Origin of the sequence: Cupriavidus sp. WGlv3 (assembly GCF_023952475.1) — a bacterium.
GTDB classification, from domain to species: domain Bacteria; phylum Pseudomonadota; class Gammaproteobacteria; order Burkholderiales; family Burkholderiaceae; genus Cupriavidus; species Cupriavidus phytorum.
On record NZ_JALHRX010000012.1, the window covers coordinates 111318 to 168444 of the forward strand.

At 67.6% G+C, this 57127-nt stretch carries 46 protein-coding genes (2 of these 46 only partly in view); 21 read left to right on the forward strand and 25 right to left on the reverse strand.

Annotated elements, in window-relative coordinates; all coding sequences use genetic code 11:
- The 3 genes in view from MKD38_RS20035 to manD are tightly spaced (at most 35 nt apart) and all read right to left on the reverse strand, a layout consistent with a single transcriptional unit that may run on beyond the window.
- Positions 1 to 161, reverse strand: partial view of a sugar kinase gene (locus MKD38_RS20035; protein WP_252679304.1) — the beginning only. The gene continues 772 nt to the left of window position 1, outside the view; 161 of the gene's 933 nt are visible here — the first part of the coding sequence; its start codon is at positions 159 to 161; its stop codon lies beyond the left edge, outside the window.
- Between the two features lies 1 nt (position 162).
- A complete protein-coding gene (locus tag MKD38_RS20040; protein ID WP_252679307.1) occupies positions 163 to 1197 on the reverse strand; it encodes a Zn-dependent oxidoreductase in 1035 nt (344 codons plus the stop codon).
- A 35-nt stretch (positions 1198 to 1232) separates the two neighbouring features.
- Positions 1233 to 2441 carry a D-mannonate dehydratase ManD gene (gene manD / locus MKD38_RS20045; RefSeq protein WP_252679311.1) on the reverse strand — a complete coding sequence of 403 codons (1209 nt, stop codon included), beginning with the start codon at positions 2439 to 2441 and terminating at the stop codon, positions 1233 to 1235.
- 269 nt (positions 2442 to 2710) lie between these two features.
- Between manD and MKD38_RS20050 the strand changes: the two genes are divergently transcribed.
- The 3 genes from MKD38_RS20050 to MKD38_RS20060 are packed head-to-tail and all read left to right on the forward strand — an operon-like array spanning position 2711 to position 7151.
- On the forward strand, positions 2711 to 4174 hold the full coding sequence (locus tag MKD38_RS20050) for a mannitol dehydrogenase family protein (RefSeq protein ID WP_252679313.1): 1464 nt from the start codon (positions 2711 to 2713) through the stop codon (positions 4172 to 4174).
- Positions 4175 to 4195: 21 nt separating this feature from the next.
- Positions 4196 to 5215, forward strand: coding sequence for a TRAP transporter substrate-binding protein (locus tag MKD38_RS20055; RefSeq protein WP_252679315.1), 1020 nt, complete (start codon positions 4196 to 4198; stop codon positions 5213 to 5215).
- A 43-nt stretch (positions 5216 to 5258) separates the two neighbouring features.
- On the forward strand, positions 5259 to 7151 hold the full coding sequence (locus MKD38_RS20060) for a TRAP transporter large permease (RefSeq protein WP_252679454.1): 1893 nt from the start codon (positions 5259 to 5261) through the stop codon (positions 7149 to 7151).
- Between the two features lie 111 nt (positions 7152 to 7262).
- Here MKD38_RS20060 and MKD38_RS20065 read toward each other — a convergent pair whose 3' ends face one another.
- Positions 7263 to 7451 (reverse strand): DUF1484 family protein, encoded by a 189-nt coding sequence (locus tag MKD38_RS20065; protein WP_252679317.1) that lies wholly within the window; start codon positions 7449 to 7451, stop codon positions 7263 to 7265.
- Positions 7452 to 7986: 535 nt separating this feature from the next.
- Here MKD38_RS20065 and MKD38_RS20070 point away from each other — a divergent pair.
- Genes MKD38_RS20070 through MKD38_RS20080 form a run of 3 tightly spaced genes read left to right on the forward strand, consistent with a single transcriptional unit; the run spans position 7987 to position 13794 of the window.
- The gene (locus MKD38_RS20070) at positions 7987 to 10872 is read left to right on the forward strand and encodes a type VI secretion system Vgr family protein (RefSeq protein ID WP_252679318.1); all 2886 of its coding nucleotides are present in this window, start codon (positions 7987 to 7989) and stop codon (positions 10870 to 10872) included.
- A 13-nt stretch (positions 10873 to 10885) separates the two neighbouring features.
- On the forward strand, positions 10886 to 13138 hold the full coding sequence (locus MKD38_RS20075) for a M23 family metallopeptidase (protein ID WP_252679319.1): 2253 nt from the start codon (positions 10886 to 10888) through the stop codon (positions 13136 to 13138).
- Entirely contained in the window at positions 13126 to 13794 is a 669-nt protein-coding gene (locus tag MKD38_RS20080; protein WP_252679322.1) for a hypothetical protein, read from the forward strand. Before MKD38_RS20075 ends, MKD38_RS20080 begins: the two co-directional genes overlap by 13 nt.
- Before the next feature lie 3 nt (positions 13795 to 13797).
- On the opposite strand, the gene MKD38_RS20085 is transcribed toward MKD38_RS20080, so the two are convergent.
- Complete coding sequence (locus MKD38_RS20085) at positions 13798 to 15210, reverse strand: amidohydrolase family protein (protein WP_252679324.1); 1413 nt, start codon at positions 15208 to 15210, stop codon at positions 13798 to 13800.
- A 4-nt stretch (positions 15211 to 15214) separates the two neighbouring features.
- On the reverse strand, positions 15215 to 16564 hold the full coding sequence (locus MKD38_RS20090; RefSeq protein ID WP_252679326.1) for a nucleobase:cation symporter-2 family protein: 1350 nt from the start codon (positions 16562 to 16564) through the stop codon (positions 15215 to 15217).
- Between the two features lie 517 nt (positions 16565 to 17081).
- Between MKD38_RS20090 and MKD38_RS20095 the strand changes: the two genes are divergently transcribed.
- Positions 17082 to 18089, forward strand: coding sequence for an AraC family transcriptional regulator (locus MKD38_RS20095; protein WP_252679328.1), 1008 nt, complete (start codon positions 17082 to 17084; stop codon positions 18087 to 18089).
- Between the two features lie 31 nt (positions 18090 to 18120).
- Here MKD38_RS20095 and MKD38_RS20100 read toward each other — a convergent pair whose 3' ends face one another.
- Genes MKD38_RS20100 through MKD38_RS20120 form a run of 5 tightly spaced genes read right to left on the reverse strand, consistent with a single transcriptional unit; the run spans position 18121 to position 23545 of the window.
- Positions 18121 to 19224 carry a CobW family GTP-binding protein gene (locus MKD38_RS20100; protein WP_252679330.1) on the reverse strand — a complete coding sequence of 368 codons (1104 nt, stop codon included), beginning with the start codon at positions 19222 to 19224 and terminating at the stop codon, positions 18121 to 18123.
- A gap of 55 nt (positions 19225 to 19279) precedes the next feature.
- The gene (locus tag MKD38_RS20105; protein WP_252679332.1) at positions 19280 to 19876 is read right to left on the reverse strand and encodes a UbiX family flavin prenyltransferase; all 597 of its coding nucleotides are present in this window, start codon (positions 19874 to 19876) and stop codon (positions 19280 to 19282) included.
- Entirely contained in the window at positions 19873 to 22161 is a 2289-nt protein-coding gene (locus tag MKD38_RS20110) for a xanthine dehydrogenase family protein molybdopterin-binding subunit (RefSeq protein ID WP_252679456.1), read from the reverse strand. The genes MKD38_RS20105 and MKD38_RS20110 overlap by 4 nt, the downstream gene beginning before the upstream one ends.
- Positions 22161 to 22673 (reverse strand): (2Fe-2S)-binding protein, encoded by a 513-nt coding sequence (locus MKD38_RS20115; RefSeq protein WP_252679334.1) that lies wholly within the window; start codon positions 22671 to 22673, stop codon positions 22161 to 22163. Before MKD38_RS20115 ends, MKD38_RS20110 begins: the two co-directional genes overlap by 1 nt.
- Positions 22661 to 23545 carry an FAD binding domain-containing protein gene (locus tag MKD38_RS20120; RefSeq protein WP_252679336.1) on the reverse strand — a complete coding sequence of 295 codons (885 nt, stop codon included), beginning with the start codon at positions 23543 to 23545 and terminating at the stop codon, positions 22661 to 22663. Before MKD38_RS20120 ends, MKD38_RS20115 begins: the two co-directional genes overlap by 13 nt.
- A 211-nt stretch (positions 23546 to 23756) precedes the next feature.
- Here MKD38_RS20120 and MKD38_RS20125 point away from each other — a divergent pair, with 211 nt between their 5' ends.
- A complete protein-coding gene (locus MKD38_RS20125) occupies positions 23757 to 24680 on the forward strand; it encodes a LysR family transcriptional regulator (RefSeq protein ID WP_501985979.1) in 924 nt (307 codons plus the stop codon).
- 24 nt (positions 24681 to 24704) lie between these two features.
- Here MKD38_RS20125 and MKD38_RS20130 read toward each other — a convergent pair whose 3' ends face one another.
- The 4 genes from MKD38_RS20130 to MKD38_RS20145 form a co-directional block, all read right to left on the reverse strand.
- On the reverse strand, positions 24705 to 26096 hold the full coding sequence (locus tag MKD38_RS20130) for a nucleobase:cation symporter-2 family protein (RefSeq protein ID WP_252679339.1): 1392 nt from the start codon (positions 26094 to 26096) through the stop codon (positions 24705 to 24707).
- Between the two features lie 237 nt (positions 26097 to 26333).
- Positions 26334 to 27776, reverse strand: coding sequence for a UbiD family decarboxylase (locus MKD38_RS20135; RefSeq protein WP_252679341.1), 1443 nt, complete (start codon positions 27774 to 27776; stop codon positions 26334 to 26336).
- Between the two features lie 102 nt (positions 27777 to 27878).
- Positions 27879 to 28793, reverse strand: coding sequence for an amidohydrolase family protein (locus MKD38_RS20140; protein WP_062801891.1), 915 nt, complete (start codon positions 28791 to 28793; stop codon positions 27879 to 27881).
- A gap of 45 nt (positions 28794 to 28838) precedes the next feature.
- Positions 28839 to 29741 carry an amidohydrolase family protein gene (locus MKD38_RS20145; RefSeq protein WP_111521734.1) on the reverse strand — a complete coding sequence of 301 codons (903 nt, stop codon included), beginning with the start codon at positions 29739 to 29741 and terminating at the stop codon, positions 28839 to 28841.
- A gap of 420 nt (positions 29742 to 30161) precedes the next feature.
- Here MKD38_RS20145 and MKD38_RS20150 point away from each other — a divergent pair, with 420 nt between their 5' ends.
- Positions 30162 to 31046, forward strand: coding sequence for an endo alpha-1,4 polygalactosaminidase (locus tag MKD38_RS20150; protein ID WP_252679343.1), 885 nt, complete (start codon positions 30162 to 30164; stop codon positions 31044 to 31046).
- Here the strand turns inward: MKD38_RS20150 and MKD38_RS20155 are convergent.
- Complete coding sequence (locus tag MKD38_RS20155) at positions 31028 to 31561, reverse strand: M48 family metallopeptidase (RefSeq protein ID WP_252679462.1); 534 nt, start codon at positions 31559 to 31561, stop codon at positions 31028 to 31030. The genes MKD38_RS20150 and MKD38_RS20155 overlap by 19 nt on opposite strands.
- A 49-nt stretch (positions 31562 to 31610) precedes the next feature.
- Positions 31611 to 31835, reverse strand: a complete 225-nt coding sequence (locus tag MKD38_RS20160; RefSeq protein WP_022536783.1) for a hypothetical protein — start codon at positions 31833 to 31835, stop codon at positions 31611 to 31613.
- 148 nt (positions 31836 to 31983) lie between these two features.
- Between MKD38_RS20160 and ettA the strand changes: the two genes are divergently transcribed.
- Complete coding sequence (ettA, locus tag MKD38_RS20165; RefSeq protein WP_018005229.1) at positions 31984 to 33651, forward strand: energy-dependent translational throttle protein EttA; 1668 nt, start codon at positions 31984 to 31986, stop codon at positions 33649 to 33651.
- A gap of 83 nt (positions 33652 to 33734) precedes the next feature.
- On the opposite strand, the gene MKD38_RS20170 is transcribed toward ettA, so the two are convergent.
- Positions 33735 to 34880: a metallophosphoesterase gene (locus tag MKD38_RS20170; protein WP_252679345.1), complete on the reverse strand. Its 1146-nt coding sequence runs from the start codon at positions 34878 to 34880 to the stop codon at positions 33735 to 33737.
- A gap of 375 nt (positions 34881 to 35255) precedes the next feature.
- On the opposite strand from MKD38_RS20170, the gene MKD38_RS20175 reads away from it, so the two are divergent.
- The 4 genes from MKD38_RS20175 to MKD38_RS20190 all read left to right on the forward strand — a co-directional run bounded on the left by MKD38_RS20175 (position 35256) and on the right by MKD38_RS20190 (position 43662).
- A complete protein-coding gene (locus tag MKD38_RS20175; protein WP_252679347.1) occupies positions 35256 to 37640 on the forward strand; it encodes a carbohydrate-binding family V/XII in 2385 nt (794 codons plus the stop codon).
- Between the two features lie 189 nt (positions 37641 to 37829).
- Positions 37830 to 39053 carry an efflux RND transporter periplasmic adaptor subunit gene (locus MKD38_RS20180; RefSeq protein ID WP_252679463.1) on the forward strand — a complete coding sequence of 408 codons (1224 nt, stop codon included), beginning with the start codon at positions 37830 to 37832 and terminating at the stop codon, positions 39051 to 39053.
- Complete coding sequence (locus MKD38_RS20185; protein ID WP_252679349.1) at positions 39050 to 42223, forward strand: efflux RND transporter permease subunit; 3174 nt, start codon at positions 39050 to 39052, stop codon at positions 42221 to 42223. The genes MKD38_RS20180 and MKD38_RS20185 overlap by 4 nt, the downstream gene beginning before the upstream one ends.
- A complete protein-coding gene (locus MKD38_RS20190; RefSeq protein WP_252679351.1) occupies positions 42220 to 43662 on the forward strand; it encodes an efflux transporter outer membrane subunit in 1443 nt (480 codons plus the stop codon). The genes MKD38_RS20185 and MKD38_RS20190 overlap by 4 nt, the downstream gene beginning before the upstream one ends.
- Before the next feature lie 4 nt (positions 43663 to 43666).
- Here MKD38_RS20190 and MKD38_RS20195 read toward each other — a convergent pair whose 3' ends face one another.
- From MKD38_RS20195 to MKD38_RS20205, 3 genes are all read right to left on the reverse strand, one after another.
- Positions 43667 to 45025, reverse strand: a complete 1359-nt coding sequence (locus tag MKD38_RS20195; RefSeq protein ID WP_252679355.1) for an MATE family efflux transporter — start codon at positions 45023 to 45025, stop codon at positions 43667 to 43669.
- Positions 45018 to 45542, reverse strand: a complete 525-nt coding sequence (locus MKD38_RS20200; protein ID WP_252679359.1) for a winged helix-turn-helix transcriptional regulator — start codon at positions 45540 to 45542, stop codon at positions 45018 to 45020. Before MKD38_RS20200 ends, MKD38_RS20195 begins: the two co-directional genes overlap by 8 nt.
- Before the next feature lie 136 nt (positions 45543 to 45678).
- Complete coding sequence (locus MKD38_RS20205; RefSeq protein WP_252679361.1) at positions 45679 to 46593, reverse strand: LysR family transcriptional regulator; 915 nt, start codon at positions 46591 to 46593, stop codon at positions 45679 to 45681.
- A gap of 123 nt (positions 46594 to 46716) precedes the next feature.
- On the opposite strand from MKD38_RS20205, the gene MKD38_RS20210 reads away from it, so the two are divergent.
- From MKD38_RS20210 to MKD38_RS20225, 4 genes are all read left to right on the forward strand, one after another.
- On the forward strand, positions 46717 to 48210 hold the full coding sequence (locus MKD38_RS20210) for an acyl-CoA synthetase (RefSeq protein ID WP_252679363.1): 1494 nt from the start codon (positions 46717 to 46719) through the stop codon (positions 48208 to 48210).
- A 54-nt stretch (positions 48211 to 48264) separates the two neighbouring features.
- Positions 48265 to 49281 carry a Bug family tripartite tricarboxylate transporter substrate binding protein gene (locus MKD38_RS20215; RefSeq protein ID WP_252679365.1) on the forward strand — a complete coding sequence of 339 codons (1017 nt, stop codon included), beginning with the start codon at positions 48265 to 48267 and terminating at the stop codon, positions 49279 to 49281.
- 103 nt (positions 49282 to 49384) lie between these two features.
- Complete coding sequence (locus tag MKD38_RS20220; RefSeq protein ID WP_252679367.1) at positions 49385 to 50875, forward strand: chloride channel protein; 1491 nt, start codon at positions 49385 to 49387, stop codon at positions 50873 to 50875.
- Between the two features lie 169 nt (positions 50876 to 51044).
- Positions 51045 to 51779, forward strand: a complete 735-nt coding sequence (locus MKD38_RS20225) for a hypothetical protein (protein WP_252679369.1) — start codon at positions 51045 to 51047, stop codon at positions 51777 to 51779.
- A 45-nt stretch (positions 51780 to 51824) separates the two neighbouring features.
- On the opposite strand, the gene dapB is transcribed toward MKD38_RS20225, so the two are convergent.
- The gene (gene dapB, locus MKD38_RS20230) at positions 51825 to 52634 is read right to left on the reverse strand and encodes a 4-hydroxy-tetrahydrodipicolinate reductase (RefSeq protein ID WP_252679372.1); all 810 of its coding nucleotides are present in this window, start codon (positions 52632 to 52634) and stop codon (positions 51825 to 51827) included.
- A gap of 45 nt (positions 52635 to 52679) precedes the next feature.
- Positions 52680 to 53129, reverse strand: coding sequence for an Lrp/AsnC family transcriptional regulator (locus MKD38_RS20235; protein WP_010809873.1), 450 nt, complete (start codon positions 53127 to 53129; stop codon positions 52680 to 52682).
- Positions 53130 to 53259: 130 nt separating this feature from the next.
- Between MKD38_RS20235 and MKD38_RS20240 the strand changes: the two genes are divergently transcribed.
- From MKD38_RS20240 to MKD38_RS20250, 3 genes are all read left to right on the forward strand, one after another.
- A complete protein-coding gene (locus MKD38_RS20240) occupies positions 53260 to 54441 on the forward strand; it encodes a saccharopine dehydrogenase family protein (protein ID WP_252679375.1) in 1182 nt (393 codons plus the stop codon).
- Positions 54438 to 55955 (forward strand): L-piperidine-6-carboxylate dehydrogenase, encoded by a 1518-nt coding sequence (amaB, locus tag MKD38_RS20245; protein WP_252679377.1) that lies wholly within the window; start codon positions 54438 to 54440, stop codon positions 55953 to 55955. The genes MKD38_RS20240 and amaB overlap by 4 nt, the downstream gene beginning before the upstream one ends.
- Positions 55956 to 56098: 143 nt before the next feature.
- Positions 56099 to 56293, forward strand: a complete 195-nt coding sequence (locus tag MKD38_RS20250; RefSeq protein ID WP_112776756.1) for a hypothetical protein — start codon at positions 56099 to 56101, stop codon at positions 56291 to 56293.
- A gap of 41 nt (positions 56294 to 56334) precedes the next feature.
- Here the strand turns inward: MKD38_RS20250 and MKD38_RS20255 are convergent, their stop codons facing one another.
- Together MKD38_RS20255 and grxD are read right to left on the reverse strand one after the other, a co-directional pair.
- Entirely contained in the window at positions 56335 to 56958 is a 624-nt protein-coding gene (locus MKD38_RS20255) for a UbiX family flavin prenyltransferase (protein ID WP_252679379.1), read from the reverse strand.
- 8 nt (positions 56959 to 56966) lie between these two features.
- A protein-coding gene (grxD, locus tag MKD38_RS20260; protein ID WP_012354019.1) for a Grx4 family monothiol glutaredoxin crosses the window boundary here: on the reverse strand, positions 56967 to 57127 show its 3' portion. Its footprint extends 151 nt past the window's final position; only the last 161 of its 312 coding nucleotides appear in the window; its start codon lies beyond the right edge, outside the window; the stop codon is at positions 56967 to 56969.

Below are 57127 nucleotides of genomic sequence, written 5' to 3' on the forward strand. Positions count from 1 at the left end.
GTCAGGTAGGCGCACCGCGCACCCTGGCGGGCCGCGGCGATGATGGCGTTGGAGGTATCGCCGCCAAAGCCCTGCACATAGGTGCGCGAATCGCGCGGGCCGGCGTGGTTGAACTCGACCATGGGCTCGCCGAGCGCGACGATGTCGAAGGTTGCACGCATGTCACGCGTCCTCGCCCAGGTCGAGCAGCACCTTGCAGCAGGCGCGCGGATGGCTTTCGGCGAGGTCGAAGGCGCCGGCCACGTCGCGGAAGTTGATCTGGTGCGTAACGATACGGCCCGGGTCTACCAGCCCGCGCGCGATCCAGTCGATCACGGTGGGAAACATCGCGCAATTCAGGCGCGACGCGTACAAGGTCAGTTCCTTGCTGGTCAGCGCCTGCTGCGGCACGGCCGACGGCGTGGCGGAAAACCCAAGCACGCCGATGCGGCCCGCCGGCGCGGCCATCGCCACGGCTTCCCCGAGGATGGCGGGATGGCAGACCGCGTCGTAGATCAAAGTCGGCCCGCCCGCCACGCCGCGCCGTTCGAGGGCGCGGGCAAGCGGCTCGCGCGCGGTGTTGATGATCTCGTCCACTTCCGCGCCGCAGCCGCGCGCCAGGGCCAGCCGTTCATCGACATGATCGGTGATGAAGGTGCGTACGCCATACACACGCTTCAATACCTGTAGCAGGTTAAGGCCGACCGGCCCGGCACCGAAAATCAACGCCACGTCGGAGGGCAGCACGCCGGTTCGGTGGGTGGCGTTGGCGGCCACGGCAAACGGCTCGATCACCGCGGCACTGGCGGTCGACATGCTGTCGGGCACCGTGTAGGCGTTACGTGCCGGCACGCATGCGAATTGGCTGAAGCCGCCATCGCGGTGCACGCCTATCACCTGGAGCCGCTGGCAGACATTGTGCCGGCCGATGCGGCAGGCATGGCACTGGCCGCAACTGATCACCGGATCCACCACCACGCGCTCACCGATGCGGTCAGCGCCGACGCCAGCGCCGACCGCATCGATATGACCGACGAACTCATGCCCGATCACGCGCGGATACGTCGCGAACGGATTCTTGCCCTGGAAGATATGCAGGTCCGAACCGCAGATGCCGGCGAGGCGGACGCGCACGCGCACCTCGCCCTCGGCAGGGCATGGGTTGGGCCGCTCGCGCACCACCATGCGGTGCGGTTGCTCGACCACGATGCTAAGCATGCTTGCTCCTTGTTCCGGTCAACTCGCGCTGGCCGCTACCAGTTCCACATCGCGCCATCGCGCAGCCGCGCCACCGGCAGGTAGGCGCGCTCGTACGGATACCGGGCCGCCAGCGCCTCGTCGATATCGACGCCAAGGCCGGGCACGTCGTCCATTACCAGGTGGCCATCCTCCAGCCGGTAGTTGTGCGGAAACACCTCGTCGATCAGTGGGCCATGCGGCATCAGTTCCTGGATGCCGAAGTTCGGCGCCCACAGCCCGAAGTTGACCGCCGCCGCCATGCATATCGGTGACAAATCGGTCGCGCCGTGAAAGCCGGTTCGGACCTGGTGGATCGCGGCGAAGTCCGCGATGCGACGCACATGCGTGATGCCGCCGGCGTGGACGATGGTGGTGCGGATGTAGTCGATCAGCTGATGGCCGATCAGGTCCTTGCAGTCCCACAAGGAATTGAAGATTTCGCCGGCCGCAAGCGGGGTGGTGGTGTGCTGGCGGATCAGCCGGAATGCCTCCTGGTTCTCCGCCGGAGTTGCGTCTTCCAGCCAGAACAGGCTGAAGGGCTCCAGCGCCTTGCCGAGGCTGGCCGCTTCGATCGGTGTCAGCCGGTGGTGCGCATCGTGCAGCAGATGCGGGCCGAAGCCGACGGCCTCGCGCACCTTGCGGAACAGTTCCGGCGTGTGGCGCAGGTACAGCGAGGTGTCCCAGGGCTCTTCCGGCGGCAGGCCCTTCTGCGCCGGCTCATAGTGGCCGGGTTGGGTGCCGACGCCATACACTTTGGACAAGCCAGGCACGCCCGACTGCACGCGGATCGCTTTGTAGCCTTGCTCGATATGGCGATGCACCGCGTCGACGGCTTCTGCATGGTCGCGCCCATTGGCGTGGCCGTACACCGTCAAGCCATGGCGGCTGCGCCCGCCCAGCAGCTGGAACACCGGCATGCCGGCCAGCTTGCCCAGGATGTCCCACAGCGCCATGTCGATGGCGGCGATCGCGGTCATCGTGACCGGCCCGCGCCGCCAATAGGCGCCGCGGTAAAGGTATTGCCAGATGTCCTCGATTCTGCGCGGATCGCGGCCGATCAGGCACGGGATCACATGCTCGTCCAGGTACGCGCGCACCGCCAGTTCGCGGCCGTTGAGCGTGGCGTCGCCCAGTCCGTACACGCCCGCATCGGTGACCACCTTGACCGTCACGAAGTTGCGCCCCGGGCAGGTGACGATGGTTTTTATCTGTTCGATCTTCAAAGGGTGTCTCCGGCCGGATCGTCGTTGTCTTAGCCCGATGGCGCCGCCTGTTTGCGTAACGCCGGCATCGGTGTGGATGCGGCCAGAGTACTGCGGGCCGAATGCGGCGGAGTACGGCCGATTCCGCAATCAAATGCAGCGTTTGCCGTAGTGAATCGCGAAAGCACCGCACGTTGGACACCACGGCTGCGTGCAAACTTCTTCGCATCGAAGACAACGCCGGATGCACGCACGATGCTGCTGACGACTGACCCCCCGAGGTACTGCCCATGAGGCTGACGCAACGCACTTGTTGCCGCGCCCGGGCTGAGGTGCGCCAGCCCGGATACGATCGCAGCCGCTTGTCGCGCGGCGTGGTGCATCTGGGCCTGGGCGCTTTCCACCGCGCCCACCAGGCGCTGTACACCGAGGCAGCACTACGGGATGGTGACCGGCGCTGGGGCATAGTCGGCGTCAGCTTGCGGGATCCGCACATGGCGCGCGCGCTGGCCGCACAGGATTTCCTGTACGCGGTCATCGAGCGCCAAGGGAGCGAGGCAGCGGCGCGCATCGTTGGCGCCCTGGTGCAGGCCCTCTATGCACCGCATGCACTGGAACAGGTGACCGGCGCCATTGCCGATCCCGCGGCGTCGGTCGTGACCTGCACCGTCACTGAAAAGGGCTACTACCGGCATCCATCGACGTCCGACCTCGACCTCCAGCATCCGGACATCCGGCACGACCTGGCCCACCCCGGCGCGCCGCGCAGCACCCTCGGCGTGCTGGCGGCCGGGATACGCCGCCGGCCGGCCGGCGCGCCGCTGAGCATTGTCTGCTGCGACAACATGGCCGACAACGGCGACACATTGCGCAGGCTGCTGATGCAGTTTGCATCGCAGGTGGACCCCGCGCTGGCGCGGCGTATCCGCGACGAGGTCGCACTGCCCAACACCATGGTTGACCGCATCGTGCCTGCCGCCACGCCGGCGTCACTGACCTTTGCGCAGCAGCGCGTGGGCTTGCGCGATGAAGCCGCCATTGTCTGCGAGCCGTTCACGCAGTGGGTGATCGAAGACCGCTTTGCCGGACCGCGGCCCGCCTGGGAATCAGGCGGTGCGCTGCTGACGGGCGATGTGCGGCCGCTTCAGGCCATGAAACTGCGCATGCTGAACGGCACCCATTCGGCGATCGCCTATGCCGCACAGTTGCGCGGCATCGAAACCGTGGCCGCGGCGCTGGCCGATACGGTCCTTGGCACATTCGCGCGCGGGGTGATGGCGGACCTGCACGCCACCCTTGCCGCCCCGCCGGGGTATGACACCGCCCGCTACGGCAATGCGCTGCTGTGCCGCCTGCGCAACGGCGCCATCGCGCATCACACCGCGCAGATCGCAACGGATGGTACGCAGAAGGTACCAGTGCGCTGGCTGCCGGCTTTGCGCGAAAGCCTCGCCGCCGGCGTCGAGCGGCCATGCCTCGAGCGCGCGCTGGCGCTGTGGCTCCACTATTTGCGCTGCGACACCAACGAGCACGGCGGGCCGCTGGCCGCCTGCGATCCCGGTGCTGCGCCGCTTGCCGCGGCGTTGCGCGGCGCGCACGGCGATACGGACGCCATACGCCAGGCCCTGGCGCATGGTGCCGTCTTTGGCGAGGCACCGTGGCCCAAGCAGTTCCAGCTGCGGCTGGCCGCACACCTGAGGGTGCTGCGCGAGCGCGGCGCCGCGGCACTCATGTCCTTCACGGCGACAACTTGAACAACAGGAGACAAGCACATCATGGTTAATCGGCTGACTCGCCGGCAGTTCGGCGCACTCGCTGCCAGCGGACTGGCGCTGGCCTTGCCCGGGCGCAAAGCGTTCGCCCAGAACGCCACGATCAAGCTCAGGTATGGCACGGCCTTTCCCGCGGACCATCCCGGCACGCTGCGCATCAGGGAGGCCGCCGAGGCCATTCGCCGGGACACCGGCGGCAAGGTGGACCTGCAGGTCTACCCCAACAGTCAGCTTGGCAGCGAGCCTGACATGGTGTCCCAGGTCCTCGCCGGCGCCATCGACTTCATGTCGACCGCCAGCACCAATTTGCAGACACGCGTGCCGGCCGCCAGCATCAACGGCGTGGCCTTTGCCTTCAAGGACTACACCACGGTGTGGGCCGCGATGGATGGCGGACTGGGGGCCTATGTGCGCAACGCGCTGGGCAAGGTGAACCTGCACGTGTTCGAGAAGTGCCTGGACAACGGCTATCGCAATATCACCTCCGCTACCCGGCCGGTGAACACGCCGGCGGACCTGAAGGGATTCAAGATCCGCGTGCCGGCGATCCCGTTGTGGGTGTCGATGTTCCGGATGCTGGGCGCGGCGCCGACGGTGATTCCCTTCGCCGATCTCTATTCGGCGCTGCAGACGCGCGTGGTGGATGGACAGGAGACGCCCCTGTCGCTGATCCGCAGCGGCAAGCTGTATGAAGTGCAAAAGTTCTGCTCGATGACTGCGCATACCTGGGACGGCCACTTCATCTTCGGCAATGCCAAAAAATTCCAGTCACTGCCGCGCGAGGTGCAGGCTTCGCTGACGACGCGCTTCGCCGCCGCGGCGCTGAAGCAGCGCGAGGACATCGCACGGGTCGACGTCGATGCGCAGGCGGAGATGACCCGGCTTGGCATCGCCTTCAACCGCCCGGATCCGGCGCCGTTCCGCAAGCTGCTGGGGGAGGCGGGTTTCTACGCCGAGTGGCGCCGGAAGTTTGGGGACGAGGCCTGGGAGATGCTCGAAAAATACACCGGACCGCTGGTCTGAGGCCAGGCGCCGTCACGCCGATATGCAAGAGGAGGAGATCATGATGGAGCACGCCGCCGATCCACTGGTATCGGCCCATGCCGCCCGCAGCGCCCGCACCGACGGTACGCCACCGCCCGCCAGCGCGCGCTGGGGACGCATCCTGGCCTGCGTGGTGGAAGTGCCGGCCGCGCTGATCGTCGTCGCGGAGACGCTGATCCTGGGGGGCGGCGCCTTCGCACGCTATGCCCTGCATGCGCCGCTGCCGTGGACCGAGGAGCTTGCCGGCATCCTGTTCCTGTGGCTGGCAATGCTCGGCGCCATCATCGCCCTGCAGCGCAGTGCGCATATGCAGCTCACCACCTTCGTCAACAGGCTGACGCCGCGGCGGCGCGCGTGGGTGGACGCCTGCGGCATGTGGATGGTGGTGGCATTTCTATTGCTGCTGGTGCCGCCGGCGTGGGAACACCTGGCCGAACATGTGGAGGTGCTGACGCCGACGCTGGAGGTCAGCGAAGCCTGGCGCGCGGCGGCGGTGCTGGCCGGCACCGTGCTGATGCTCGTCACCGCCGTGATCCGCCTGTTCGAGCGCGCGAGCCGCACGCAGGCGGCCATCGGCGGAGTGCTGGTCGGGCTCGGTGCCGGCGCGTTATGGCTGCTCTCGCCTGTGCTGATGGGGCTGGGCAATGCCAACCTGGTGATCTTCTTCCTGCTGATGCTGGTTGGCTGTGTGGCCATCGGCGTGCCCATTGCCTTTGCCTTCGGCCTGTCCACGCTCTGCTATCTGGCGTTGTCCACGGCCACGCCGCTGTCCATCATCCCGAATCGGATGCAGGAGGGCATGTCGCACCTGATACTGCTCGCGGTGCCGCTGTTTATCTTTCTGGGCGGCCTGATCGAAATGACGGGCCTGGCCCGCGCGATGATCCAGTTCCTGGCGGGACTGCTCGGCCATCTGCGCGGCGGACTGCAGTACGTGCTGCTCGGCGCGATGTATATCGTCTCGGGCATCTCCGGGTCGAAGACGGCCGATATGGCGGCGGTCGCGCCGGCGCTGTTCCCGGAGATGAAGCAGCGTGGCGCCAAGGATGGCGAACTGATCGGCCTGCTGTCGGCGTCCGGCGCAATGTCGGAGACAATTCCGCCCAGCATCGTGCTGATCACGGTCGGTTCCGTCACGGGCGTGTCGATCACCTCGCTGTTCATCGGCGGACTGATGCCGGCGCTGGTCGGACTGGCGATGATGGCGCTGGTGGTCTGGTGGCAGACGCGCAAGGAAGACATGCGAAACGTGCCGCGCCCATCCGGCCGCGCATTGCTGAAATTGCTGATGGTGGCACTGCCGGCGCTGGCACTGCCGGTCATCATCCGTACCGCCGTGGTGGAGGGCGTGGCCACTGCCACGGAGGTATCGACCATCGGCATCTTCTACGCGCTGCTGGCCGGCGTGCTGATGTACCGTCAGTTCGACCTCCGGCGCATGTATCCGATCCTGGTCGATACCGCGGTGCTGTCCGGCGCGATCCTGCTGATCGTGGGTTGTGCCACCACCATGGCGTGGGCGCTGACGCAGTCCGGGTTTGCGCAGGACCTGGTCAACATCATGTCCGCCGTGCCGGGCGGCAAGACCGGCTTCCTGCTGGTGTCGGCGCTGGCTTTCGTGATCCTGGGCAGCCTGCTCGAAGGCATTCCCGCCATCGTGCTGTTCGGGCCGTTGCTGTTCCCGATTGCCAAGATGGTCGGCGTGCACGAGGTGCACTATGCCATGGTCGTGATCTTCGCCATGGGGCTGGGCTTGTTCGCGCCACCGTTCGGCGTGGGGTTCTATGCCGCCTGCGCCATCGGGCGCGTGTCGCCGGACGTGGCGATGCCACGGGTGTGGCCGCATATGGCGGCGCTGTTCGTGGCGCTGGTGCTGTTGACGTTGGTGCCGTGGTTTTCGATCGGGTTTTTGTAATTGGACTTTACGTTGGCTGGTGCCTGTTATCTCCCTCTTCGGCTTGCGGGATAGGGAGATAACAAGCAAGAGGAGAGGCGCTTAACCGCAACGCCCGGCAAGCGGTCTGCATCAGGAGTCCGGCAACTCGTCCTCCAGCACTCGCTCCAGTTGCGCCTTCACCAACCCCAACAGGCAAAACGCCGCAAAGCCGCCTTCCCACCATTCACTCTGCTGCTCCAGCAAGGCAAGTACCCCATCAATGCCTGCTGCCACCGCCAAGAGACTGTACCGCGCCGTAGATAGATCGATTTCCGACATAGGACCTCCAATCGTTGCATGAAGGTCCGCCGCGCGACGCAAGAGGAGGGCGGCGGGTGGCCTGACGACGAGGGTGGAAACCGGTGTCACAACTATTGCCGGTCAGCCTTTCGGCTGCCTCATCCGGCCCGCCATGGGTGGCTTGCACGTATAGGCAAGAACGGTCGTCATGGACGACCGTTCGGTTGAGACATCGAGTTTCCACACTCGGTCACCGTTGTTCGATGACAGCCCCAGTCTCTCGCGGCGCGGCACGCGGCGCGATAAGACAGTTCGCATTCCTATACGGACGCCGCATCCTGCCCGAGGCTCGCACGTTAGCAAATAGCCGAATACCTAAGAGCGCATCCGAAGCGAAAGCTCGTCCCGTTGAAGGGAAAAACTCCGGGGTATTTGATCGAGATGAAGGTCGCGCTTCGAATCGGCATTCCTCCGTTGATTTCCGTTAGACGCAGGCGCACAAATAGCAGCCGATTGCTTTGCGCGAGATCGACATAGCGCGTCTGAACAACAAGGCGGTTTGACGCATCGGTAAATGGATCCTGCACGCCTCTACCAACATCTCCTTTCCTCTACCCATCGCCTGTATGCCGTGGAGGGTGATGGCGCACTGGGCGAATTGGCCGTCGAAGCCTGGGTCGGCCGCGAAGCCATCTCGGCGCTGTTCGAATGGCGCATCGTGGCGGTCAGCGCCAATGCCGACATCGCGCTGGACAGTCTGATGGGGCAGCGCATCACGCTGCTGACCACGCTCGCCGGCGGTGGCCAGTCACGCCGCACCGGCCTGATCCGGCAGGCCGAGAAGCTTGGTGCCGACGGCGGCCTCGCGCGCTATCGCCTGACCGTGATCCCTTGGCTGTGGCTGACCACGCAGCAGCGCCACAGTCAGGTGTTCCAGAACCGCACGCTCGACAGCATCATCGAAGCCGTTCTTCAGGACTATGCGCCGTATGCGCACTGGCGTTACGCCGCCGGTGCCGAAGCCCGCATCGCCGCGTTCGGTGAACGCGACCACATCGCGCAATTCCGCGAGACCGACTACCAATTCTTGTCGCGCCTGCTGGCCGAAGCCGGTCTCGGATATACCGTGGTGGAAGACGACGAAGCACCCTTCGGCCATGCCGTGGTGATCTTTGCCGACGGCGCGCAATTGCCAGAAGACTCCGAATCCGCGGCCGGCGGCGGTATCCGCTACCACCGCGCGCATAGCCAGGAATCGGTCGATGCCATCCAGCAGTTGATCTGGGAGACGCGTGCTGCAGTGGGCGGCGTGGCAGTGAGCGCCTGGGACCCCGAAACCAAGCGCGCGATCCGTGGGCATGCGCCCTCGCGCTACGGCGTCTTTTCCGGCCGTGCCGTGAGTCCGGATCCCTATTTTTCAGTGAGCCTGTCGCTGGCGCCGGACACGGCCAGCGCGCAGCGCGTCGCCGAACAGGTGATGGAAGCGATCGAGGTCCGCGCGCTGGTGTTCACCGGCAGCGCATCGGTACGCACGCTGCGCAGCGGCACTCGCCTGGCCGTCACCGGCTGCCCACACCTGCCGCCCCAACCGGACGATACGGCGGGGTATCCGCTGCTGCTCGATGCGGTGGAGCATTGCGCCATCAACAATCTCGCTGTGGAAACTCGCGCCGCGGTTGCCGACCGAATCGGACCGCTGGAAGCGGCGTTGTGTTTCGACACGCCGCCACCGGCTCCAGACGCCGTGGCAACCACCGCCGGCCTGATGAACAGCTTCTTCGACGACGCAGCCGAGCGGCTGGTACCGACCGAATCCCTGCGGACGGCCGCACGGGAACACGGTTATGCGGCACTTTTCCGAGCGTTCGAAGCGCGCCGCCCATGGCGCGCCGCTGTGCTGGAGGGCGATTGTCCGCGCCTCTATAGCCTAGCTACCCCGCTTGGTGCCCATACCGCAATCGTGGTCGGCCCGGACGGCCAGACCCAGGCCGATGGCAACGCCGAACACCACGTCAGCCCACGCGGGCAAATCCGCGTGCGCTTCCCCTGGCAGCGTGGCGAGCGCGCCGACGACCGCAGCAGCCGCTGGATCCGCGTCGCGCAACGGCAAGCCGGCGCCGGCATGGGCTGGCAATGGCTGCCGCGTATCGGCCAGGAGGTGCTGGTCAAGTTCACGGACAACGACATCGACCAGCCGTTCGTGATCGGGGCGCTATACAACGGGCAGGGCGAAGCCGGCATCGCCCCCACGCCGGGCGGCAGGTCCATGGCCGCCACCACCTTCTTCCAGCCCTATGACGCCAGCGGCATCTACGCGATGGGCTCCGACAGCCAGCCGAGCGCGCAGGGCAACCTGGCCGGCGGCAACAGTCCGGCATGGCACGGCATGGGTGCGGACCCGGACGGCCATCGCAACGACGCCGCGCTGACCGGGTTCAAGAGCCAGGAGCACGGCGGCAAGGGCTACAACCAGCTGGTGTTCGATGACTCCGATGACCAGCTGCGGACACAACTCGCCACGACGGAACAAGCGACCCAGCTCAACCTCGGCCACGTAATTCACCAGCAGGACAACCGCCGCGGCAGCTTCCGCGGGCAGGGGTTCGAACTGCGCACCGATGGCTACGCCGCGGTGCGCGGCCAAGCCGGGCTGCTGCTGACGACCTATCGCGATGCCGTCACGGGGCGCGTGCTTCCGACGGGGGACAACGCCGCTGGCATCGCACTGTTGCGGCAGGCCGGCGATCTGGTCAGGACGCTGAGCGATGGCGCGACTACGCATCAAAGCCAGGCTCTGTCGACCGGCAAGGGTGTCGATTCGCCGCTGGCGAAGCAAGCCAAAGCGGCAGCTGGCATGGTCGATGGGCAATCGCTCGAAGCGGCAAGGGCGGATGCGGCTGGCGGCAATACCGGCACGCCGGGAAAGGTGCCGCACCAAAGCGAGCCGATAGTCCAGCTCAACGGCAGGGCTGGCGTGGCTATGGTGGCGGGCCAGGACTTGCAAATCGCCAGTGGGGAAAGCGTCGTGATGGCCAGCGGCCAGGACAATAACGTCGCCGTCGCAGGTCAGGCGCGTGTGCATGCGGGGCAGGCTATTGGCGTGGCCGCAGGACTGTCTTCGGCCGGTGAAGGCAACGTCGGCCTGCAACTGACAGCAGGTCAGGGCGATATCGATCTCCAGGCGCAGCACGATTTGCTGAAGCTGGCGGCGCGGGAGGACCTGACCATTGTGTCGGCCAACATGAATGTGGACTTTGCCGCGGCCAAGCGGATTCGCATTGCCACGGCTGGCGGGGCGTCCATCACCATCGAGGGCGGCAATATCACCTTCGAATGTCCGGGGCCGATTACCTATAAGGCGGCGCAGAGGAAGTTTGAGGCAAGCATCCGCCATGACTACCCGCTCCCACTGGCCCCTGCGACTCCATGGGAGATACCCGGTTCCTTCCCATACTCCTGAGCCGAATCACGCCATGATCATCAGCTATCCCATTCTTACAATGCCGCCGGCAGGCAACGCCATGGAGGAATCGGAGGACGCATGGTTGGCCCGCCTGCTGGCCGAGTCAGACGACCCGAAGGGCGCGTATCCGGCGCGCATGATCGGCAACACGTACTGTTGGCACGGCGGTCTGCATATCGGTGCCAATTCGGCCACGCCGGTTCGTGCAATTGCAGATGGCACCATCGTGGCCTACCGGCTGGCGCCGAAGACAGAAACCTATGAAGGTCGGCCCTATGACACCAGTTTCGTACTGCTGCGCCATGAGACCGAGACAGGCGCCGCCACGCCAGTGGTGTTTTATTCGCTGTACATGAACCTTGCCGCCGCCGAGCATTTGCACGGCCGTACCGACACGCTGCCGGCGTGCTATCGAACCCGTACCAGTCCGGACGCGCGGGTCCCGGACGATCCAAAGAATGCCAAGATCTACCGGCGCGACATACTGGGCTATCCGGGAAGCCAGCATCAGACCGGGCGAAGTGGCTTCCATTTCGAAATCTTCTGCACCGACGAGGCACTGGCGGGCTTTTTCCGCGACAGCGGCCGCATCACGGAAAATGGCAGCGCCGATATCTACGGCGACGTCCACTTCGTTATCCCAGAAGGCAAGTCATTCGTAGCGGCGCATCCGCGCTTGCCCAAGGGCAACGGGGTATGGCGGACAGCGGACAAGGATGGCAACCTGATGTTTCCGGCTGGCACAGCCGGGAGCAATACGGGGCAACAGCTCTACGTCAGCGTCCGCCTGGACAAGGACAAGCGTATAACAATCGCACGCATACGTACCGCGCAGGGGCAGTACCGCGAACTCGGCCGGGTCGAACAGCCGGGTTATGGCTACGCCATGCTGGCTCTCGCGGAGGCGCTGTATCCAGACAACCCAAGCGCCGGCCTGGAGTGGCTTACCTTCGGGCGTGTGCTGAGCGAAGAGCGCAGCCGCCACACCGACAATTGGCAATTGGTGCACTATGCGCCCAGCTCGGTGGGCTATATAGACCTATCGCAAGCCGGCATCGTGCGGCTGTCTGACGCGGACTTCCCACATTGGCTGGGATGGAAGAAGGTCGAAGAAGGCGCAATGCTGACCCCGGCAGATGCCATCGTCGACGAACCGGCGACGCTACAGATGCTGAGTGGGAACGGCGATGCGGGTAAGGCGGCGCTGCGTCATCTGGTCGTCAAGCATCCCACTGAATGGGATATCTCAGACTTGGACGCACGTTTTGCGCGTCTGCGGGAACCGGGCATGCCGTTGGTGTCGGAGGATAGTTGGCAGCGATTCAAGGAACAGGCGCAGAAGCTCGCGTTCTGGCAGCACACAGGGCTGCCTCGTGCGGTATGGCATTTCAATCCGCTGCAGTTCATCCATCATATGCGTCGGGCGCTGTGGCTTAGTGTTGGTGAGCTCAGGCAGGCTGTGCCGGCGAGGATGTTGCGTGGCATTGGATCGGGAATTCCGGACAAGATTGTGTATGAAGCCGCAACAAGGGACGCAGGTGTTCTTGCACGGAGCCATAAGGACCGTTTGAATACTGCCTGGCGGAAATATGGCATAACGACCCGTGCCAGGCTAGCTGCATTCCTTGGAAATTCCGTTCAAGAAACCGTTTGGTTCAGCACTCTGGAAGAGAAGGGCGGCTCGCGTTACTGGTACTCGCCATGGTTCGGTCGTGGATTCCTGCAGCTGACACATACGCCCAACTATCTGGAATACTGGAAATTCCGAGGTCGTAACATCGACGCTGCCATGGACGCTGCACTACGCGCAACATACGGGAGAGCGAAACAACTACGCAGCAACGTACCGCTACACGGCGCTGAACTGACCTTGGCAGGCAATATTGTGAATTGGCGCGAAGATGTGGCTGTGGATGCTTATAGTGCAGCTGATAGCGCTGGGCACTACTGGCTCAAGAATCGAGCGAATGAAGAATTGGACACAATAAAGCCAAATTATCGCCATGCATTCAGTGTCCATTTCAGCAGTCAGCTAAGGAGGCAGGATGCCTTTGTTTTTTACGAGAATGCCTCTTTCCGCCGTGCATCCTGCATCGTCAATCTGCCAGGCCACCTGAGTCGGAAAAATCCGCAGTTGAATGGCCTTGTAGATCGATACCATGCATACGCTTATGCCCAGGTATTGTTGTTCGACTATCCTACCTTCCCCGATAGGGCGGGCATCGTGCAGTTCAAGCCGGAGGATTATGAATGGAAGCGGTGAGGGAACGAATTCTAGCGGTGTTTGCAGTTTTAGGCACGGCGACAGCCTTCTCGCTCGTGAGCGTGAATGTGGGGGCGCATGGAATGAGAGGTGACGGACTCACACCTAAAGGGATGCAACGATACGTCCTTCCAATGAAAGACTGTGCGCTGGAATTTGTCGCCAAGGCAGGAGGAACTGCCCGGGTAACACCCTCGGACGATTCGTGGGGTACCTTTCGACATGGAAGCTACTTTCCAAAAAGGAACGAAAGCGCGCTATCAATGCTTGTCAGTTGCCAGCCGGGGAGCGCTAAAAATCTCTGTCCGGAGCTGATGAGTCAACGCCGGGAGTCCGACCCGATGATGATCCGGGATACTCAGCAGCGCGACCTCACCGGGCTCAACCCGTGGTATTACTCCGATGCCGCCATCGCTACTGCAACAGCTGTAGCGACACCACGTAGCCGTGACCTCCATTTTTGTCTAGGTGATGAAACGCGTACGATCGTGACGATGAATGGCGGGATCGTCGTTGGATTCGACCCGCGCGAGATTGCCGAGACGCGCGGCAAGCCGATTTTGAAACGCTCGGAGCATGCACTGCCCGACGTGCTGGCCATCATCCGGTCAATGCGGTTCGTACCTGATCCAGCACCCAGACAAGACAGTCGGTAGGCCTTAATCCACAAGCGACACCAACGCCTCCCGCGCCTCCCGCCTCAGCTTCTCCAAGTCCAGCCCCACCACCGCCCCATCCCGCACCACCTGCCGCCCCCGCACCAGCACATCACGCACAGGCGTCGGCTCGCCAGCCGCGACCGGCGCGGTACCGATGTCATGGAACCCATGGAACCGCAGCCCGCTGACGTCATAAATCGCCAGATCCGCCGATTGTCCCGGCGCAAGGGTGCCGATACCGGGCAGCCCCAGAACCTGGCCGCCACCGGCAGTGCCCCAATGAATCACCTCCTCGACTCGCGTTTGCGCAGCGCCGCCGAGGGCGCGGTGGACCAGCCAGGCGAAGTTGGCCTCATGCACCATGCTGCCCGACTCGTTGGAAGCGACGCCATCGACGCCGAGTGAAATCGGCACGCCCGCATCCGCCATCGCGCGCACCGGCGCGATGCCGCTGCCGAGTCGTGCATTGCTGACCGGGCAATGCGCCATGCCGGTGTTGGTCACAGCCAGCATGCGGATCTCTTCCGGGTTGACGGTGACGAGGTGCGCGAACCAGACGTCGGGTCCCAGCCAGTCGTGGTCGGCGACGAACTGGACCGGCGTGCACTGGTATTTCTCGCGGCAGAACCTGACGTAGTTGTCGGTCTCGGACAGGTGCGAGTGCAGGCGCAGGTCCATGCCGCGGCCAAAGGCGGCGAGTTCGCGCAGCAGGGCGGGCGGCAGCGAGAAGGTGGGGGTGGTCGGGGCCACCACCACGCGGCGCAGGCCGTCGGGGGCGGCGTCGTGGTAGCGCGCTTTCAGGCGTTCGATATCGGCGAGCATTTCGTCCAGCGTCTCGGGCACCAGCGCGGTGGCGCGCATGCCGGGATGATCGGAGGCGGACTGGATCGCGCCGCCGCGGCACAGCACCAGGCGCATGCCGAGTTCTTCGGCCACCTCGAACAGCACGTCGCCGGTTTCCGCGCCGTGGCCGTGGTGATACAGGTAGTGGTGGTCGGCGCACGTGGTGGTGCCGGACAGCAGCAGCTCCGCCATGCCCAGCCGCACCGCGGTGCGGAAAATCTCGGGCGTGAAGCGCGCCAGGCGCGGGTAGGCGACGGCCGCGAGCCATTGCTCCAGCCCGACGTTCATGCCGCTGGGCACGGCCTTCAGCAGGTTCTGGAACAAATGATGGTGGGTGTTGACCCAGCCGGGATAGACGACGCAGCCGCTGGCGTCGAGCACGGCTTCGCCGTCGTGGTGGGGCAGGCTGGTGCCGATCTCGGCGATGCGGCCGTCGCGGATGCGGATGTCGGCGGCGCCGGCACGTGCCGCAGTGCCGGCGCGGCCGGTCATCACGGCGGCGGCGTTGCGGATCAGCAGGGCGCCGGCCGGCGCGTTGGTGGCGTTGGTGGCGTTGGTGTTGTGCACCATGTTGTCAGACCCCTTGGACGTTGTCGGCACTGGCGGGCAGCTCGTCGGCTTCACGGGCTGGCAGGCCGTTGAGAATCAGGTTGAGGACCACGGAAACCACGCAGGCGATGATCACGCTGCTGTGGACGAAGGGCTGCAGGAAGCCGGGCAGCTTTTCCAGCATGCCGGGCAGCATCACCGGCATCATCGCGCAGCCGAGCGTGATGGAAACGATGGAGAGGTTGTTTGGGTTGCGCTCGTACTCCACCTCGCCCAGCGTCTTGATGCCGGCGGCGACGACCACGCCGAACATCACCATGGTGGCGCCGCCCAGCGCTGCGGCCGGGATCGAGGCAAACAGCGCGCCGATCTTGGGCACCAGCGCCACCGCGCACAGCATCACGCCGCAGGTGGCGACCACCCAGCGGCTGCGCACGCCGGTGACGATCACCAGCCCCACGTTCTCCATGAAGGCGATGTACGGGAACGCCGCGAACATGCCGCCGATGGCGCTGGCCAGGCCGTTGGCGCGCAGGCCGCGGGTGGCGTCGCGCTCGGTCAGCGGGCGCTTGACGATGTCGCCGACGGCAACGAACAGGCCCATCGATTCGACCATCTGCACCACCATCACGATCACCATGGTGGTGATGGCGCCGATGTTGAAGGTGGGCATGCCGAACGCGAACGGCGTCACCATGGTGAACCACGGCGCGCGCGCGACCTCGTCGAAGCTGCCCATGCCCAGCATCCACGCCACCGCGCCGCCGGCCAGCAGGCCGATCACGACCGACAGGTTGCGCACCAGTTCGCCGCCGTGCCGGTTGATCAGCAGGATCAGTGCCACCACGCCGAAGGCGACCAGGAAAAAGATGGGCGCGCCGAAATCCGGCGCGCCCCTTCCGCCTCCAAACCAGTGAAACGAAACCGGGAACAGCGACAGGCCCACGGCGGTGATGGTGCAGCCGCTCACCACCGGCGGGAAAAAGCGCTTGAGCTTGCCGATCACGGGCGCCAGGAACATCGCGATCACGCCAGCGGCGATGATGGCGCCGCAGACGCCGTTGAAGCCCAGCGTGGGATCGGTGCCGATGGCGATGACCGGGCCTACGGAGCTGAACGCCACGCCCTGCATCAGCGGCAGGCGCACGCCGAACTTCCAGAAGCCCACGGTCTGCAGCAGCGTGGCGATGCCGGAGGTGAACAGCGCGGTGCTGATCAGCATGGTGGTCTGCGCCGGCGTCATCTTGAGTGCGCCGGCGACGATCATCGGCACCGCAATGGCGCCGAGATAACTGACCAGCATGTGCTGGAAGCCTAGCGACGCCATGGCGCGTGCCGGCAGGATCTGGTCGACGGGGTGAACCGCTGCTTGCATGATGTGGTCTCCTGCCGCGTACTGGGAATGTGCGCCATGCCGGCGGCGGCTGGCCCGGTCTGTGGTTGCCGGGCTCGGTCCGTCACGGTGCCATGCGGGTCGCATGGACCACGCATGCCTTGCACAGTAGTGAGGCACGGCATGCCGTCATAGCGTTATTGCGAAGGCCGTGGCACGGGGCCGCAAGCGGGCGCGCAGAATGCGCGCCGGGGGCAGGGGTTTCCCTCGGGTTGCGTGAGGGCGGGGGTGGTCATAGGATGGATGCGCTGGTCGTGGTCCGCTTGTTTGCTCCCCTCTCCCGCGTGCGGGAGAGGGGTTGGGGGAGAGGGCAGGCGTGTGCAAAAGCGAGTGGTATGTATGGCTGGGAGCCATTAGCGCCGGTGGCTTTTGATACTGCATCGCAATTGCAAGCTCCTGCCCTCTCCCCCGCCCCTCTCCCGCAAGCGGGAGAGGGGAGAAAGACGTCGGGCGTTCAGGCGTCGGTCGTCGTGTCCCAATCCCTTCCTTATTCAATGCCATGTCACCCACCGCAGCATGGTCCGCCGCAGCCCCGCGCTCGCCAGTCTCTCGCGGCGGGGACCTCGATCGCATCCAGTCGCTGTCCGGCCGCGTGTTCGGCCCCACGCGCCTGCGCGCGGCGGAGGACGATGCGGCGCTCGATGCGCGCATCGATACCAGCACCATCGGCCGGCTGACGCTGGTGACCATCGCCTACAACCAGGCGGTGCAGATCGAGCCGCAGCCGAACAAGGACGAGTTCGTAATCCAGACCGTGCTGGCCGGCACCTGCCGCGTGGAAACGCCGCGTGGCGCGATGCTGATGCCGCCGGGCGCGACCTTTGTGTTCTCGCCAACCGTGCCGACCACGCTGTCGCTCGATCCGGGCTGCGAGCGCTTCAGCGTGGTGATCCGGCGCCAGCTGATCGAAGAGGCGTTCCGCCACCAGTTCAGCTTCGAGCCGCCGGCGCCGATCGAGTTCGACATGCAGCCAGTGGTGGACGATGGCCGTGCCGAGCGCTGGCAGGCGCTGGTGGGCTACCTGCGCGCGGAAACGCGGGTGCGGCGCGAAGGCAGCGGTGTGCCGGCGGTCGATGCCAGCATCGAGCGCATCGTGCTGTCGACGCTGCTGCTCGACCGCTTCGCCGCGGACGGCAATATGCTGCCGCGCCGCTTCGAGGCGGTGCTGCCTGACTACGTGCGCCACGCCATTGCCTACCTGCGCGCCAACCTCGACCAGCCGCTGACGCTGGAGCAGATCGCCGCGCATTGCGGTGTGTCGGCGCGCACGCTGCAGCTGGGCTTTCGCAAGAGCAAGGACACCACGCCGATGGAGTACCTGCGGCTGCTGCGCCTGCATGGCGCGCGCGCCGACCTGCAGCGCGCACGGCCCGAGAAGGGCATGGTCGGCGCGATCGCGCTGCGGCACGGCTTTAGCCACCTGAGCCTGTTCTCGCGCGAGTACCGGCGCGAGTTCGGCGAGCTGCCGTCGCAGACCTTGCGCACGGCAGCGCTGCAGCGGGACTGACGCCAAGCCAGTCCCGCTGCCGCCAGGGCAGTCAGGCCGCGTGCGCCACCGGCAGGCACACCTTCAGCAGCGTCTGCAGCCGCAGCTTGTCGAGATGGCGGCCGATGAACACGAACTTGCTTTGCGCCGGTTCCGTACCCCACGCCTCGGCGGGGTGCAGGTCCATCAGCCGGTGCACCGCCTGCAGCACGTAGCGGCGCTCATCGCCCTCCACCGCGACGATACCCTTCATGCGGAACACATCGTCGCCCTGTGCGGCCAGCAGTGCCTTCAGGCCATGCTCGAGGCGCTGGCGGTCGAACGGCTGGTCGAACACCAGCGAAACCGAGGTCACCGACGGGTCGTGGCGGTGGCCGTGGCTGTCGTCCTCTTGCGCGTGGTCGCAATGCTCGTCGCACACGTGGTCGTGATGCGCGTCGTGCTGATGGTGCACATGGCCGGCGTGCTCGTGCGCATCGTGGCCATCCTGCGCCTGGATCGTCCCCGGCGTGAACCCGCCGATGCCGAGGATCTTGCCCAGGTCCACCTGCGCGAAGTTGGAACGCAGGATCTGCGCGCCCTCGTTCAGGCGGTGGATGCGCGCTTCCAGCCGGTCGAGCTGCGTGGCGTCGACCAGGTCGGTCTTGTTGAGGATTACGCGGTCGGCGGCGACGATCTGGTCGACGGCCTGGTTGTCGAAGCCGGTCAGCTGGGGGTCGTCGAGATGGCTTTCGATATGCACCGCATCGACCAGCGTCAGGATGCCGTCGAGCGTGACCTGCCTGGCGACTTCGTTATCCATGAAGAAGGTCGCCGCCACCGGGGTCGGGTCAGCCAGGCCGCTGGTCTCGACCAGGATATGGTCGAAGCGCTCGGGCCGTTCCAGCAGCTTCTGCAGGATGCGCACCAGGTCCGTGCGCACGTCGACCACGCAGCAGATGCAGCCGTTGGTCATCTGGTAGATCTCTTCGTCCGAGGTCATCACCAGGTCGGAGTCGACATCGACCTCTCCGAACTCGTTCTCGATCACGGCGATGCGGTGGCCGTGCTTCTGCGTCAGGATGTGGTTGAGCAGCGTCGTCTTGCCCGAGCCGAGGAAGCCGGTAAGGATGGTGACCGGGACGGGCGGCTGTTGTGCGACGGCAGGTGCGTTCATGTTGTCTCCTGATTAGGGTGCTGCGTTCCCCGCGAGCGCGAGGCGGAAGTTCTCTTCAAGCGGTGGCGACGCTGGGGCGCAGGCCCTGCCAGCGCGCCACCAGTCCGTCGTGCGGCACGTCGAACAAGTCCAGCACGCGCCCCACGGTGTGGTCGACGATGTCGTCCACCGATTGCGGATGCGCGTAGAAGGCCGGCACCGGCGGCAGCACGATGGCGCCCATCTCGGTCACCGTGGTCATGTTGCGCAGGTGCACCAGGTGGAAGGGGGTCTCGCGCGCCAGCAGCACCAGCCGGCGGCGCTCCTTGAGCATCACGTCGGCGGCGCGAGTGACGAGGTTGTCGGCCAGCCCGGTGGCGATGGCCGCCAGCGTGCGCATGGAGCAGGGCGCCACCACCATGCCGTCGCAGCGGAACGACCCGCTGGCGATGGTGGCGCCGATATCGCGAACGTTGTGCACCACGTCGGCCATGCCCTCGATCTGCGGGCGCTGCAGGCCCAGTTCATGATGCGCGGTCAGCAGGCCGGACGGCGAGCACACCAGGTGGGTCTCCCAGCCGTCCAGCGCCGCCAGCGCCTGCAGCATGCGCACGCCGTACACCGCGCCGCTGGCGCCGGTGATGGCGATCACCAGGCGTTGCTTGCGGCTCATGCGCGCCCGCCTTCCCGCGCCGCCTTCTCCGCCAGCGCCTGCAGCACCTGCTCCGGCTTGATCGGATAGTGGCGGAAGCGCACGCCGATGGCATCGAACACCGCGTTGGCAATCGCCGGCCCGATCGCGACGATCGGGTCTTCGCCCACGCCCTTGGCGCCGAACGGGCCGCCGGGATCCGGCGCGGCCTCGAGGATCACGGTGCGGATCTCGGGCATATCCATCGCCAGCGGCATCTTGTAGTCGACGAAGTTGGCGTTGAGCGAGCGGCCGGTGCGCATGTCGATCTGGTAGTCCTCGTACAGCGTATGGCCGATGCCCTGCTGGATGCCGCCTTCGATCTGGCCCGCGGCCGCGACCGGATGGATCACCTTGCCGACGTCGTGCACCGGCACCACCTGCCGCACGGTGATGAAGCCGGTCTCGGTATCGACCGCGACTTCGACAAAATGCGCGGCGAACGAATACGACTTGGTCGGGTGATAGGTGGCGGTGCCCACCAGCTGCGCGGCGGGAATGCCCTTGCGCGGCATCACCGCCTCACGCACCGTCAGCGTGGGGCCGTCGCGGTCGCGCACGGCGATGATGCCGCCGGCCAGCGTCAGGGCTGCGGGCTCACATTCCATCAGCTTCGCGGCGCGCTCGAACAGCTGGCGCCTGATCTCGCCCGCCGCCATCTGCGCGGCCTTGCCGACCATGTAGGTGGTGTGGCTGGCAAAGGCGCCGATGTCCCAGGGCACCACGTCGGTGTCGCCATGCACCACCGATACCGCTTCGAACGGCAACGTCAGTTCTTCCGCCACGATCTGCGCGAGGGCGGTGTGCGCGCCGGTACCCAGCCCGGCCGCGCCGGTCAGCAGCACCACGGTGCCGTCCTCGTTCATCTTGATGATGGCGTTGCCCTGTTCCTTGATGCCGGGATAGGCGCTGCTGCCGTGCATCTCGCAGCCCAGGCCCCAGCCGGTGCGGACCGGGCCGCTGGTGTCGCGTGGGCGGCGGCGCAGCGCTGGCCAGTCGAGCAGTGCCATGCCGTGCTCGATGCAGGCCTCCAGGCCGTGACCGATCAGCGGATGGTTCGACGGCGCGATGTCGCCTTCGCGCACGGCGTTCCTGAGCTTTAGCGCGGCGGGGTCCATGCCCAGGTGCGCGGCGGCCTCGTCCATCTGCACGTCGAGCGCGTAGTAGGTCTGCACCACGCCGTAGCCGCGAAAGGCACCGGCGATGGGGCTGTTGGTGTAGACGCAGCGGCCCTCGAGCAGCACGTTGTCGCAACGGTACAGCGATACCAGCGCGGCGGTGCCGACATTGGTCACGCCGGGGCCGTGCGAGCCGTAGGCGCCGGAATTGAACACCACCTTGGCCTGGCGCGCGGTGATGGTGCCGTCGTTGCGGAAGCCCTGCTTCAGCCAGATTTTTGCCGGATGGCGCGTGCGGCCGCCCAGGAAGGTTTCCTCGCGCGTGTATTCCATGCGCACCGGCCGGCGCGTCTCGCGCGCCAGCAGCGCGCACAGGAACTCATGCTGGAACAGGTCCTGCTTGGCGCCGAAGCCGCCGCCCATGTGGTCGACCAGCACGCGCACCTTGTGCAGCGGCAGCCCCAGCACCTCGGCCATGATGCCGCGCACCATGAAGGCGGTCTGGGTCGAGATCCACACCGTGAGGTTGCCGTTGCCGTCCCAACTGCACGTGAGCACGTTGGGTTCCATGTAGGCTGGGGTGGGGCGGCCGCCCTCGTAGATGCCTTCGAGGATGAAGTCGGCCTCGGCAAAGCCGGCTTCCACGTCGCCGCGCCTGACGATCACCGGCGGCAGCACCAGGTTGCCGCCGGGCTCGCGCTCATGGATGCGCGGGGCATCGGAGCGCTCGGCGTCTTCGGTGGTGAAGACGGCTGGCAGCGTGTCGTATTCGACCTCGATCAGTTCGAGCGCACGCTCGGCGATCTCTTCGCTGACCGCCGCCACCGCGGCCACGCCCTCGCCCCAGTAGCGCACCTTGTCGTCCAGGATGTACTGGTCGCAGGTCACTGACGCCGAGCGCGGGTGCGGCGAGCCGGCGTGCAGCACGCGCGGCACGTTCTCGTGCGTCAGCACGGCCTTGACCCCGGGCAGCGCCAGCGCGCGCGAGACGTCGATGCGGCGGATGCGGGCGTGGGCGACGTTGCTGCGCTTGATCTTGCCATACAGCAGGCCGGGGAAGGGCATGTCGGCAACGTACCTGGCGTTGCCGGTGACCTTGTCGAGCAGGTCGGTGCGCTTGACGCTGTGTCCGATCACGGCGTGGGTCATCATGCCTCCTCGCTGGCGCGGGCGCGATGAACGCACCCGGCGGGGTCCATGGCCGAGGCGGTCTGCTCGATGGCCTCGATGATCTTGGTGTAGCCGGTGCAGCGGCAGATATTGCCGGCAATGGCAAAGCGGATTTCGTCGCGCGTGGGATGCGGGTTCTCGTCCAGCAAGGCCTTGGCCATCACCACGAAGCCCGGCGTGCAGAAGCCGCACTGCGCGGCGCCGCAGCGCATGAACTGCTCCTGCAGCGGGTGCACGGTGTCGGGCGCGGGCTGCACGCCTTCGATGGTGGTGATGTGGCAGCCGTTTGCTTCCGGCGCCAGCACCAGGCAGGCGTTCATCGGCCGGCCGTCGATGATGACGGTGCACGAGCCGCATTCGCCCACATCGCAGCCCTTCTTGGTGCCGGTCAGGCCGGCGTCGTGGCGCAGGGTGTCGAGCAGCGTGCTGTGCGGTTCCACCGCCAGTTCACGCGGCTCGCCGTTGATGACGAGTTCGATTATTTTTCGCATGATGCTCCGCGCACGGCGGCCTCCAGGGCTTGTTCGAGGGCGCGGCGGGTCAGCACGCTGACCATCTGCCGCCGGTAGGCTGCGCTGGCGCGCACGTCGCTGATCGGACGGGCCTCGTCCATGGCGGCGTGCGCGGCCTGCAGTATCAGGGCGTCGCTTACGCGCTGGCCGCGCAGCAGCTGCTCGGCGCGCGCCGCGCGCACGGGCGTGGGGCCGACCGCCGCCAGCACGATGCCGGCGTCGACGCAGTGGCCGTGCTCCACCGTCAGCGTTACCGCCACGCCCACGGTGGCCAGTTCCATCTGCACGCGGCGGCCATGCTTCAGATAGACCTTGCCGGTGCCGGGCCGAGGTGCCGGCACGGTGATGCGGGTGACGATCTCGTCCGGCGCGATGGCGGTCTTGCCGACGCCGGTGACAAAGTCCTCGACGCGCAGCTCGCGCGAGCCCGACATGCCGTACAGGTGCACCGAGGCGCCATCGGCGACCAGCGGCGCGATCGAATCCGCCGATGGCGACGCGCGGCAGACATTGCCGACCACGGTGGCGCGATGGCGCACCTGGATCGAAGCGAAGTCGGTCACCGCCTTCGCCAGGCCGGCGTAGTGGCGCTGCACGAAGCCGGAGGTTTCGACCGCGCGCGTGGTCACCAGCGCGCCGATGCGCAGGCCGTTGACCGCATCGAAGGTCAGCACGTCCATGCCCGGAATTCTCTTGATGTTGATGACCTGCTCGGGCTTGCGCACGGACTCCTTGATCTGCACCAGCAGATCGGTGCCGCCGGCCAGCACGCTGGCCTTGCCGCCGCACCGGTGCAGCATGGCCGAGGCTTCGGCCAGCGTCGCCGGTTCGAAATACTCAAACGCTCTCATTGCTCCTCCTGGTCTGTGCCATCGGCGGCTGCCGGTCTTGCCGGGGTCGTGCGGGGCGCGCGCCGTTGAATCCATCATGGGCGGCAGCCCTTCATCGGTAAAGGTCCGGAAACGGATTAATTGATCGTGTTACCCTCTGAATCAGACGCGCCGCGAAAGCTCTGGCTCTTCGCCGCAGAGCGCGCACCCCGAGATCCCGGAGGTAGACAACGTGCCCAACCTCAGCAACATGAACGTGTCGCTGCGCCAGCTGCGCGCGTTCATCGCCGTGGCGCAGGAGCGCCACTTCACCCGCGCCGCCGAAAGGCTGGACCTGTCGCAGTCGTCGGTCAGCGCGCTGATCCACGAGCTGGAAGCCAACCTCGGCCTGAAGCTGTTCGACCGCCACACACGCCAGCTGCACATCACGCAGGCCGGCGCCGAGCTGCTGCCGCTGGTGAAGAAGGCAGTGGCCGATATCGACAGCGTGATCGAGAACTCCAGCGAACTGCGCACGCTGGGGCGCGGGCGCGTGTCGATCGCGGCGTCGTCGATCCAGGCGGCGCTGATGCTGCCGCGCGTGATCCGCGAGTTCTGCGTCAGCCATCCGGGCGTGAAGGTGGAACTGCACGATGTGTCCGAGCATGAAGTGACCAAGATGGTCAGCTCGGGCGAGGTCGACTTCGGCATCGGCACCATCCCCGAGGGCCAGCCCGACTTGAGCGCGCACCGGCTGATGGACGATGCCTTCGTCATCGTGATGCCCGCGCACCATCCGCTGCGCCGGCGCAAGACGCTGCGCTGGGAGGACGTGGCGGGCCTGCCGGTGATCGGGCCGCACAAGGGCAACCCGATCCGCGATTGCCTGGACACCGCGCTGGCCGGGCGCGGCATTACGCTGCAGCGGGTGCACGAGGTGTTCCTGCCGCTGACCATGGTCGGCATGGTCGACGCCGGGCTCGGCATCGCCGTGATGAGCGCGGCGGTGACGCGGCTGACCGGCGCGCTGGGGCTGGCCACGGTGATGCCGACCGATCCGGTGATCCACCGCGCGATCTCGCTGCTGGTGCACGCGGACCGGTCGCTGTCGCCGCCGGCGCAGGCCTTCCGCGACCTGCTGATGCGCTACCGCGCCAGGCTGGCCGAAGCCAGCTGACGGCGCCTGACTGCAGCAACTACCTCATGCCGGTTCCTTGGCCAGCCCGTGGGGCTGGGGGGCTGGCGAACGCGCGTTGAACAGCAGGTTCAGCAGTACGGCGGCCAGCGTGCCCAGCAGGATGCCGTTCTGGCAGAACTTGGCCAGCAGCTCCGGCATCTGCGCGAAGAACTTGTCCGACACCAGCGGGATCATGCCCAGCGCCACGCTGACGGCGACGATGTAGGCGTTCTTCTTGTTCTCGACAAAGTCCACATGGCCGAGGATGCGCACGCCGGTGGCCGCTACCATGCCGAACATCACCAGCGCCGCGCCGCCCAGCACGTATTGCGGGATCGACGCCGCGAAGAAGGCCAGCTTGGGCAGGCAGCCCAGCACGATCAGGATGCCGCCGGCGGTGGCGCAGACCCAGCGGCTGCGCACGCCGGTGACCTGCACCAGCCCCACGTTTTGCGCGTACGAGGTGTAGGTGAAGGTGTTGAACACCGCCCCCACCAGCGCGCCGACACCGTCGGCACGCAGGCCGCGCGCCAGGTCTTCGGAGTCGACCGGGCGCCCGACGATCTCGCCCAGCGCCAGGAACTGCCCCACGCCTTCGATCATGATCACGATCATCACCACGCACAGCGTGACCGAGGTCATGGCGTCGAAGGTCGGCCAGCCGAAGTGGAAGGGCGTGATGAACTCGACCCAGTGCGCGCCGCGCAGGCCGTCAAAGCTGACCTTGCCCAGCGCCAGCGCGATGCCGAAGCCCACCGCAATGCCGATCAGCACCGCCACATTGCACAGGAAGCCGCGCGCGAACGCCACCAGCGCCAGCACCGTGCACAGCACCGCGGTGGCGATGGCAATGTTCACCGGCAGGCCGAAATTGGGATTGGGCACCGGGCCTGCCGCGGTATTGAGGGTGGGATTGCCGCCCGCCGCCCAGTTGATCCCCACCCGCATCAGCGAGATCCCGATCACCAGCACCACGGTGCCGGTCACCACCGGCGGGAACCAGCGCACCATCTTGCCGACATAAGGCGCGGCAAAGTAAGTGAAGACGCCCGCCACCATCACCGCGCCGAACACCGCCGGCAGCCCCAGCGACGGATTGGAGCCGGTGGCGATGATCGGCGCGATCGCGGTAAAGGTCACGCCCATCATCACCGGCAGGCGGATGCCGACCTTCCAGATGCCGATGCTCTGGATCATCGTCACCAGGCCGCAGCAGAACAGGTCGGCGGCAATCAGGAAGGCGACCTGGTCCTTGGGCAGCTTGAGGGCGCCGCCGATGATCATCGGCACCGCGATGGCGCCGGCATACATCACCAGCACATGCTGCAGGCCCAGGGCCAGCAGGCGCGGCGGGGGCAGGACCTCGTCGACGGGATGCACGGCGGCATTCCCTTGCGTAGGCAGGGTGGGGTTCATGCTGTCTCCTTTGGTCGGTATCACGCCGGTTGCGCATTGCGCTAACGTGTCGCCAAGGTGCCGGCGCTTCCTCTTGCGGGATGGTCTTGCCATCCTCTCGTGCGAAGCCCGCGCCTGTCCTGTCTTGTCAATCCAGCATGACAGCGGCGCAGGGAAGGTACAACGTTCGCGGTGGATTTATCGATCGGGTGAAACGATGAATCCGCCGTTTTCAGCGGGTTATCCCTGAGCCGGGTCTCACGGCACGTGGGATGCCACACGCTCCAGCCGCGCCAGCAGCGCGGCCGCCCGTGTCATCGCGGCAGGGTCGATGCGCGCGCGGATGCCATCGAAATTGGGCCCGCGCGTCGCATCCAGCCCCATGCGTGATGTGGTGCCGACACCGGATGCCGACGGATCGAGCGCGCTGCCGGGCAGGCCGTCCACCACCACCACGTCCAGGTGTGGCTGCAGGTGCGTGGCCATGGCCCACAGCACTTCCTCGTCGCGGGTGATGTCGACGTCTTCGTCCACCGCCACCACCGTCTTCAGGTACGGGTCCCAGCCCAGCAGGCCCAGCATCACCTGGCGGGCCTCGCCGGGACGGCTCTGGCGCAGCGCCACGTAGGCGTGGAAATGCGTGCCGGAGCTGGGGTAGTGCACCGCGGTGACGCCGGGGAAGCGCTCGCGCAGCTTCTCCACCATCTCGGACTCGCGCGGGATCCGGCCCAGGTTCAGGTGCTCGGCCGAGTTGCCGCCGACCACGTCGACCAGCCACGCGTCCGTACGCCGCATCACGCTCTGCACGCGCAGCAGGTTGTTGGTCGAGCGGTCCGACGAGTAGCCGGTGAACTCGCCGAACGGGCCTTCGTCGACGCGCGCCTCGGGATCGATCACGCCTTCGAGCACGATCTCGGCATGCGCCGGCACCAGGATGCCGTGGCGCGGCGTGCGTACCACTTCCAGCGGCGCGCCGAACAGGCCGCCGGCGACATGGCGCTCGTCCACGCCGAACGGCAGCCGCGCGGCGCCGGCCAGCATGAACAGCGGATGCGCGCCGATCACCATGGCCACCGGCAGCGGCCGGCCCAGTTCGGCGGCGCGCTGCTGCATGCGCCACAGGTGGCCGCGCGAATGCAGGCTGGTGGCGATCTCGGTGGGCGAATGCAGCATCGAGCGGTGGTAGCTGGCGTTGCCGATGCCGCTGTCGGGGTCTTCCGCGATCAGGATCGCGTTGGTGATGTAGGGGCCGCGGTCGGTGGCGAAGTGTTTGATGGCCGGGATCGTGCGCAGGTCGATGTGCTGCGTCTCGACCTGGCCGGTGACGGCGCCGCGGTCCAGCACGCGCGGCGCCACCATGCGGCGGCTGCGGGCCTGGTATTCGGCATGGATGCCGGCGGGCGGCACGCCGCCCAGCATGCGCCCCACGCGCTCGCGCGAGGCGAACAGGTTGGTAGCGAGCGACGTGCCCAGTCCCTCGACATGGTCGAACAGCAGCGCCGGATGGCGCCCTTGCGCGGCCAGTGCCCACACCAGCGCGGTCGGGTCCTGGTCGGCGCCGACCGGCTCGCGGATATGCAGCACGTCTTCGGGAAAGGCCTCGCGGTAGGCGGCCAGGAACTGGTGGAAATCCTGCGAGGTGTCGTGGAAAGGCTGGCGCGCCGGCGTCGCGGATGCGAAGGGCGCAGCGGGTGCGTTCATGGATCGGCTCCTGAGGTCAGGGTGGGCCAGGGCGAAGGCTGCCCCGGCGGCCGGGAATGTTCCCGGCCGCCGTGCCGTGCCTGCCTGCCGGACAGCTGGCGACTACCGGGTGCTGGCGTAGGTGTCCTTCAGCCGCGCCAGCGCTTCTTCCTGCGTCCTGGGCGGCGCGGTGGTCTCGATGCCAACCAGCCGGGCGATGTTGTTGCCCATGTAGTCCTCGAGCCCGTCCTCGTCCAGGTCCATGCCCTGCGGCGCGGGGCCGCACAGCATTTCCAGCTCGCGCAGCCACATGCCGGGCTCGTTGGGCGGCGTGTCGGTGCCGAACACGATCTTGTCGCGCGGCAGCTGGCGTGCGAACTCGACGATGCGCGACTGGAAGCACCAGCCCGATTCGCAGTACACGTTTGGCGTGTCCATCGCCATCCAGAACGCCTCGAACGAATAGTTGCCGCCGGTCTGGATGCCGAAATGCCCGATGATGAAATTGACCATCGGGAATTCGCGGATGATCGGGTAGAACATGGTCGGGATCGTGTACGGGCCGTCGCCGGTGTGGATCAGCACCACCACGTTGTACTTGGCGCAGACTTTCATCGCCGGGCGCAGCCAGTCGAGCGCGCGGTCGGGCCGGTAGCCGTGCATGTTGGCATGCAGCTTCAGCATCTTGAAGCCGTACTCCTTGACGTGGAATTCCAGCTCCAGCGCGCCTTCTTCCGGGCCCCAGCGCGGGTTGAAGGTGAAGTTGCCGATAAAGCGGTCGGGGTATTTCTGGCACAGCTCGGCGATATACGCCATGTAGTCGCGGATGCCTTCGCGGCCGCGGCGGTTGCCGTCGCGGTAGCCGGTGTTGCCCGGCGGCGGCTGGATAAAACCCATGTCGATGCGGCGCGGCTTGCCGTTGATCATGTAGGGGCCGTCCATCATCTTGAGCATGCGCTCGCCGTTGAAGGGCTCGCCGGTGTGGCGCCAGGCTTCGTCGACCAGGTTGGTCGGGTGCAGGTGGGTGTCGATAATCATGTCGGGTGCTCCGGAGTCCGGTTGTCGTTGGCGCGGGTGCGGACCTTATGCGGCCAGGCGCGCTTTCGCTTCTTCCAGCGTGCGCGGCACCGGCGTCGGCTCGAGGCCGATCATCCGGGCGACGTTGTTGCCGAGGTAGTCCTCGAGCGTGTCTTCATCCAGATTCAGGCCCTGGGGCGGCTCGAAGCACAGCACTTCCAGAAGGCGCAGCCACATGCCGGGCTCGTTGGGCGGGGTGTCGGAACCGAACAGGATCTTGTGCTTGGGCAGCACCTTGGCGAACTCGACGATGCGCGACTGCAGGCACCAGCCCGATTCGCAGTACACGTTGGGCATGTCCATCGCCATCTGGAACGGCTCGAAGCAGTAGACGCCGCCGGTCTGCACGCCGAAGTGGGCCATGATGAAGTTCACCGTCGGGAACTCCTTCATCATCGGCACCCATTCGGTCGGGATGCTGTAGGGGCCGTCGCCGGTATGCAGCTTGACCAGCACGCCCAGTTCGGCGCATTTCTGCAGCGCCGGGCGCAGCCAGTCGAGCGCGCGGTCGGGGCGGTAGGCGTGCATGTTGGCCTGGAACTGGACCATCTTGAAGCCCAGCTTCCTGACGTAGTGCTCGATCGCGTTGACGCCGTTCTGCACGCCGCAGCGCGGGTTGTAGACGAAGCAGCCGATAAAGCGGTCCGGGTACTTCCGCACCATCTCGACCGTGTACGCCATGTACGCGTCGATCGATTCGCTGCCTGACTTCACGCCGTCGGTGTAGGTGTAGATGGTGTTGCCCTGCGGCGGCTGGATAAAGGCCTTGTCGATGCGGCGCGGCTTGCCGTTGATGGTGAATGGGCCGTCCATCATCTGGATCAGGCGCTCGCCGGTGAACGGGTCGCCGTCGTGGCGCCAGGCCAGGTCCACCAGGTTCGTCGGATAACAGCTGGTGTCGATGATCATGGGAGATCCCCTAACAATGACTAGGTTGGACACGCATGCGGCGGGCGCGCGCGAACAACGCCGCGGGGCCGGCCTTGCATGCTGCGATCGGGAGTCTTTGTCAGGGGAGCGTCTGGACCACTGCGCCACCGACGAAATACTCCGTCAGTGAGCAATCTCCAGTTGGACGTCGCGGCATTGCACCGCTGCTGTCCAATCGACCGCTTCTACCCACGCGCTCTTTATACATAGCGCCTCGGCATGGGTCAAGCGCATCATGTGTTGCGCCGCACGAACAGTGGGGCCGGCCTGCATTCCAGACCAGGCCGCGAATCCGCTACATTGCGGGGACCGCAGCGGCAGGCCCGGCCGCCGCGGTATATCGACAACAGGGCCGCTCGCTTTGAACGGGGTTCATCACAGGGAAGGGGGAAAGAACCTATGCATGGCAACGATGCGAAGCAGGCCGCGGCGCTGCTGTCGGTTGCGCTGAGCCTGGCGCTGGGCGGCTGCGGCGGCGACGGCGGACAGACCGAGATGGTGTCGCCGACGGCCGCGGCCACGACCCGGTCCATCACCGAAACTACCACCAGCGCCACCACGCGCTGGGCCCCGGCGCTCACCGACACCTGGCAGATCCAGCTGACCGGCAGGCTCAATACCAGCTATGCGGTGACCGCCTATGACTTCGACCTGTTCGATACGCCGCAGGCCACCATCGATGCGCTCAAGGCGCAGGGCCGGCGCGTGATCTGCTACTTCTCGGCGGGCAGTTCCGAGGACTGGCGCCCCGACTTCAACCAGTTCACCGAGGCGGACCAGGGTGCCCCGTTGTCGGGCTGGGCCGGCGAGCGCTGGCTGGATACGCGCTCGGCCAACGTGCGTCGCATCATGCAGGCGCGCATGGACCTGGCGGTCAGCAAGGGCTGCGATGCGGTCGATCCCGACAATGTCGATGGCTATACCAACAGCCCCGGCCTGCCGCTGACGGCCGAGACCCAGCTCGACTACAACCGCTTCCTGGCGGCGGAGGCGCATGCGCGCGGGCTGGCGGTGGGCTTGAAGAACGACGTGGGGCAGGTGGCCGAGCTGGCCGCGAGCTTTGACTTCGCCATCAACGAACAGTGCTTCCAGTACCGCGAGTGCGGTGCCTATGCCGCGTTCACGGGGCAGGGCAAGCCGGTATTCCAGATCGAATACGCCACCAAGTACCGGGACGCCGCCACGCGCGCCGGGCTGTGCGCCAAGGCCCAGGCGGCCAACCTGCGCACGCTGGTGCTGCCCAGGACGTTGAACGGGTCGTTCCGCTACGCCTGCGACGCCTGAGCGCGCGGGTCGATGCCGCCGGCGGGGGCGGCGCGTTCCAGCTCCCGCCAGGCCAGGTAGAGCCGCGTATCGAACTCGAGCTGGTGGTAGCGCGGCTCCATGTATTCGCAGAGCCGGTAGAAGGCCTTGTCGTGCTCGCTTTCCTTCAGGTGGGCAAGCTCGTGCACGACGATCATGCGCAGGAACTCCGGCGGCGCTTCCTTGAACAGCGAGGCGACGCGGATCTCTTTCTTGGCCTTGAGCTTGCCGCCCTGCACGCGCGAGATCGCGGTATGCAGGCCGAGCGCGCGCTGGGCGGAATCCAGCCGTGCATCGAATCCCACCTTGTGCAGCGGCGGCGCGCTGCGCAGGTATTCCTGCTTGATCTCCGTGGTGTATTCGTACAGCGCGCGGTCGGACTGCACGGTGTGGCGCCCCGGGTAGCGGCGGGCCAGATGGTCGCCGAGCCGGCCGGCGGCGACCAGTTCGCGCACTTGCTCCAGCACGCCGGGCGGATAACCGCCCAGGAAACGCATCGGGTCCTTGCCGGCAGGACGCCAGGTCTCATTCACCACGGTGGCCGGCTCAGTGGTGGTGGTGATGGTGGTGCATCCAGCTGTTGTCGAGCGAATTGACGAAGGACTCGACCGCGTCCTTGTCGCCGGTGGCGTGACGCATCATTTCGCCGCACTTGCAGAAACCCTGGTACGGGGTGATGTGCGAGCACGCCGACGTCTTCTGCAGGTACAGCGTGACGGGTTTGGCGCACTTCTTGCACTTGAACTTCAGGGTCAGGGCGGGTTTGCTCATGGCGATGGCTTGAAAAATCAGCGGAAAGACGAACCTGGGATTGTACCGGCGGAGGCCAAAGCTGGCCGGCCCAGGCTGCGCGCCGCGGCGTGCCTGATACACTCCGCCATTCCCGCACCTACTCCAGCACCATCACCAGCACGCACCCATGGCACAGTACGTTTTCACCATGAATCGCGTGGGCAAGATCGTTCCGCCCAAGCGTCACATCCTGAAGGACATCTCGCTGTCGTTCTTCCCGGGCGCCAAGATCGGCGTGCTCGGCCTGAACGGCTCAGGCAAGTCCACGCTGCTCAAGATCATGGCCGGCCTCGACAAGGAAATCGAGGGCGAGGCCACGCCGATGCCGAACCTGAACATCGGCTACCTGCCGCAGGAGCCGCAGCTCAACCCCGAGCAGACCGTGCGCGAGTCGGTGGAAGAAGCGCTGGGCGGCGTGTTCGAGGCGCGCAAGAAGCTCGATGAAATCTACGCCGCGTATGCCGAGCCGGACGCCGACTTCGACGCGCTCGCCGCCGACCAGGCCAAGTACGAAGCCATCCTGGCCGCCAGCGACGGCAACAACGTCGAACTGCAGCTGGAAATCGCCGCCGACGCGCTGCGCCTGCCGCCGTGGGACGCGAAGATCGAACACCTGTCCGGCGGCGAAAAGCGCCGCGTGGCGCTGTGCCGCCTGCTGCTGTCGCGCCCCGACATGCTGCTGCTCGACGAACCGACCAATCACCTCGACGCCGAATCGGTCGACTGGCTGGAGCAGTTCCTGACGCGCTTCCCCGGCACCGTGGTGGCCGTGACCCACGACCGCTATTTCCTCGACAACGCCGCCGAGTGGATCCTGGAACTGGACCGCGGCCACGGCATCCCCTGGAAGGGCAACTACAGCTCGTGGCTGGACCAGAAGGAAGCGCGCCTGAAGCAGGAAGAGGCCAGCGAATCGGCGCGCCAGAAGGCGCTGCACAAGGAACTGGAGTGGGTGCGTCAGAATCCAAAGGGCCGCCAGGCCAAGTCCAAGGCGCGCCTGGCCCGCTTCGATGAACTGAACAGCCAGGAATACCAGAAGCGCAACGAAACCCAGGAAATCTTCATCCCGGTGGGCGAGCGCCTGGGCAACGAAGTGATCGAGTTCGACAACGTCAGCAAGGGTTTCGGCGACCGCATGCTGATCGAGAACCTCAGCTTCAAGGTGCCGCCGGGCGCCATCGTCGGCATCATCGGCCCGAACGGCGCCGGCAAGTCGACCTTCTTCAAGATGCTGACCGGCAAGGAGCAGCCGGACAGCGGCGAGATCAAGATCGGGCCGACCGTGAAGATGGCCTTCGTCGACCAGAGCCGCGATGCGCTGGACGGAACCAAGACCGTATTCGAGGAAATCTCGGGCGGCGCCGACGTGCTGACCGTGGGCCGCTACGAAACCCCGTCGCGCGCCTATATCGGCCGCTTCAACTTCAAGGGCGGCGACCAGCAGAAGCAGGTCGGCACGCTGTCGGGCGGCGAACGCGGCCGCCTGCACATGGCCAAGACGCTGATCGCCGGCGGCAACGTGCTGCTGCTTGACGAACCGTCCAACGACCTCGACGTGGAAACGCTGCGCGCGCTGGAAGACGCGCTGCTGGAGTTCGCCGGCTGCGTGATGGTGATCTCGCACGACCGCTGGTTCCTGGACCGGATCGCCACGCACATCCTGGCGTTCGAGGGCGACTCGCATGTCGAGTTCTTCCCCGGCAACTACCAGGAATACGAGGCGGACAAGAAGAAGCGGCTGGGCGAGGAAGGGGCCAAGCCGAAGCGGATCCGGTACAAGCCGATCGTGCGGTGAAGTACTGCTGAGCGAGCAAGAGAACCAGGTCTGCGGGCCTGGTTTTTTTATGGTGCTGGCAGTTGGCGTTGTCCAGAATTCTCTTACCCCCGCACCAACCTCACCCGCGTAATCTCCGACGGCGCCCCGAACCGCTTCGGCGGGCCCCAATATCCAGTACCACGGCTGATATAGATCCACAGCGATCCATGCCGCACCAGGCCGGCGGTGTACGGCTGCTGCATCGGCACGAACAGGTTCCACGGCCAGAACTGGCCGCCATGGGTATGGCCCGACAGCTGCAAATCGAAACCGGCTCGCGCCGCCGCGGGCGCGGTGCGGGGCTGGTGGGCCAGCAGCACGCGCACGCTGGCATCGGCCGGGGCGCCGGCGATGGCGCGCTGCGGGTCGCTGCGGTGGCTTTCGTGGAAGCGGCCGGCGGAGTAGTCGGTCACGCCGCCCAGCACCAGCGCGTCGCCGTCATGCTGCAGCACCACGTGTTCGTTCATCAGCACGCGCACGCCCAGGCGGCGCAGTTCCTGGATCCACGGTTCCGCGCCCGAGTAGTACTCGTGGTTGCCGGTGACGAAGTAGGTGCCGTGGCGCGCCTGCAGCCGGGCCAGCGGCGCGGTGTGCGCGGACAGTTCGCGCACGGTGCCGTCGACGAGGTCGCCGGTGATGGCAACGGCATCGGCGTGCAGGCTGTTGACGCGGTCGACGATGCGGTCAAGGTAGGGCCGCTTGATGGTGGGGCCGACGTGGATGTCGCTGATCTGCGCGATGGTGAAGCCGTGCAGGGCGTCGGGCAGGCCGGCCACCGGAACGTCGATTTCGACCACGCGCGCCAGCCGGCGGGCATTGATATAGCCGGCCAGCGTGACCAGCAATGCCAGCACCGGCACGGCGACGGCGCTGCCCGCGGCCAGGCCGGGCGCGCGCCAGCCGAGCAGCTGGCCTGCGAGCCAGGCGGCGGCCAGCGCCACGTCGCGCACCAGCGTCAGGACCAGCAACGATGAGAAGAATCCCATTGCCAGCATGCCGATCCAGGTGACCAGGTCCGACCAGGGCTGGCTGACGCGGCGTGCCAGCAGCCCGGCCGGCAGCAGTGCGCAGGACAGGGCCAGCCAGGCCATGGCCATGGCCTTGATTGCCATCGGCACCGGCATCGCCGGCAGCAGGCGCAGCCCGATATAGCCGTGCAGCAGGGCTGTCACGAGGGCGGCGGTCAGGATGGTGGTGCGTGGAGGCATTGGGGGCAGGGCCAGGGTGGAGTCCTGGAAGATGAGGCCGCGAGGTGTCGCCTTCAAGGCCACTGGCAAGAGGCGCCAGGCCAAGCAAGATGCACACCCGCCTGTCGGCGCGCACCTCGCAATGGCGCATTGCGTCTTGACGTGGCGGTACCCCGCCCCGACTCCTTCTTGGATGCCAAGGCCGCTGTCGAGGCGCTCGCCGAGCATGTCGTGCGCGGTTGGCAGATCTGTCTTTTTTATGGCGGATCTTGAATGTTTTCGAATCAGATTGTTCGCCTTTGCGGCCTAATTTAGATTCGCTGAATGGGCCGCCTTGTGCAGCATCGTGCCTGCGGCGCCGGCTGGATGGTGCCGCGTCTTCCTTCCGGAGAAACCATGTCTTTCCGCCTGAAGCAGACCAGCGCCCTGATTGCCGCGACGTGGTTTGCCCTCGCCCCGCTCGGCCCGCAGGCCGCCACGCCGCCCACGCCGGCCGCAGCCGCGCTGAGCTGGCCACGCAACTTTGACGCCGCCACCGATCATGTGGAGCTGTACCAGCCCCAGATCGAGACCTGGGAAGGCAACCGGCTGTCCGGGCGCGCGGCGGTGGCGGTCGGCGAGGCGTCGGGTGCGCCGACCTATGGCGTGGTCCGCTTCTCGGCCACCGGCGATATCGACAAGCCTTCCGGACTGGTGCAACTGACGCGGATCACGGTGGACAGCGTCGAGGTCCCGACCCGGCCCGACGCCGCCGACCGGGTGCGGCAGGCGCTGATATCGCGCTTGCCGGCCAAGGGGTTAACGGTGCCGCTGGACGAGCTCCAGGCCAGCTACGCGGTGTCGCAGCAGTTGGCCAGGGCCGGCCGCGTGGCGGTGCGCAATGACGCGCCCCAGATCCTCTTTGCCACCACGCCGACGCTGCTGGTGCTGGTCGATGGCGAACCGGCCTGGCGCACCGTGCCCGGCACGCGATACGAACGCGCGCTCAACAGCCGCGCGCTGCTGCTGCGCGAGCCAGGCGGCGAGCTGCACTTGAAGGCCGCCGGTTACTGGTATCGCTCCGAATCGGCCGGCGGTGCATGGGAAGTGATGACGACGGTCCCCGCGGCGCTGGAGAGCGCGGCCACCAGGGCGGCGGCCGGCATGAAGCCCGACGCGATGCTGCCGGCCGATGGCAAGCGGCCCGCCAGGGCGCCGGCAATCCTCTTCGCCACGCGGCCGACTGAGCTGGTCGTGACCAGCGGCGCGCCGCAGATGGCGCCGGTCAGCGGGGTCGGCCTGCTGACGATGTCCAATGCGGACCACGCGGTCTTTGTCGATCCGGCTGCCAACCAGTATTACGTGCTGGTGTCGGGCCGCTGGTTCCGCGCGCCGATGCTGACCGGGCCGTGGCAGTACGTGCCGGGCAGCCAGCTGCCGGCGGACTTCGCCAGGATCCCGCCGACCGATCCCAAGGCCAATGTGCTGGTCTCGGTGCCCGGCACGCCGCAGGCGCGCGAGGCCGAGATCGCCGCCACCATCCCGCAGACCGCTACGGTGTCGCGCAGCAAGGCCAGCCTGGCGGTGGCGTATGACGGGGCGCCGCGCTTCGAGCCGATCGCCGGCACCTCGCTCAGTTACGCAGTCAATACCGGCACGCCGGTGATCGAGGTCGACAGCAGCCACTACTACGCGGTGGCCAACGGCGTCTGGTTCACCGCGCCGGCGCCGTCCGGTCCATGGCGCGTGGCCACCGAGGTGCCGTCGGCGATCTACACCATCCCGCCGACCTCGCCGGTGTACTACGTCACCTATGTCCGCATCTACTCGGTCACGCCGCAGACCGTGGTGGTGGGCTACACCCCGGGCTACATGGGCGTGGTGGTCAGCGCCGACGGCACGGTCGTGTACGGCACCGGCTATGTCTATCCGCCTTACGTGGGCGCGATGTACTACGGCTATCCGGCCACCTACGGCTATGGCGCGGGCTTCGGCATCGGCCTGGCCGAAGGGTTTGCCTTCGGCTTCGCCGCGGGCGCGTTCTGGGGGGCGGCTTCGCCTTACTGGGGCCCGTACTGGTGGGGCGGCCCGTACAACTGGAACTACGTCAACGTGAACCAGGCCAACTTCTACGGCCGCTGGGGCCAGGGCACGGTGACGCATGCGCAGGGCTGGAACGCCTGGACCGGCACCGAATGGCGGGGAACCGCGGCCGCGGGCTACAAGCCGGCCACCGGCGCGCGCTACCAGGGCAGCCGCGGCGCGGCATTCAACCCCTATTCCGGCAACTACGGGGCGGGCCGCCAGGGCTCGTTCGCCAACCCCTCCACCGGCCGCGAGGGCGCGGCACGCGGCGGCGTGGCCGGCAACACCTATACCGGCAACTACGCCGCCGGCCGCCAGGCGGCGGGCTACGACGCCCAGACCGGCCGCGTCGGCGCGGCCGAGGCCGGCATCGCCGGCAATACCCAGACTGGCCAGCATGCGGCAGGGAGCCGCGGCTTTGTCGCCAACCCGGACAAGAACAACGCGGTGGTGTGGAACAACGGCAACGTGTATGCCGGACACGACGGCTCTGTTTACCAGCACACCGACAACGGCTGGCAGAAGCACACGCCCGGCGGCTGGGAACCGGTGCAGCCCAGCAACGAAGTGACCGGCCGGCTGGACCAGCAGCGCCAGGCCCGTGAAGTGGGACAGCAGCGCTTCAGCGGCATGGCCCAGCAGTGGCAGGGCGCGGGCCGGCTTGGCGGCGGCGGATTCCGCGGCGGAGGCCGGTTCCATGGCGGCTTCCGCCGCTGAGGCGGACTGCCCCTGCGGCCCGGCCGCAGCCGTCGAAATGACTAAACACGGGCACAAGAAAGATTGAATAGGCGCGTCCATGAGCGCGCCTTAACCTGCCTGAACAGGCACCGGATCGGGTGGCAGGCGCACTACGTCCGGCATCGGGAGGCAGCCATGGTTGCTGACGGAGGAGGTCACGTGAGGACAATGCTCAACGGGTGCGGCGCGGCGGGCCTGCTGGCCCTGTTGCTGGTGGCGGGCTGCGGCAAGGAAAAGCCGGCGGCGGTGGCGCCACCGGCAGCCGAGGTGGGCGTCATCACCGTGGCGCTGCGCGACGTGCCGCTCATCTATGACTTCGTCGGCCAGACCCAGAGTTCGCAGCAGGTGGAGATACGCGCGCGCGTCAATGGCTTTCTGGAGAAGCGGGTCTATACGGAAGGCGCTCTGGTCAAGGCGGGCGATACCCTGTTCCTGATGGATCCCAAGCCGTTCGAGGCCACGCTGAAGGCGGCCGACGCCGAACTGGCGCAGCAGCAGGCGCGGCTGAACACCGCCCGCGCCGACCTGAACCGCGTGCGCCCGCTGGCGGCCCGCAATGCCCTGAGCCAGCGCGACCTGGACGACGCCACCGGCAAGGAGCAGGAGGCCGCGGCCGCGGTGGAGCAGGCGCGCGCCAATGTGATCAATGCCAAACTGAACCTGAGCTACACCACGATCAAGTCGCCGGTGGCGGGCTTGTCGAGCTTCGCCAAGCGGCAGGTGGGCTCCTATATCGATACCACCAACAGCCTGCTGACTTATGTCGCCAAGCTGGACCCGATGTGGGTCAACTTCAGCCTGTCGGAGAACGAGGTGCTGTCGATCCGCTCATCGGAGAAATCCGGCGCCGTCAGGTACCCGGCGCAGGAAGCCTTCGACATCGTCATCGTGCTGGCCGACGGATCGGAGTTTCCGCACCACGGCAGGATTGCCTTTGCCGACGCTTCGTTCAGCCAGGAAACCGGCACCTACCTGGTCCGCGCCGAGGTCGCCAACCCGCAGGGCACGCTCAGGCCCGGCCAGTTCGTGCGGGTCAAGGTGCACGGCGCGATGCGCACCCAAGCCATTGCCGTGCCGCAGGAAGCGATCGTGCAAGGCCCGCGCGGCCAGACGGTATGGGTCATCAGCCCGGACAACAAGGCGCAGCAGCGCGTGGTGGACGTAGGCGAATGGACCGGCAGCAACTGGGTGGTGCGCTCGGGCCTGAAGGCCGGTGAGCGCGTGGCCGTGAGCGGGATCCTGCGCCTGATGCCGGATGCGCCGGTCAAGCCCGTGCCGGCGGCCCAGGCGGCCACGCATGGCCCGGCCAGCGGCGCCGAGGCAGCTGCGGCGCCGGCCGCCTCCGGCGCCGCCGCGCCGAGGGCAGCCGGCACCACCGGGGGCAAGCCATGAAGCTTGCCCATTTCTTTATCGACCGGCCGATCTTCGCATCGGTACTGTCCATCATCATCACGGTGGGCGGGCTGGTGGCGCTGACCAAGCTGCCGATCGCCCAGTTCCCGGATATCACGCCCCCGTCCATCACGGTCACGACCCGGTACCCCGGGGCCAGTGCCGAGGTGGTGGCGCAGAACGTGGCCGCGCCGATCGAGCAGCAGGTCAACGGCGCCGACCGCATGATGTACATGAACTCGACCAGTTCATCGACCGGCGACCTGACGCTGACCACCTATTTCGAGATCGGCACCGATCCCGAGCTGGCGCAGGTGGATGTGCAGAACCGGGTCAACCTGGCGCTGCCCACGCTGCCCGATGCGGTGACGGCGCAGGGCGTGTCGGTGCAGAAGCGGTCGTCGGCGTTCATGATGGTGATTGCCATCTATTCGCCCGACAACAGCTATAACCAGACCTTCGTCGGCAACTACGCCAACATCTACGTGCTGGATGCGCTCAAGCGCATTCCCGGCGCCAACCAGTCCTCGATCTTCGGCAGCCCGGACTACGCCATGCGCATCTGGCTGCGGCCGGACCGCATGGCGTCGCTGGGCATCACCACCGAGGACGTCAAGAACGCGGTCGCCAACCAGAACCAGCAGTTCTCCGCGGGGCGCATCGGCCAGTCGCCGACCACCGGGGCGGTGCAGCAGACCTTCCCGATCGCCACCAAGGGTCGCATGACCGAGCCGGCCGAGTTCGACAACATGATCCTGCGCGCGCAGTCCGGCGATGCCGCGCTGGTGCGCCTGAAGGACATCGGCCGCGCCGAGCTGGGGTCCAAGGACTACTCGCTGCGCAGCCGCTACAACGGCAAGACCGCCACCCTGCTGGCGGTGTACCAGCAGCCGGGGGCCAATGCGCTGGATGTGGCCAAGCAGGTGAAGTCCACGCTGGCGGAGCTGAAGAAGAGCTTCCCGCCGGGGCTGGAGTACGAGGTTGCGCTCGACACCACGGAGTTCGTGCAGGAGTCGATCGACGAGGTGGTGCACACGCTGCGCGACGCGGTGATCCTGGTGATCCTGGTGGTGTTCCTGTTCCTGCAGAGCCTGCGTGCCACGCTGGTGCCGATCCTGGCCGTGCCCGTGTCGATCATCGGTGCCTTCGTCGGCATGAGCGCGTTCGGCTTCTCGGTCAACATGCTGACCTTGTTCGGCATGGTGCTTGCCATCGGCATCGTGGTCGACGACGCGATCGTGGTGATCGAGAACGTCGAGCGCAACATGACCGAGTTCAACCTGCCGCCCAAGGAGGCCGCCAAGAAGGCGATGGACGAGGTCAGCGGCCCGGTGGTCGCCATCGTGCTGGTGCTGCTGGCGGTATTTATCCCGGTGGCGTTCCTGTCGGGCATCACCGGGCAGTTGTACAAGCAGTTCGCCATCACCATCGCGGTGTCGGTGGTGCTGTCCGGCGTGGTCGCGCTGACGCTGTCGCCGGCGATGGCGGCGATCCTGCTCAAGCCCGGCCAGCACAAGAAGAACCGCTTCTTCACCTGGTTCAACAATTCCTTCGACCGCCTCGTGGCCGGCTATGACAAGTCGCTGCAGATCGTGATCCGGCGCACCGTGATGTCGATCGCCATCATCCTGGCGATGGTGGCGGTCAGCGTGGTCATGTTCATGCGCATCCCGACCTCGTTCCTGCCGGTGGAGGACCAGGGCTACTTGTTCGGCGCGGTGGTGATGCCGGACGCCGCCAGCCTGGACCGGACCCAGGCCTTGTCCGGCCGCGCGGAGACATGGTTCGCCAAGCAGCCCGGGGTCTCGTCGGTGGCGTCGGTCGATGGCTACAGCCTGATCGATTCCCAGAACAAGGCCAATGCCGGCACGCTGTTCGTCACGCTCAAGGGCTTCCATGAGCGGGGTGCCGGCCAGACGGCGATGGAACTGATGCAGAAGGCCCGCCAGGAGTTCTCCCGCTACCAGGACGGCGTCGTGATCCCGCTGAATCCACCATCGATCCCGGGCCTGGGCACCACCGGCGGCTTCGAGTTCTGGCTGCAGAGCACGGCAGACGGGACTTACCAGCAGCTCGAGCAGAAGGTCCATGAGTTCATCGCCAAGGCCCGCCATCGGCCGGAGCTGAGCGGCGTGAACTCAACCATCAATTCGCGCTCGCGCCAGTTCCTGGTCGAAGTCGACCGGGAGCGCTCCGAAACCCAGGGCGTACCGGTCGAGAACGTCTATTCGGCGCTGCAGACCATGTTCGGCTCGCTCTACGTGAGCCAGTTCCCGAAGAACAGCCGCTTGTTCCAGGTGATCCTGCAGGCCGAGCCGGAGTTTCGCTCGCGGCCGGAAGACCTCGACAAGGTCTACGTGCGCAACCACAACGGCGATATGGTGCCGATCAAGGCCGTGACCACCACCAAGTATGTGCCGGGCGCGGACATCGTCACGCGCTTCAACAATTTCCCGGCCGCCAAGGTCATGGGCGATTCCGCGCCCGGCTACAGTTCCGGCGAAGCCATCAAGGCCATGGAGGAGGTAGCGCAGGAGGTGCTAGGGCCGGGCTACGCCTACGCCTGGAGCGGCCAGGCCTACGAAGAAAAGACCGCCGGCTCCACCGCGGTCTACGTCTTCGCCTTTGCCTTGCTGATGGTGTTCCTGATCCTGGCGGCGCAGTACGAGAAGTGGTCGCTGCCGCTCGGCGTGCTGCTGGCCGTGCCGTTCGCACTGTTCGGCGCGCTGCTGGGCATCCTGATGCGCGGCATGGAGAACGACGTCTACTTTCAGATCGGCCTGACGGTGCTGATCGCGCTGGCGGCGAAGAACGCGATCCTGATCTTCGAGTTCGCGGTGGAAATGCGCGAGAAGGAAGGGCTGAGCGCGTATGACGCGGCCATCCACGCGTCCAAGCTGCGGCTGCGGCCGATCATCATGACCTCGCTGGCCTTTATCCTGGGCTGCGTGCCGCTGGCCATCGCCAGCGGCGCCTCGGCGGCGAGCCGGCAGTCGCTCGGCACCGGCGTGATCGGCGGCATGCTCGGGGCGACGGTGATCGCGCTGTTCTTTATCCCGATGTTCTTCTGGGGGCTGGAGCGCCTGTCGGAACGCAAGCCCAAGGCGGCAGCCAGGGCCGGCGATTCGCCGCAGCCGCCCGCCACACCGCCGGCCGGAGAAAGGCTATGAGCGCACGTGCGTGGATGCTGGCGGCCTGCGCGGTGGCAACGCTTGGCGGCTGCGCGATCGGCCCCAACTATCAGCGCCCGCAGACCCCGGACGTGGCGCAGTACCGCCTCGACACCGGCGCGCTGGCGATTGCCGCCGACAGCGACTGGTGGAACCAGTTCAACGATCCGGCGCTGAATGCGCTGGTCGATGCCGCGCTGGCCGGCAACTACGACGTGCGCATCGCCGCGGCGCGGATCGATGAGTTCCGTGGCCAGCTGATGGTGGCGCGCTCGGGCTTCTTCCCGCAGTTGAACCTGTCCGCGGCCGCCGCGCGCCAGAGCATCGGCAGGCTGAGCGGCACGCAGTTCGCCTCGGGCACCGGCAATTCCTACCAGCTTCTCGCCAACGCCAGCTGGGAGCTCGACCTGTGGGGCCGCATCCGCCGCCAGGCCGAAGCGGCCGAGGCCAGCCTGTGGAATGCCGAGTACGCGCGACGCGGCGTGGTGCTGTCGCTGGCCGCTTCCGTGGTGCAGGGGTATGCCACGCTGCGCGGGCTCGATGCGCAGCTCGACGTCGCGCAGCAGACGCTGGCGTCGCGCGCAAGCGGGCTGGATATCTTCCGCCAGCGCTATGAAGGCGGTGTGATCTCGCAACTCGAACTGGCCCAGGCGGAGAACGACTACTACGTGGCCGAGGGCTCGATCCCGCCGCTGCGTACTGCGATCGCGCAGACGGAAAACGCATTGTCGGTGCTGCTGGGCCGGCCGCCGGGCCCGATCGAGCGCGGCAAGCCCATCGGCGAACTGCAGGCGCCGCCGGTCGGTGCCGACCTGCCGGCCGCCTTGCTGTCGCGCCGGCCCGATGTGCTGCAGGCCGAGCAGACCGCCATCGCCGCCAATGCGCAACTGGGCGCGGCGCAGGCGCTTTACCTGCCGGCGGTCAACCTGAGCGGCCTGTTCGGCGCCGTGGCGGCGTCGCCCGCCGCGCTGTGGGACAGCGCGTCGCGGGTATGGGCAATCGGCGCGGGGCTGACCCAGCCGATCTTCCAGGGCGGCGCCATCCGCGGGCAGGTGCAGACCGCGTCCGCGCAGCGCGAGCAGGCCATGCTCGCTTACCAGGGCACGGTGCTGGCGGCGCTGGCGGATGTGAACAGCGCGCTGGCCAACGGCGTCGAAACCCGCACGCGGCTGGGGAGCCTGCGCCGGCAGGAACAGAGCCTGTTCATCTATGCCGACCAGGCCTTTGCCCGGTATGAGGGCGGCTATTCGAGCTACCTGGAGGTCACCAATGCGCGCGAGAAGCTGTTCGACGCCCAACTGGCGGCGATCCAGGGACAGGTGGACGTGCTGACCGGCACCGCGGCACTGTACAAGTCGCTGGGCGGTGGCTGGCCGGCGGTGCCGGAACCGGTCCGGGGCGCGGGCATGCAGGGCGATGCGCCGGTGCTAACGCGCTGACCTGCTAACGCGCTGACCATTCGCCCTGCCGCACGCCCAGCGCCGTCACCACGCCATACGCCGTGATCCCCAGCGCCACCCCAAGGAAGTGGCCGTCCAACCCCATGCCGAACACATTGGCCAATAACCAGCCGCCGCCCGCGGCCAGCGCGATCCGGCACAGCCCGGCCGCCACCGGCCAGCGCATCCGGCCCGCGCCCATCGAGGCGAAGTACAGCGCCATGCCCAGGCCGAAGCCGCCGAATGCCGGCCCCACCCATGACAGCGCACGCGCGGCGATGGCGATCACTTCGGGGTCATGGGTGAACAGGCTGGCAAAGCGCACCGGCGCCATGCCGACGGCGGCGCCCGCGGTGCCGGCGATGGCCAGCGCCAGCAGTGCGCCCACCCAGGCCGTGCGCCGCGCCGTATGCCAGTCGCCGGCGCCGACGGCGCGGCCGACCAGCGCCGTCAGCGCCGAGCCCACGCCGAACGCGAGCGGGATCATCAGGAATTCCAGCCGCGCCGAGATGCCGTAGGCCGCCACCGCGGCGGTGCCATGGTGACGCAGCTGCGCGGTGACCAGGATGGTGGTCAGGTTGGCGACCGAGGCCAGCGCACACGCCACCAGTCCCACCGACAGGATGCGCGCGAACAGCGGCCACGACAGCCGTACCCGCAGCACCGGCACGAAGCCCGCGCCGCCGCGCGCGACCACGATCGCCATCGCCAGCGCCGCGGCCCACGACACCGCCGCCAGCGCCGCGCCGATGCCGGCCAGGCCCATGCCGGCGGGCTCGGCCAGCAGCCACGACAGCGCCGGAAACGCGATCCACATCAGCGCCAGCACCCGCGCCGCCAGCGCATGGCGGCCGCCGCCGCGCAGCACCGACGCCAGCGTGTTGGCCAGCCAGGCCGGGATCGCGCCGGCGCCGAACAGCCAGATCGCATAGGTGGCGGCCGCTTCGGCGGCGGTGGCGCCGGCCACCGCGCCCAGCACCGCGCGCGGGAACCCGGCCAGTGCCACGGCAAACGCCAGGCCGGCGATCACGGCGATCCACAGCGCATGCATCACCAGGGCCGAGGCATCGTCACGCTTGTTGGCGCCCAGCGCGCGCGCGATGGCCGCGACCACGCCGCCGCCCATGGCACCGGTCGACATCTGCTGCAGCAGCAGCGCAAACGGCAGCACCACGGCCCAGCCGGCCAACGCCGCGGTGCCCTGGCGCGCGGCCAGCCACGTTTCGATCAGCTGTGCCACCGCCTGCAGCAGGGCAATCAGCGCGGTAGGCCCGGCCAGCTTGCCGATGCGGCGGGCGATTTCGGTGGCCGGCACCGCGTCGGCGGGCAGGGTGCCGGCGGGCAATGCGCGCGTGTCAGTCATGGCCGGTCTCCGGAGCGGCTTCCGTGACCCCGGCGGCCTCGGCATCACCGAAGCGCCGGCGCAGGAAGCGGCCGGCGCCCGGGCCCGGCAACACGCGCACGTCGTCCAGCGTGATCGCGCTGCCGTCGGCGCGTGTCAGCGTGGGCTCGGCAATCTCGGTGCCGGTGCGGCGGTCCTGCAGCAGCGTCAGCGGTCCCTTGTCGTCGGTCATCCAGCGGTCGGCCCACGCCTTGAGCGCGACGTAGGCCGGGAAGAAGTCGCGGCCCTTGTCGGTCAGCTGGTAGACATGGCGCGCGCCGGCCTCGGGCATCACGCGTGCCAGCAGCCCGTGCGCCACCAGCGTCTTCAGGCGCGCGCTGAGGATGTTGGGGGCGATGCCCAGGTTGCGTTCGAACTCGTCGAAGCGCGTGCTGCCGTAAAAGGCCTCGCGCAGCACGAGGATGGCCCAGCGCTCGCCCAGCACGGCCATCGAGCGCGCCACGGGACAGGGCATCGCGGTGAAATCGGTAGGGGGCATGGGTCTCCGCCGTTTTGGAATTCTGCTTGCTTTCGGTTTGCAAGCTGGCTGCAGCATAGCTTGCAAATCGAAAGTTTGCAGGCGGGCCGCTTCCATGACCGGGCAAAAGCGTGCGTTCACCGGCCAGCGGTGCCGGCTACTTCACCGCGTCGCGAAACACCTCGAGCTTCTCCAGTTCCTCGCGCAGGAAGCCGATCAGCGCGCGCGTCGCCATCGACGGATGCAAGTTGGGCGTGGTGATGATGAACAGCTTGTTGCCCAGCCCCTCCGGGCGCCAATCCGGCAGCACCGGCACCAGGTGGCCGGCGCGCACCTCTTCCCAGCCGATATAGACCGGCAGCATGCCGATGCCATGGCCTTCGCGCACGGCGCGCGCCAGGAACAGGAAGTGTTCGGACTGCAGCGTGGGCGTCAGCGCCACGTCCAGGCGCTGGCCGTCGCGGTACAGCGACAGCGGGAACTGGCGCGGCGGGTAGGGCGGACACAGGAAGCTGCAGCCGGCCAGGTCGGGCGGCACCTGCACCGGCGCAATCCGGGCGAGATATTGCGGCGATGCATACAGTTGCCAGCGGATATCGCAGATTTCCCGCGCCACATGGTCCAGCGGCGGGGCCGAGGTGACCTTCAGCGCCACGTCGATCTCGGCCGCGATCAGGTCGTTGACGCGATTGGCAAAGAACACCCGCAGCGTAATGCCGGGATGCTTTTGCGCGAACTGCAGCAGCAGCGGCGCGATATAGGCGTCGCCCAGCCCGGTGGGCACGCTGACGCGCACATGGCCGCGCAGGGTCTTGCCCAGGCTGTCGATCTCGGCCTGCGCCGACGCCACTTCCTGCAGGATGCGCACGCCGTGCTGGTACAGCGCATGACCGGGTTCGGTCAGCTCCAGCCGGCGCGTGGTCCGGCGCAGCAGCTGCGCGCCCGCCTGGTGTTCCAGCTCGCGCAGCTGGCGGCTGACCTGCGAGCGCGTGACGCCGCGCCGGCGCCCGGCTTCGGCGAGGTTGCCGGCATCGACGATGTCGACGAAGGCCTGGATCAGGTTGAGGTCCATCGGGGATTGTCTGCAGCATTGTCACGTCTGGCGCAACATTGTGATTCCACCTGGCCTGATTGTCGATGCGGTGCTACGCCGATACAGTGGTCGGCTGACAAAACCCAAGCTTGGAGACAGCGGATGGCCACGGACCTTTGGTATCAAGACATGCACCGCAGCGGCGAGGATCTGCTGGCGCGCGGCGCCCGCCTGGCCGGCGGCCTGCGCGCGCTCGGCGTGCAGGAGGGCGACGTGATCGCGGTACTGCTGCGCAACGACCCGGTGTATGCCGACGTGGTCCATGCCTGCCGCATTGCCGGCTGCTACTACTGCCCCATCAACTGGCACTTCACCGCCGACGAAGTGCGCTTCCTGCTGAGCGACAGCGGCGCCAGGGTGCTGCTGGCGCAGGATGACCTGCTGCCCGCGGTGCGCGACGCGGTCCCGGCCGGCATGCCGGTGCTGTCGGTGGGCGGTCCCGCCGCGGGCGCGACGGAATATGAAGCGTGGCTCGCGCAGCAGCCCGCCTATGACGGCCCGCGCGTGGCGCCGCGCGGCCATATGGCGTACACCTCGGGCACCACCGGCCGGCCCAAGGGCGTGGTGCGCCAGGCGCTGCCGCTGGACGGGCTCGAGCAACAGCTTGCGCGCATGCGTTCGGTGGTGCGCCAGACCTACGGGCTGGAACCGGGCTGCCGCGCGCTGATGTCGGCGCCGCTGTACCACAGCGCGCCGGGCTCGTTTATCCAGAACGCACTGCAGATGGCCGAACGGCTGGTGCTGACGCCGCGCTTCGACCCCGAGCAGGTGCTGGCACTGGTGGAAAAGCACCGCATCGACGTGCTCTACCTGGTGCCGATCATGTACGTGCGCCTGCTCAAGCTGCCGGCCGAGGTGCGCGCCAGATACGACCTGTCTTCAATCCGCTTCGTCGCCTCGACCGGGTCGCCATGTGCGCCCGAGGTCAAGCGCGCGATGCTGGAGTGGCTGGGTCCGGTGATCCATGAAACCTACGCCTCCAGCGAAGCCGGCATGATCACCGTGGCCACGCCGGCCGATGCTGCCGCGCGCCCGGGCACCGCCGGCCGGCCGGTCGATGACGCGCAGCTGCGCATCCTCGACGAGCACGGCCGCGAGTGCGCGCCGGGCGAAATCGGCCTGGTCTACGTGCGCCAGCCCGCTTACCCTGACTTCACCTACCGCAACAATGAGGCCGCGCGCGCCGCCATCGACCGCGACGGCCTGGTGACGCTGGGCGACATGGGCTATGTCGATGCCGACGGCTATCTGTTCATCTGCGACCGCGCCTCGGACATGGTGATCTCGGGCGGCGTCAACATCTACCCGGCGGAGATCGAGCACGAACTGGTGCGCTATCCCGGCGTGGCCGACTGCGTGGTGTTCGGCATTCCCGACGCGGAATACGGCGAGCGTCTGCTGGCCATGGTGCAGCCGATGCCGGGCGCCGAGCTCCGCGAGGCCGAGGTGATCGACTGGTTGCGCCAGCGGCTGTCCGGCTTCAAGGTGCCGCGCAGCATCGTGGTCGAGGCGCAACTGCCGCGCGATGAAACCGGCAAGCTGGCCAAGCGCCGGCTGCGCGACCGATACTGGGAAGGCCGCCAGCGCCGCGTCTGAGCGCACCGGTGGGACTGCACCCGGCACAAGCCGATAACGACAGGAGGAGACGCGATGCAGAACAAACCGACCAAGACAACCGCACTCAAGCCGCGGCGCGCCTGGCTTGCCGCGATCGCGGCCGGCGCGTGGTGCGCGCTGGCGCTCTGGGGCGGCGCCGCGCAGGCGGCCTATCCCGACCGCCCGCTCAAGCTGGTGGTGCCGTACACGCCGGGCGGCTCGACCGACCAGTTCGGCCGCGCGCTGGCCGACGGCATGTCGCGCCAGCTGGGCCAGACCGTGGTGGTGGAAAACCGCCCCGGCGCGGCCACCATGATCGGCACCACCAGCGTGGCGCGCGCGCCGGCCGACGGCTACACCATGGTGCTGGCGACCAACGGCAGCATGGTGCTCAACCCGATGCTGTACAAGAAGATCCAGTACGATCCGCCCAAGGATTTCCGCATCTTCAGCATTGGCGCCGAGGCGCCGCTGGTGGTGGTCACCAACACCCGCGTGCCGGCCGGCAATATCCGCGAGTTCGCGGCCTACGCCAAGGCCGAGGGCGGCAAGCTCAACTACGCCTCGGTGGGCCTGGGCAACGCGCTGCAGCTGGCCACCGAGATGCTCAAGACCGAACTCGGCATCGGCGTCACCCACGTGCCCTACAACGGCAGCGCGCCGGCGCTGGCGGCGCTGCTGGCCAATGACGTGCAGCTGATGGTCGATGTGGTCAGCACCTCGCTGCCGCATATCAAGGCGGGCAAGCTCAAGGCGCTGGCGGTCACCGGACGCAGCCGGCTGGATGTGCTGCCGAACGTGCCGACCGTGGCCGAGAGCGGCTATCCCAACTTCCAGGCCGCCACCTGGTTCGGCCTGGCCGTGCCCGCGCAGACGCCGCCCGAAGCGGTGGCCAGGCTGCAGGCGGCCGCCGACCACGTGCTGAAGGACCCGCAGTTCCGCGCCACCTTCAGTGCGCTGGGGCTGCTGGTGCAGCCGCCGCGCACGCAGGCCGAGATCGACCGCTATCTCGAGGCCGACCGCGCCCACTGGGGCAAGGTGATCAAGGCGAACAACATCTCGCTGGACTGATGCGTCGGCGGGGCGCGCTGGAACCGGATGGCGATGGGCGTATAGTCTCAGCTCATCACTGCGGCGGGGCGCGCCCCGCCGGATGCCTGCGCCCGCCCCAGCCATGACCGATCGCGACCCCAACGATCCCAAGCCTGCCTCGTCATCGTCCGCCGCGCCCGGCGCCAGTCCGGACTCCCAGGCGCAGCCCGATACCGCTGCGCCGCCGCCCGATCCTCACCTGCTGAACCAGATCAGCCGCCGCGCGCGCGTGGCGGCGTGGCGCAAGTCGCGCCAGGCCGGGCGCATCTCGCGCACCACGCTGCGCTATGCCGTGTTCATGTTCGGCGCCGGCTGCGTCGGGCTGTTCTCGCTGGTGTTCGCGTGGATCGCCGAAGTGGCGCTGCACTGGAACCGCCAGCTGACCCAGGCCACGCCGTGGCTGGCGTTCGTGATGCTGCCGTTCGGCCTGGCCGCGCTGCGCTGGCTGACCATCCGGCTGGCGCCGCAGGCGCGCGGCAGCGGCATTCCGCAGGTGATCGCGGCGGTCACCTTGCCGCCGTCGGGCCCGGCACAGACGCTGCTGGTGTCGTTGCGGCAGTCGATGTGGAAGGTGGTGCTGACCGCGGCCGCGCTGCTGGCCGGCGCCTCGGTCGGGCGCGAGGGCCCGTCGGTGCAGGTCGGCGCGGCGGCGATGCTGGCCTGGGGCCGCTGGTGCCAGGAGAAGCTGCGCTTTCGCATCGGCTTCCATCCCAATGCGCTGATTGCCGCCGGCGCGGCCGGCGGCCTGGCGGCGGCGTTCAACACGCCGCTGGCCGGGGTGGTGTTCGCGATCGAGGAACTGGGCCGCGGCACCGCGGTGCGCTGGGATCGCCTGGTGCTGTCGGGCGTGCTGACCGCCGGTTTCCTGTCGCTGGCGGTGCTCGGCAACAACCCGTATTTCGTGGTCAAGGTGCCGATGCTCGGCCTGCATGAGGCCTGGGGACCGGTGCTGCTGTGCGCGCTGGTCACCGGCGTGCTGGGCGGCGTGTTCGCCAAGGCGCTCAAGGGCGGCGTGCCGGCGCTGCTGCCGGCGGCGTGGCGCGACTGGCCGGGGCGGCATCCGGTATGGACCGCGTTCGGCTGCGGGCTGGTGGTGGCGATGCTCGGCTGGGCCACCGCGGGCGCGACCTTCGGCACCGGCTATGAGCAGGCGGCGGCGCTGATCAACGGCGAATCGCAGGCCACGCTGTGGTTCGGCCTGGCCAAGCTGGCGGCGACGGTGGTGTCGTACTTCGCCGGCATCCCGGGCGGGATCTTCACGCCCGCGCTGGCGATCGGCGCGGGCATCGGCGAGAACGTCGCGCATTTCGTCAGCGGCATGGCAGAGCCGCGCGTGCTGGCGCTGGTGTCGATGGCGGCGTTCCTGGCCGCGGCCACGCAGGCGCCGATCACCGCCAGCGTGATCGTGATGGAAATGACGCGCACGCAGGACCTGACGGTGTTCCTGCTGGCGGCGTCGTTGCTGGCATCGTTCATCTCGCGGCAGTTCTCGCCGCACCCGTTCTACCACCAGGTCGGCCACACCTTCCGGCGCGAGGCTCTGGCGCTGACGCGCAAGGTGCCCGCGGGGTGATGCCGGCGCGGCCCGCAAGTGGCGGCGGCGCCGGCGCCGTCGGGTAAGCTAGCGCTCGCCCCTTTGCCATCGTGGCCAGATGTGAGTGGTTCGCCACGATCTCGCGCCGCACAGGAACAACCCGGCGGGGGTTGGGCTCCAACCCGGAGCCGTACACCAGGAGTCCGTCTTGAAATTCCCCGTTGCCGGGCTGGCGCTTGCCGGCCTGCTGGGCGCCGCCGGCGCCAATGCTGCTACCCCCGCTGCCCCTGCCGCCACCCCCGCCTCCGCACCGGCCGCCAAGACCGCGGCCCAGGCCGAAAACAGCGCGCTGGCGCCGCTGCTGGCGATGCTGGAAATCGGCAACCCGCTGCCGGCGCTGCCCGACTGCGCCGACAAGCGTACGCCTGACGGCCGCGACGTCACCGGCTATTGCGTCGAACTGAAGGGTGATGGCCTGATGCGCCAGGTCGGCGTGCCGCGCGCGCAGCGCCCGGCGTTCATGGATGGCCCCTTTGTGGTGGCCTTCGTCGACCGCAATGCGCTGGTCGGCCTGGTGGTGCCGACCGCCGGCGCCAACTCGCAGCAGGCCGCGGCCGACAGCATCAGCGCGCTGTACGGCAAGCCGTTCCGCCAGGAGCAGGAGGACATGCGCGACAAGGCCGGCAAGACCGTCAAGACGCTGCATGCCGGCTGGATGCACAAGCCGCTGACGGTGGAGCTGTACGCGATGCCGGAAGACCCCAGCACCGGCACCATCGAGATGCTGCTGCCGCAGGCGCGCGCGCTGATGGCGGACAAGGACGCAGAGGTCGACAAGCAGCTCAACCCGCCTCCGGCACCGGCGGCGAAGGGCGGCAAGACCGCCGCGGCCAAGCCCGCGCCGAAGGCCCCGGCCAAGCCGGAAAAGCCCGGCAGCTGGTAACGGCACAGGCAGGCGGCGCAGCGCACGCGTGCGCCGCCGGCTGCCTCACAGTCCTTCCATCACCTTGTCCAGCCCCCGCACCACGCCGCGCACGGTGTGGACCTTGCGGATCGCCAGCAGCGCGCCGGCAACATAGGGCTTGGAGCCGTCGCCGGCCTCGTGCTTCAGGTGCAGACGCTGGCCGTCGGCGCCGAAGATCACTTCCACGCCCAGCTGATACCCCGGCAGCCGCACCGCGTGCACCTGCGTGCCGGACATGGTGGCGCCGCGGGTTTCCCTGGGGCCGTTGACCTGGTCGACCGGCACCGCCTGCGCGGCGGCCTTGACCTGGCCGAGCCGGTACGCCAGCTCGCGCACCGTGCCGGAGGGCACGTCGATCTTGCCGGCCTTGGCGTAGTCGATGATTTCCCAGTGTTCCAGGTGGCGCGCCGCCATCTCGGCAAACTTCTGCAGCAGCACCACCGTGATGGCGAAGTTGCCGCAGGCGAGCACGCCGCGCTCGGCCTGGCGCGCGGCGGCGTCGATCTCGGCATAGTCGTCGTCGCTCAGCCCGGAGGTGCCGACCACCACGTGCGCGCCGTGCGCCAGCGCCTGCAGGATGTTGTGCTTGGCGATGCCGGGCCTGGTGTATTCGACGTAGACGTCGTACGGCGTCTGGCCGAGCGCTTCGATGCTGGCGGCGGCCACGCCCGGGGTATCGGCATGGCCGGTCAGCTGCGCCAGGGTCTGGCCGGCGGCGCCGCGCGACAGGCCCGCAACCAGGGCCATGTCGGCCGCATGGGCCACGCCGCGCGCCAGTTCGCCGCCGGCCCAGCCGGTCACGCCGCCCACGGCGACACGGATCGGGTTGTTCATGTTCTATAGCTCCGCAATGGCTGATGGGTCTGGCAGCATACCGCGTCAGCCGGCGGCGCGCCGGCGGTCGAGCTTGCGCGCCAGCACGATCGAGGTGGTGGTGTGGTTGACGCCGTCGAGCATGCCGATCTCGTCGAGCAGCCGGTCGAGCCGGTCGTGCGTGTCGCAGCGGATCGCCACCAGGTAGTCGACCGGGCCGCTGACGGAATTGACCTCTTCGATCTCGGGCAGCCGCTGCAGCGCGCGCAGGATCGCGGGCGCGGCCTTGGGCTGCACCGACAGGCCGCAATAGGCCAGGATGGCGTTGTCTTCCATGCGCTGGCCCAGCCGCACGCCGTAGCCGGCGATCACGCCGCTGCGCTCCAGCCGCGCGATGCGCGCCACCACCGTGGTGCGCGCGATGCCCAGGTGCCGGGCCAGGTTGGCGGCGCTTTCGCGCGCGTTGGCCTGCAGCAGCGACAGCAGGTGGCGGTCGGTGGTGTCGAGTTCGGTCATTGCGTCGGGATGCCTCGTCGTTTCGTTTGATTATGGCGGTTTTTCGTCGTTCTTGTGCCTTCATTGTGCCGGCAGGGCTATCCATACTCCAGTCAACGGCAATCCTCTTTTTCTTGTGGACGGAGACACCATGCAAGCCTCGAGTCTCGGCCGGCAGGCCCCGCGCGACCTGCCCAAGGCGGCCCGCCCGCTGCACGTGACGGTGCTGGGCGCCGGCAAGATCGGCCGCACCATCGCGGCCATGCTGCACGACAGCGGCGACTACCGCGTCAGCGTGGTCGACCATGACGCGCGCCGCCTCGATGGCCTGCCGCGCGGCGCGCTGGCGCGCGCCGGCGATCCCACCGAGCCGGGCACCTGCGCCGCGCTGCTGGCCGGCGCCGACGCCGTGCTCAACGCGCTGCCGTTCCATGCCGCGATCAGCGTGGCCTCGGTGGCGGCGCGGCTGGGCGTGCATTATTTCGACCTGACCGAGGACGTCGCCGCCACCCAGGCCATCCGCCAGCTGGCACAGGGCGCGCGCTCGGTGCTGATGCCGCAATGCGGACTGGCGCCGGGCTTTATCGGCGTGGTGGGCCACGACCTCGCGCAACGCTTCCTGCGCGGCGGCGGCGAGCTGCTGGACCTGCAGATGCGGGTGGGGGCGCTGCCGCGCTATCCGAGCAATGCGCTCAAGTACAACCTGACCTGGAGCACCGAGGGACTGATCAACGAATACTGCAACCCGTGCGAGGCCATCGTCGACGGCCGGCGCGTGGAACTGACGGCGCTGGAAGGGCTGGAGAGCTTTGCGCTGGACGGCATCGAATATGAAGCCTTTAATACATCGGGCGGCCTCGGCACGCTGCCCGAGACACTGGCCGGGCGCGCGCGCCATGTCGACTACAAGTCGATCCGCTATCCCGGCCACTGTGCGCTGATGAAGCTGCTGCTCAACGACCTGCGCCTGCGCGAACGCCGCGACTGGCTGCGCGATATCTTCGACCGCGCCATTCCGCTGACCGAGCAGGACGTGGTGATCGTGTTCGCCACCGCCACCGGCTACCCGGCCGGCGGCGAACGCGGGCGCGGGCCGCTGACTCAGGCTTCGTTTTCGGCGCGCATCGGCGGGGTCGATGGCGCGGGCGGGCACGTCAACGCGATTCAGCTGACCACCGCCGCGGGCATCTGCACCGCGCTCGACATGGTGGCCAGCGGCGCGCTGCCGCAGACGGGCTTCGTGCGGCAGGAGTCGATGCCGCTCGATGCCTTCCTGGCCAACCGCTTCGGCCGCCACTACACGCAGCATCCGCTCCAGGAGAGCCTCGTATGAAAGCGCAAGAGTTTGCCGCCTGCTGGGATTCGCTGGGCCTGCCGCGGCCATGGCGTGAGGGCACGCCGGCCGGCGCCGTGACGGTGCGCTCGCCGGCCGACGGCGAGGCCATCGGCCACGTGCCGGCCTGCACGCCGGCGCAGGCCGACGCGCTGATCGCGCGCGCACACGCGGCGCAGAGCACCTGGGCGCTGTTGCCGGCGCCGGCGCGCGGCGAGATCGTGCGGCGCTTCGGCGAGGTGCTGCGCGAACACAAGGCGGCGCTGGGCCGGCTGGTGTCGCTAGAATCCGGCAAGATCTTGCAGGAAGGGCTGGGCGAGGTGCAGGAGATGATCGACATCTGCGACTTCGCGGTCGGCCTGTCGCGCCAGCTGCACGGGCTGACCATCGCCTCCGAGCGCCCGCAGCACGCCATGCGCGAGACCTGGCATCCGTACGGGCTGTGCGGCGTGATTTCGGCGTTCAACTTCCCGGTGGCGGTGTGGGCGTGGAACGCGGCGCTGGCGCTGGTGTGCGGCAACGGCGTGATCTGGAAGCCGTCGGAGAAGGTGTCGCTGTGCGCGCTGGCCGCGCACGGCCTGCTGGAGCGCGTGCTGGCCGCGGCGGCGCCGCAGCACAGTGGCATCTCGGCGGTGCTGCCGGGCGGACGCAACCTGGGCACCCACCTGGTCGAGCACCCCGCGGTGCGGCTGGTCAGCGCCACCGGCTCGACCCGCATGGGCCGCGAGGTCGGCATCGCCTGCGCCGGGCACTTCAAGCGCTGCATCCTGGAGCTGGGCGGCAACAACGCCGCCATCGTCGCGCCCTCGGCCGATATCGAGCTGGCGGTGCGCGCCATCACCTTTGCCGCGGCCGGTACCGCGGGGCAGCGCTGCACCACGCTGCGCCGCTGCTTTATCCATGCCGACCTGATGGACACCATGGCGAGCCGGCTGATCACGGTGTTCGACCGGCTGCCGGTCGGCGATCCGCTGGCAGACGGCACGCTGGTCGGCCCGCTGATCGACAGCGCCGCCGGCGACGCCATGGCCAACGCGCTGGCTGCGTGCCGGGCGCAGGGCAATATCGTCACCGGCGGCGAGCGCCTGCTGGCCGACCGCTATCCGCATGCGTACTACGTGCGGCCCGCGCTGGTAATGACCGACGCGCAGCACGACACCATGCTGACCGAGACCTTCGCGCCGATCCTGTACCTGATGCCGTACACCTCGCTGGACGAGGCCATCGCGCTGAACAATGCCGCCGCGCACGGGCTATCGTCGTGCATCTTCACCGAATCGATGCGCGAGGCCGAGCGTTTCCTGTCGTCGGCGGGCAGCGATTGCGGCATCGCCAATGTCAATATCGGCACCAGCGGCGCGGAAATCGGCGGCGCCTTCGGCGGCGAGAAGGCGACCGGCGGTGGGCGCGAGTCAGGCTCGGATGCGTGGAAGGGTTATATGCGCCGCGCCACCAACACCATCAACTACGGCGATTCGCTGCCGCTGGCACAGGGCATCCGCTTCGAAATCTGACGGCATCCGAGGGGCCGCGGCATGGCGCGTAGGGAACGGTAACAAGCGTTACACGGCTTTGACGCCGTATTACGCGTTCCGCCCGTATAACGTCAGCAAGGCAGGCACATGCCCGTTGCGACCCCAAGGATGAAATGATGAGAATGCTGACGATTGGACTGGCTGCCGGTGCGGCATCGGTGACCCTGCTGGGCGGCTGCGCCGTTTATCCCACGCCTGCCGGCCCGGCGGTCGGTCCGGCGCCGGTGTACGTGGCGCCCGCGCCGGTGGTGGTGGCGCCGCGGCCTTACTACTACGGCGGCTACGGCTACTATGGCCGCGGCTATCGCCGCTGGTAATCGTTGCCAGTGAGCGTTCCCGGTAAGCGCGGCGGCGCGGCTCAGTTCCCGGCCGCCTCGCCGGCGCGGGCGTTAAGCCCCCCCCAGCTGGGCGCGAGGGTCTGCCCGATCTGCGGCAGGTCCACCAGGTCCAGCACGCGCCCGACCGTATGGTCGACCAGTTCGGCAATGCTCTGCGGCTTCTGGTAGAAGCCCGGCACCGGCGGGAACACGATCCCGCCCATTTCCGTCACCGCTGTCATGTTGCGCAGGTGCGCAAGATTCAGCGGCGTTTCCCGCACCATCAGCACCAGCTTGCGACGCTCTTTCAGCGTGACGTCGGCGGCGCGCGTGATCAGGTTGTCCGAGAAACCATGCGCGATCGCCGCCAGCGTGCGCATCGAGCACGGCGCCACCACCATGGCGTGCGCGCGGAACGAGCCGCTGGCGATGGTCGCGCCGATGTCGCGCACGTTGTGCACCACGCTGGCCAGCGCTTCGACCTCGGCGCGGCCGATGTCCAGCTCGTGCTGCAGGTTCATCACGCCGGCCGGCGAAATCAGCAAGTGAGTTTCCACCGCGGGCGCCGCGCGCAGCACCTGCAGCAGGCGCACGCCATAGATGGCCCCGGTGGCGCCGGTGATGGCGACGATCAGCCTGTGCGGTGTGCCGCCAGCCCCGGACATGGCGCAGCTCAGCCCTTCAGCAGGGTTTGCAGTTCGCCGTTCTGGTACATCTCCATCATGATGTCCGAGCCGCCGATGAACTCGCCGTTCACATAGAGCTGGGGAATGGTCGGCCAGTTGGCGTATTCCTTGATGCCCTGGCGGATGCCTTCGTCGTCCAGCACGTTGA

Coding starts and splice junctions, on each gene's coding strand:
- MKD38_RS20040 (WP_252679307.1), bottom strand. CDS start 1,197: ATGCTTAGCATCGTGGTCGAGCAACCGCACCGCATGGTGGTGCGCGAG.
- MKD38_RS20050 (WP_252679313.1), top strand. CDS start 2,711: ATGAGGCTGACGCAACGCACTTGTTGCCGCGCCCGGGCTGAGGTGCGC.
- MKD38_RS20055 (WP_252679315.1), top strand. CDS start 4,196: ATGGTTAATCGGCTGACTCGCCGGCAGTTCGGCGCACTCGCTGCCAGC.
- MKD38_RS20060 (WP_252679454.1), top strand. CDS start 5,259: ATGGAGCACGCCGCCGATCCACTGGTATCGGCCCATGCCGCCCGCAGC.
- MKD38_RS20065 (WP_252679317.1), bottom strand. CDS start 7,451: ATGTCGGAAATCGATCTATCTACGGCGCGGTACAGTCTCTTGGCGGTG.
- MKD38_RS20070 (WP_252679318.1), top strand. CDS start 7,987: ATGGATCCTGCACGCCTCTACCAACATCTCCTTTCCTCTACCCATCGC.
- MKD38_RS20075 (WP_252679319.1), top strand. CDS start 10,886: ATGATCATCAGCTATCCCATTCTTACAATGCCGCCGGCAGGCAACGCC.
- MKD38_RS20080 (WP_252679322.1), top strand. CDS start 13,126: ATGGAAGCGGTGAGGGAACGAATTCTAGCGGTGTTTGCAGTTTTAGGC.
- MKD38_RS20085 (WP_252679324.1), bottom strand. CDS start 15,210: ATGGTGCACAACACCAACGCCACCAACGCCACCAACGCGCCGGCCGGC.
- MKD38_RS20090 (WP_252679326.1), bottom strand. CDS start 16,564: ATGCAAGCAGCGGTTCACCCCGTCGACCAGATCCTGCCGGCACGCGCC.
- MKD38_RS20095 (WP_252679328.1), top strand. CDS start 17,082: ATGTCACCCACCGCAGCATGGTCCGCCGCAGCCCCGCGCTCGCCAGTC.
- MKD38_RS20100 (WP_252679330.1), bottom strand. CDS start 19,224: ATGAACGCACCTGCCGTCGCACAACAGCCGCCCGTCCCGGTCACCATC.
- MKD38_RS20105 (WP_252679332.1), bottom strand. CDS start 19,876: ATGAGCCGCAAGCAACGCCTGGTGATCGCCATCACCGGCGCCAGCGGC.
- MKD38_RS20110 (WP_252679456.1), bottom strand. CDS start 22,161: ATGACCCACGCCGTGATCGGACACAGCGTCAAGCGCACCGACCTGCTC.
- MKD38_RS20115 (WP_252679334.1), bottom strand. CDS start 22,673: ATGCGAAAAATAATCGAACTCGTCATCAACGGCGAGCCGCGTGAACTG.
- MKD38_RS20120 (WP_252679336.1), bottom strand. CDS start 23,545: ATGAGAGCGTTTGAGTATTTCGAACCGGCGACGCTGGCCGAAGCCTCG.
- MKD38_RS20130 (WP_252679339.1), bottom strand. CDS start 26,096: ATGAACCCCACCCTGCCTACGCAAGGGAATGCCGCCGTGCATCCCGTC.
- MKD38_RS20135 (WP_252679341.1), bottom strand. CDS start 27,776: ATGAACGCACCCGCTGCGCCCTTCGCATCCGCGACGCCGGCGCGCCAG.
- MKD38_RS20140 (WP_062801891.1), bottom strand. CDS start 28,793: ATGATTATCGACACCCACCTGCACCCGACCAACCTGGTCGACGAAGCC.
- MKD38_RS20145 (WP_111521734.1), bottom strand. CDS start 29,741: ATGATCATCGACACCAGCTGTTATCCGACGAACCTGGTGGACCTGGCC.
- MKD38_RS20150 (WP_252679343.1), top strand. CDS start 30,162: ATGCATGGCAACGATGCGAAGCAGGCCGCGGCGCTGCTGTCGGTTGCG.
- MKD38_RS20155 (WP_252679462.1), bottom strand. CDS start 31,561: ATGCGTTTCCTGGGCGGTTATCCGCCCGGCGTGCTGGAGCAAGTGCGC.
- MKD38_RS20160 (WP_022536783.1), bottom strand. CDS start 31,835: ATGAGCAAACCCGCCCTGACCCTGAAGTTCAAGTGCAAGAAGTGCGCC.
- ettA (WP_018005229.1), top strand. CDS start 31,984: ATGGCACAGTACGTTTTCACCATGAATCGCGTGGGCAAGATCGTTCCG.
- MKD38_RS20170 (WP_252679345.1), bottom strand. CDS start 34,880: ATGCCTCCACGCACCACCATCCTGACCGCCGCCCTCGTGACAGCCCTG.
- MKD38_RS20175 (WP_252679347.1), top strand. CDS start 35,256: ATGTCTTTCCGCCTGAAGCAGACCAGCGCCCTGATTGCCGCGACGTGG.
- MKD38_RS20180 (WP_252679463.1), top strand. CDS start 37,830: ATGCTCAACGGGTGCGGCGCGGCGGGCCTGCTGGCCCTGTTGCTGGTG.
- MKD38_RS20185 (WP_252679349.1), top strand. CDS start 39,050: ATGAAGCTTGCCCATTTCTTTATCGACCGGCCGATCTTCGCATCGGTA.
- MKD38_RS20190 (WP_252679351.1), top strand. CDS start 42,220: ATGAGCGCACGTGCGTGGATGCTGGCGGCCTGCGCGGTGGCAACGCTT.
- MKD38_RS20195 (WP_252679355.1), bottom strand. CDS start 45,025: ATGACTGACACGCGCGCATTGCCCGCCGGCACCCTGCCCGCCGACGCG.
- MKD38_RS20200 (WP_252679359.1), bottom strand. CDS start 45,542: ATGCCCCCTACCGATTTCACCGCGATGCCCTGTCCCGTGGCGCGCTCG.
- MKD38_RS20205 (WP_252679361.1), bottom strand. CDS start 46,593: ATGGACCTCAACCTGATCCAGGCCTTCGTCGACATCGTCGATGCCGGC.
- MKD38_RS20210 (WP_252679363.1), top strand. CDS start 46,717: ATGGCCACGGACCTTTGGTATCAAGACATGCACCGCAGCGGCGAGGAT.
- MKD38_RS20215 (WP_252679365.1), top strand. CDS start 48,265: ATGCAGAACAAACCGACCAAGACAACCGCACTCAAGCCGCGGCGCGCC.
- MKD38_RS20220 (WP_252679367.1), top strand. CDS start 49,385: ATGACCGATCGCGACCCCAACGATCCCAAGCCTGCCTCGTCATCGTCC.
- dapB (WP_252679372.1), bottom strand. CDS start 52,634: ATGAACAACCCGATCCGTGTCGCCGTGGGCGGCGTGACCGGCTGGGCC.
- MKD38_RS20235 (WP_010809873.1), bottom strand. CDS start 53,129: ATGACCGAACTCGACACCACCGACCGCCACCTGCTGTCGCTGCTGCAG.
- MKD38_RS20240 (WP_252679375.1), top strand. CDS start 53,260: ATGCAAGCCTCGAGTCTCGGCCGGCAGGCCCCGCGCGACCTGCCCAAG.
- amaB (WP_252679377.1), top strand. CDS start 54,438: ATGAAAGCGCAAGAGTTTGCCGCCTGCTGGGATTCGCTGGGCCTGCCG.
- MKD38_RS20250 (WP_112776756.1), top strand. CDS start 56,099: ATGCTGACGATTGGACTGGCTGCCGGTGCGGCATCGGTGACCCTGCTG.
- MKD38_RS20255 (WP_252679379.1), bottom strand. CDS start 56,958: ATGTCCGGGGCTGGCGGCACACCGCACAGGCTGATCGTCGCCATCACC.